The 54,854-nt window shown below is 68.5% G+C and carries 59 protein-coding genes and 3 pseudogenes (1 of these 62 running past the window's edge); 35 read left to right on the top strand and 27 right to left on the bottom strand.

Going from position 1 to position 54,854, the window contains the following annotated elements; translation table 11 throughout:
- Positions 1–919: the 5' portion of a glycoside hydrolase family 6 protein gene (locus tag AB0D34_RS31370; RefSeq protein ID WP_362667531.1), read on the bottom strand. 122 nt of this gene lie to the left of the window's left edge; the window shows 919 of its 1,041 coding nt (coding positions 1–919); it begins with the start codon at positions 917–919; its stop codon lies off the left edge, out of view.
- Between the two features lie 165 nt (positions 920–1,084).
- Here AB0D34_RS31370 and AB0D34_RS31365 point away from each other — a divergent pair, with 165 nt between their 5' ends.
- On the top strand, positions 1,085–1,870 hold the full coding sequence (locus AB0D34_RS31365; protein WP_362667529.1) for a GAF and ANTAR domain-containing protein: 786 nt from the start codon (positions 1,085–1,087) through the stop codon (positions 1,868–1,870).
- A gap of 266 nt (positions 1,871–2,136) precedes the next feature.
- On the opposite strand, the gene AB0D34_RS31360 is transcribed toward AB0D34_RS31365, so the two are convergent.
- The 6 genes from AB0D34_RS31360 to AB0D34_RS31335 all read right to left on the bottom strand — a co-directional run bounded on the left by AB0D34_RS31360 (position 2,137) and on the right by AB0D34_RS31335 (position 8,106).
- The gene (locus AB0D34_RS31360; RefSeq protein WP_362667526.1) at positions 2,137–3,705 is read right to left on the bottom strand and encodes an LPXTG cell wall anchor domain-containing protein; all 1,569 of its coding nucleotides are present in this window, start codon (positions 3,703–3,705) and stop codon (positions 2,137–2,139) included.
- Positions 3,706–3,785: 80 nt separating this feature from the next.
- Complete coding sequence (locus AB0D34_RS31355) at positions 3,786–4,478, bottom strand: class F sortase (RefSeq protein ID WP_362667524.1); 693 nt, start codon at positions 4,476–4,478, stop codon at positions 3,786–3,788.
- Between the two features lie 6 nt (positions 4,479–4,484).
- A complete protein-coding gene (locus tag AB0D34_RS31350) occupies positions 4,485–5,021 on the bottom strand; it encodes a hypothetical protein (protein ID WP_362667522.1) in 537 nt (178 codons plus the stop codon).
- Between the two features lie 88 nt (positions 5,022–5,109).
- Complete coding sequence (locus AB0D34_RS31345) at positions 5,110–5,889, bottom strand: HAD-IIA family hydrolase (protein WP_362667519.1); 780 nt, start codon at positions 5,887–5,889, stop codon at positions 5,110–5,112.
- A gap of 123 nt (positions 5,890–6,012) precedes the next feature.
- Entirely contained in the window at positions 6,013–6,765 is a 753-nt protein-coding gene (locus AB0D34_RS31340) for a hypothetical protein (protein ID WP_362667516.1), read from the bottom strand.
- Between the two features lie 138 nt (positions 6,766–6,903).
- Positions 6,904–8,106, bottom strand: coding sequence for an ROK family transcriptional regulator (locus AB0D34_RS31335; RefSeq protein ID WP_362667513.1), 1,203 nt, complete (start codon positions 8,104–8,106; stop codon positions 6,904–6,906).
- Positions 8,107–8,154: 48 nt separating this feature from the next.
- Between AB0D34_RS31335 and AB0D34_RS31330 the strand changes: the two genes are divergently transcribed.
- The 3 genes from AB0D34_RS31330 (at position 8,155) to AB0D34_RS31320 (ending at position 10,656) form a co-directional block, all read left to right on the top strand.
- Positions 8,155–9,228 carry a Gfo/Idh/MocA family oxidoreductase gene (locus AB0D34_RS31330; RefSeq protein WP_362667511.1) on the top strand — a complete coding sequence of 358 codons (1,074 nt, stop codon included), beginning with the start codon at positions 8,155–8,157 and terminating at the stop codon, positions 9,226–9,228.
- Complete coding sequence (locus tag AB0D34_RS31325) at positions 9,225–9,734, top strand: heme-degrading domain-containing protein (RefSeq protein ID WP_362667509.1); 510 nt, start codon at positions 9,225–9,227, stop codon at positions 9,732–9,734. The genes AB0D34_RS31330 and AB0D34_RS31325 overlap by 4 nt, the downstream gene beginning before the upstream one ends.
- A 64-nt stretch (positions 9,735–9,798) precedes the next feature.
- The gene (locus AB0D34_RS31320; RefSeq protein ID WP_362667506.1) at positions 9,799–10,656 is read left to right on the top strand and encodes an LLM class F420-dependent oxidoreductase; all 858 of its coding nucleotides are present in this window, start codon (positions 9,799–9,801) and stop codon (positions 10,654–10,656) included.
- Positions 10,657–10,739: 83 nt separating this feature from the next.
- On the opposite strand, the gene AB0D34_RS31315 is transcribed toward AB0D34_RS31320, so the two are convergent.
- From AB0D34_RS31315 to AB0D34_RS31300, 4 genes are all read right to left on the bottom strand, one after another.
- On the bottom strand, positions 10,740–11,597 hold the full coding sequence (locus AB0D34_RS31315; RefSeq protein ID WP_362667504.1) for a fumarylacetoacetate hydrolase family protein: 858 nt from the start codon (positions 11,595–11,597) through the stop codon (positions 10,740–10,742).
- A gap of 128 nt (positions 11,598–11,725) precedes the next feature.
- On the bottom strand, positions 11,726–12,439 hold the full coding sequence (locus tag AB0D34_RS31310) for a YidC/Oxa1 family membrane protein insertase (RefSeq protein ID WP_362667501.1): 714 nt from the start codon (positions 12,437–12,439) through the stop codon (positions 11,726–11,728).
- 90 nt (positions 12,440–12,529) lie between these two features.
- Positions 12,530–12,841 carry a DUF6412 domain-containing protein gene (locus AB0D34_RS31305; protein WP_362667865.1) on the bottom strand — a complete coding sequence of 104 codons (312 nt, stop codon included), beginning with the start codon at positions 12,839–12,841 and terminating at the stop codon, positions 12,530–12,532.
- A gap of 46 nt (positions 12,842–12,887) precedes the next feature.
- Entirely contained in the window at positions 12,888–13,670 is a 783-nt protein-coding gene (locus AB0D34_RS31300) for a class E sortase (RefSeq protein WP_362667499.1), read from the bottom strand.
- Positions 13,671–13,964: 294 nt separating this feature from the next.
- On the opposite strand from AB0D34_RS31300, the gene AB0D34_RS31295 reads away from it, so the two are divergent.
- Both AB0D34_RS31295 and AB0D34_RS31290 read left to right on the top strand, forming a co-directional pair.
- Entirely contained in the window at positions 13,965–15,437 is a 1,473-nt protein-coding gene (locus AB0D34_RS31295; RefSeq protein WP_362667497.1) for a beta-1,6-galactanase, read from the top strand.
- 103 nt (positions 15,438–15,540) lie between these two features.
- Entirely contained in the window at positions 15,541–16,551 is a 1,011-nt protein-coding gene (locus AB0D34_RS31290; RefSeq protein WP_362667494.1) for an SEC-C domain-containing protein, read from the top strand.
- A gap of 66 nt (positions 16,552–16,617) precedes the next feature.
- Here the strand turns inward: AB0D34_RS31290 and AB0D34_RS31285 are convergent.
- Positions 16,618–17,526, bottom strand: a pseudogene (locus AB0D34_RS31285) (hydrolase); the annotation flags it as partial.
- 360 nt (positions 17,527–17,886) lie between these two features.
- On the opposite strand from AB0D34_RS31285, the gene AB0D34_RS31280 reads away from it, so the two are divergent.
- The 10 genes from AB0D34_RS31280 (at position 17,887) to AB0D34_RS31235 (ending at position 25,798) form a co-directional block, all read left to right on the top strand.
- Positions 17,887–18,216: a type VII secretion target gene (locus AB0D34_RS31280; RefSeq protein ID WP_362667492.1), complete on the top strand. Its 330-nt coding sequence runs from the start codon at positions 17,887–17,889 to the stop codon at positions 18,214–18,216.
- The gene (locus AB0D34_RS31275) at positions 18,213–19,337 is read left to right on the top strand and encodes a WXG100 family type VII secretion target (RefSeq protein ID WP_362667489.1); all 1,125 of its coding nucleotides are present in this window, start codon (positions 18,213–18,215) and stop codon (positions 19,335–19,337) included. The genes AB0D34_RS31280 and AB0D34_RS31275 overlap by 4 nt, the downstream gene beginning before the upstream one ends.
- A complete protein-coding gene (locus AB0D34_RS31270) occupies positions 19,334–19,582 on the top strand; it encodes a hypothetical protein (RefSeq protein WP_362667487.1) in 249 nt (82 codons plus the stop codon). Before AB0D34_RS31275 ends, AB0D34_RS31270 begins: the two co-directional genes overlap by 4 nt.
- A gap of 19 nt (positions 19,583–19,601) precedes the next feature.
- A complete protein-coding gene (locus AB0D34_RS31265) occupies positions 19,602–19,850 on the top strand; it encodes a hypothetical protein (protein WP_362667484.1) in 249 nt (82 codons plus the stop codon).
- Positions 19,843–20,094 (top strand): hypothetical protein, encoded by a 252-nt coding sequence (locus AB0D34_RS31260; RefSeq protein ID WP_362667481.1) that lies wholly within the window; start codon positions 19,843–19,845, stop codon positions 20,092–20,094. The genes AB0D34_RS31265 and AB0D34_RS31260 overlap by 8 nt, the downstream gene beginning before the upstream one ends.
- Positions 20,095–20,742: 648 nt before the next feature.
- Positions 20,743–21,123: a VOC family protein gene (locus AB0D34_RS31255; protein WP_362667478.1), complete on the top strand. Its 381-nt coding sequence runs from the start codon at positions 20,743–20,745 to the stop codon at positions 21,121–21,123.
- 752 nt (positions 21,124–21,875) lie between these two features.
- A complete protein-coding gene (locus tag AB0D34_RS31250; RefSeq protein ID WP_362667475.1) occupies positions 21,876–24,383 on the top strand; it encodes a nitrate- and nitrite sensing domain-containing protein in 2,508 nt (835 codons plus the stop codon).
- Positions 24,380–24,820, top strand: coding sequence for a roadblock/LC7 domain-containing protein (locus tag AB0D34_RS31245; protein WP_362667473.1), 441 nt, complete (start codon positions 24,380–24,382; stop codon positions 24,818–24,820). Before AB0D34_RS31250 ends, AB0D34_RS31245 begins: the two co-directional genes overlap by 4 nt.
- Positions 24,820–25,215, top strand: coding sequence for a DUF742 domain-containing protein (locus AB0D34_RS31240; RefSeq protein ID WP_362667471.1), 396 nt, complete (start codon positions 24,820–24,822; stop codon positions 25,213–25,215). The genes AB0D34_RS31245 and AB0D34_RS31240 overlap by 1 nt, the downstream gene beginning before the upstream one ends.
- Positions 25,196–25,798 carry an ATP/GTP-binding protein gene (locus tag AB0D34_RS31235; protein WP_362667468.1) on the top strand — a complete coding sequence of 201 codons (603 nt, stop codon included), beginning with the start codon at positions 25,196–25,198 and terminating at the stop codon, positions 25,796–25,798. Before AB0D34_RS31240 ends, AB0D34_RS31235 begins: the two co-directional genes overlap by 20 nt.
- A gap of 600 nt (positions 25,799–26,398) precedes the next feature.
- Here the strand turns inward: AB0D34_RS31235 and AB0D34_RS31230 are convergent.
- Complete coding sequence (locus tag AB0D34_RS31230) at positions 26,399–27,037, bottom strand: hypothetical protein (protein WP_362667466.1); 639 nt, start codon at positions 27,035–27,037, stop codon at positions 26,399–26,401.
- Between the two features lie 35 nt (positions 27,038–27,072).
- Entirely contained in the window at positions 27,073–27,690 is a 618-nt protein-coding gene (locus AB0D34_RS31225; protein ID WP_362667463.1) for a hypothetical protein, read from the bottom strand.
- A 269-nt stretch (positions 27,691–27,959) separates the two neighbouring features.
- Between AB0D34_RS31225 and AB0D34_RS31220 the strand changes: the two genes are divergently transcribed.
- Positions 27,960–31,040 (top strand): DUF3427 domain-containing protein, encoded by a 3,081-nt coding sequence (locus tag AB0D34_RS31220; protein ID WP_362667863.1) that lies wholly within the window; start codon positions 27,960–27,962, stop codon positions 31,038–31,040.
- 104 nt (positions 31,041–31,144) lie between these two features.
- Here AB0D34_RS31220 and AB0D34_RS31215 read toward each other — a convergent pair whose 3' ends face one another.
- Positions 31,145–31,807 (bottom strand): ATP-binding protein, encoded by a 663-nt coding sequence (locus AB0D34_RS31215; protein ID WP_362667860.1) that lies wholly within the window; start codon positions 31,805–31,807, stop codon positions 31,145–31,147.
- A 202-nt stretch (positions 31,808–32,009) separates the two neighbouring features.
- Between AB0D34_RS31215 and AB0D34_RS31210 the strand changes: the two genes are divergently transcribed.
- Positions 32,010–32,855, top strand: a complete 846-nt coding sequence (locus tag AB0D34_RS31210; protein WP_362667461.1) for a helix-turn-helix transcriptional regulator — start codon at positions 32,010–32,012, stop codon at positions 32,853–32,855.
- Complete coding sequence (locus AB0D34_RS31205) at positions 32,855–33,058, top strand: DUF397 domain-containing protein (RefSeq protein WP_362667458.1); 204 nt, start codon at positions 32,855–32,857, stop codon at positions 33,056–33,058. The genes AB0D34_RS31210 and AB0D34_RS31205 overlap by 1 nt, the downstream gene beginning before the upstream one ends.
- Before the next feature lie 101 nt (positions 33,059–33,159).
- On the opposite strand, the gene AB0D34_RS31200 is transcribed toward AB0D34_RS31205, so the two are convergent.
- Positions 33,160–33,768 carry a HEPN domain-containing protein gene (locus tag AB0D34_RS31200; protein WP_362667456.1) on the bottom strand — a complete coding sequence of 203 codons (609 nt, stop codon included), beginning with the start codon at positions 33,766–33,768 and terminating at the stop codon, positions 33,160–33,162.
- Positions 33,769–33,785: 17 nt separating this feature from the next.
- The gene (locus AB0D34_RS31195) at positions 33,786–34,997 is read right to left on the bottom strand and encodes a DUF262 domain-containing protein (protein ID WP_362667453.1); all 1,212 of its coding nucleotides are present in this window, start codon (positions 34,995–34,997) and stop codon (positions 33,786–33,788) included.
- Positions 34,998–35,401: 404 nt separating this feature from the next.
- Between AB0D34_RS31195 and AB0D34_RS31190 the strand changes: the two genes are divergently transcribed.
- The 7 genes and pseudogenes from AB0D34_RS31190 to AB0D34_RS31160 all read left to right on the top strand — a co-directional run.
- Entirely contained in the window at positions 35,402–36,142 is a 741-nt protein-coding gene (locus AB0D34_RS31190) for a DUF6879 family protein (protein ID WP_362667451.1), read from the top strand.
- Positions 36,139–36,987, top strand: coding sequence for a helix-turn-helix transcriptional regulator (locus tag AB0D34_RS31185; protein ID WP_362667449.1), 849 nt, complete (start codon positions 36,139–36,141; stop codon positions 36,985–36,987). Before AB0D34_RS31190 ends, AB0D34_RS31185 begins: the two co-directional genes overlap by 4 nt.
- A gap of 87 nt (positions 36,988–37,074) precedes the next feature.
- Complete coding sequence (locus tag AB0D34_RS31180) at positions 37,075–37,542, top strand: hypothetical protein (protein WP_362667447.1); 468 nt, start codon at positions 37,075–37,077, stop codon at positions 37,540–37,542.
- A gap of 124 nt (positions 37,543–37,666) precedes the next feature.
- Positions 37,667–37,882, top strand: coding sequence for a putative ATP-grasp-modified RiPP (gene tgmA / locus AB0D34_RS31175; RefSeq protein ID WP_362667444.1), 216 nt, complete (start codon positions 37,667–37,669; stop codon positions 37,880–37,882).
- Positions 37,879–38,829, top strand: a complete 951-nt coding sequence (tgmB, locus tag AB0D34_RS31170) for an ATP-grasp ribosomal peptide maturase (RefSeq protein WP_362667442.1) — start codon at positions 37,879–37,881, stop codon at positions 38,827–38,829. The genes tgmA and tgmB overlap by 4 nt, the downstream gene beginning before the upstream one ends.
- Before the next feature lie 112 nt (positions 38,830–38,941).
- On the top strand, positions 38,942–40,024 hold the full coding sequence (locus AB0D34_RS31165; protein ID WP_362667439.1) for a methyltransferase: 1,083 nt from the start codon (positions 38,942–38,944) through the stop codon (positions 40,022–40,024).
- Between the two features lie 13 nt (positions 40,025–40,037).
- Positions 40,038–40,244: pseudogene (locus AB0D34_RS31160) on the top strand (aldo/keto reductase); the annotation flags it as partial.
- On the opposite strand, the gene AB0D34_RS31155 reads toward AB0D34_RS31160, so the two are convergent.
- Positions 40,232–41,089, bottom strand: coding sequence for a hypothetical protein (locus AB0D34_RS31155; protein ID WP_362667436.1), 858 nt, complete (start codon positions 41,087–41,089; stop codon positions 40,232–40,234). The pseudogene AB0D34_RS31160 and the gene AB0D34_RS31155 overlap by 13 nt on opposite strands.
- Positions 41,090–41,128: 39 nt before the next feature.
- On the opposite strand from AB0D34_RS31155, the gene AB0D34_RS31150 reads away from it, so the two are divergent.
- Positions 41,129–41,398 (top strand): hypothetical protein, encoded by a 270-nt coding sequence (locus tag AB0D34_RS31150; RefSeq protein WP_362667433.1) that lies wholly within the window; start codon positions 41,129–41,131, stop codon positions 41,396–41,398.
- On the top strand, positions 41,388–42,371 hold the full coding sequence (locus tag AB0D34_RS31145; protein ID WP_362667432.1) for a GNAT family N-acetyltransferase: 984 nt from the start codon (positions 41,388–41,390) through the stop codon (positions 42,369–42,371). Before AB0D34_RS31150 ends, AB0D34_RS31145 begins: the two co-directional genes overlap by 11 nt.
- A gap of 18 nt (positions 42,372–42,389) precedes the next feature.
- Here AB0D34_RS31145 and AB0D34_RS31140 read toward each other — a convergent pair whose 3' ends face one another.
- Complete coding sequence (locus AB0D34_RS31140) at positions 42,390–42,536, bottom strand: hypothetical protein (RefSeq protein ID WP_362667430.1); 147 nt, start codon at positions 42,534–42,536, stop codon at positions 42,390–42,392.
- Positions 42,537–42,599: 63 nt separating this feature from the next.
- Positions 42,600–42,875 carry a hypothetical protein gene (locus tag AB0D34_RS31135; protein ID WP_362667428.1) on the bottom strand — a complete coding sequence of 92 codons (276 nt, stop codon included), beginning with the start codon at positions 42,873–42,875 and terminating at the stop codon, positions 42,600–42,602.
- A gap of 132 nt (positions 42,876–43,007) precedes the next feature.
- On the opposite strand from AB0D34_RS31135, the gene AB0D34_RS31130 reads away from it, so the two are divergent.
- The 3 genes from AB0D34_RS31130 to AB0D34_RS31120 all read left to right on the top strand — a co-directional run bounded on the left by AB0D34_RS31130 (position 43,008) and on the right by AB0D34_RS31120 (position 45,092).
- Positions 43,008–44,018 (top strand): BtrH N-terminal domain-containing protein, encoded by a 1,011-nt coding sequence (locus AB0D34_RS31130; protein ID WP_362667425.1) that lies wholly within the window; start codon positions 43,008–43,010, stop codon positions 44,016–44,018.
- A 62-nt stretch (positions 44,019–44,080) separates the two neighbouring features.
- Positions 44,081–44,719 carry a hypothetical protein gene (locus tag AB0D34_RS31125; RefSeq protein WP_362667423.1) on the top strand — a complete coding sequence of 213 codons (639 nt, stop codon included), beginning with the start codon at positions 44,081–44,083 and terminating at the stop codon, positions 44,717–44,719.
- Positions 44,720–44,789: 70 nt separating this feature from the next.
- A complete protein-coding gene (locus AB0D34_RS31120) occupies positions 44,790–45,092 on the top strand; it encodes a zinc-ribbon domain-containing protein (protein WP_362667420.1) in 303 nt (100 codons plus the stop codon).
- Between the two features lie 58 nt (positions 45,093–45,150).
- On the opposite strand, the gene AB0D34_RS31115 is transcribed toward AB0D34_RS31120, so the two are convergent.
- Both AB0D34_RS31115 and AB0D34_RS31110 read right to left on the bottom strand, forming a co-directional pair.
- Positions 45,151–45,948, bottom strand: a complete 798-nt coding sequence (locus AB0D34_RS31115; RefSeq protein ID WP_362667417.1) for an SAM-dependent methyltransferase — start codon at positions 45,946–45,948, stop codon at positions 45,151–45,153.
- 124 nt (positions 45,949–46,072) lie between these two features.
- Positions 46,073–48,067 carry a sigma-70 family RNA polymerase sigma factor gene (locus tag AB0D34_RS31110; protein WP_362667414.1) on the bottom strand — a complete coding sequence of 665 codons (1,995 nt, stop codon included), beginning with the start codon at positions 48,065–48,067 and terminating at the stop codon, positions 46,073–46,075.
- A gap of 197 nt (positions 48,068–48,264) precedes the next feature.
- Here AB0D34_RS31110 and AB0D34_RS31105 point away from each other — a divergent pair, with 197 nt between their 5' ends.
- A complete protein-coding gene (locus tag AB0D34_RS31105) occupies positions 48,265–48,687 on the top strand; it encodes an SsgA family sporulation/cell division regulator (protein ID WP_362667411.1) in 423 nt (140 codons plus the stop codon).
- 6 nt (positions 48,688–48,693) lie between these two features.
- Here AB0D34_RS31105 and AB0D34_RS31100 read toward each other — a convergent pair whose 3' ends face one another.
- The 3 genes and pseudogenes from AB0D34_RS31100 to AB0D34_RS31090 all read right to left on the bottom strand — a co-directional run.
- Positions 48,694–49,236, bottom strand: coding sequence for a hypothetical protein (locus tag AB0D34_RS31100; RefSeq protein WP_362667409.1), 543 nt, complete (start codon positions 49,234–49,236; stop codon positions 48,694–48,696).
- Complete coding sequence (locus AB0D34_RS31095) at positions 49,233–49,808, bottom strand: GNAT family N-acetyltransferase (RefSeq protein ID WP_362667857.1); 576 nt, start codon at positions 49,806–49,808, stop codon at positions 49,233–49,235. Before AB0D34_RS31095 ends, AB0D34_RS31100 begins: the two co-directional genes overlap by 4 nt.
- A 48-nt stretch (positions 49,809–49,856) precedes the next feature.
- Positions 49,857–50,762, bottom strand: a pseudogene (locus AB0D34_RS31090) (alpha/beta hydrolase); the annotation flags it as partial.
- A gap of 51 nt (positions 50,763–50,813) precedes the next feature.
- On the opposite strand from AB0D34_RS31090, the gene AB0D34_RS31085 reads away from it, so the two are divergent.
- Entirely contained in the window at positions 50,814–51,194 is a 381-nt protein-coding gene (locus tag AB0D34_RS31085) for a hypothetical protein (RefSeq protein ID WP_362667407.1), read from the top strand.
- 13 nt (positions 51,195–51,207) lie between these two features.
- Here the strand turns inward: AB0D34_RS31085 and AB0D34_RS31080 are convergent, their stop codons facing one another.
- Together AB0D34_RS31080 and AB0D34_RS31075 are read right to left on the bottom strand one after the other, a co-directional pair.
- Entirely contained in the window at positions 51,208–51,621 is a 414-nt protein-coding gene (locus AB0D34_RS31080; protein WP_362667405.1) for a DUF2267 domain-containing protein, read from the bottom strand.
- Between the two features lie 84 nt (positions 51,622–51,705).
- Positions 51,706–52,131 carry an Hsp20/alpha crystallin family protein gene (locus tag AB0D34_RS31075; protein ID WP_362667403.1) on the bottom strand — a complete coding sequence of 142 codons (426 nt, stop codon included), beginning with the start codon at positions 52,129–52,131 and terminating at the stop codon, positions 51,706–51,708.
- A gap of 192 nt (positions 52,132–52,323) precedes the next feature.
- Here AB0D34_RS31075 and AB0D34_RS31070 point away from each other — a divergent pair, with 192 nt between their 5' ends.
- Together AB0D34_RS31070 and AB0D34_RS31065 are read left to right on the top strand one after the other, a co-directional pair.
- The gene (locus AB0D34_RS31070; protein ID WP_362667400.1) at positions 52,324–52,626 is read left to right on the top strand and encodes a hypothetical protein; all 303 of its coding nucleotides are present in this window, start codon (positions 52,324–52,326) and stop codon (positions 52,624–52,626) included.
- A gap of 230 nt (positions 52,627–52,856) precedes the next feature.
- Positions 52,857–54,275, top strand: coding sequence for an alginate lyase family protein (locus AB0D34_RS31065; protein WP_362667855.1), 1,419 nt, complete (start codon positions 52,857–52,859; stop codon positions 54,273–54,275).
- Positions 54,276–54,854: the final 579 nt, after the last annotated feature.

Raw genomic sequence — 54,854 nt, 5'->3', positions numbered from 1 at the left:
CCAAGGGGTCCGCCGTCTTTATCGTCGGCGTCTCTCCCAGGGCCCTGCCCGGTGGGTTGCACCAACGCTCGTTCTCGTCGCCGCCCTTGTACGGGCCGTTGCCGTTGCGGCTGGTGTCGATGACGAAGTGTTTGTTGCCGACCTTCGCGGAGAGTTCCTTGCCGTAGGCGATGGAGTCCTCGGTGGAGTAGAAGTTGGAGACGTTCACCGAGAAGCCGTCGGCCTTGGCGATGCCGGCCCACTTGAGGGGCTCGAAGATCTGGTCGGGGTGGCCCCAGCCGGCGTTGCCCGCGTCGAGGTAGACCTTGGTGTTCTTCAGGGACTTGAGCTTCTCGACTGCGCCGGTGAGGAGGTCGTAGCGCTCCTCGTGGAACTCCTCCTCGGTGCAGCCGTCGACGAGGTGCAGTACGGCGTCCGGTTCGAGGATCACCGTCGCCGCACGGTCGCCGATGCCGGCGGCCACACCCTCGATCCAGGCCCGGTAGGCGTTGCCGTCGGCGGCGCCGCCCTGGGAGTACTGGCCGCAGTCGCGGTGCGGGATGTTGTAGAGGACCAGGAGGGCCGTACGGCCGGCCTTGTCGGCGGCCTCGGTGAAGCCGCGCGCCTCCTGCTCCGGGTTCTCGGGGCCGATCCACTCCCCCACCGGCTGCTGGGCGATCTTGCGGATCTGCTCGGCGTCCTCGTCCTTGCCGCTCTTCACGTACGCCGCGACCTGCTTGGCCGCGTTGCCGTCCGGGTTGACCCAGAACGGGTCGGCCTCCTTGGGCTGCTGGGTGATCGCGGCACCGGCCTTGTCGCCGTCGCCCTCCTTTTCTCCGTCCCCCGACGACGAACACGCGGCGAGCAGCAGTGCCGCCCCCAGCACCGCCGCGGAAGCCCGTGCACGGGTCGCCCTCCTGGCCCCCCTGCTGACGTACATCCAATTCCCCCCTGGGTGCACCATGCCAAGTCTCAATCGTGACACACCACTCGCGCCGCCCACGAGATCGCCCGAGCCTTGTCCAAGAGCTGTTACAGCCCCGACGGTCGGGGTAGGTGCGCGTCTGTACGGGGGCGCTCGTCGAAGAAGGGGAGTGCTTCTGGGATGCGGTACGCCACCAGGGAGATCCGGCTGGCCTCAGCACTGGTGGAGGCGGCGGACACCCTCGTCGAGGGGTTCGAGGCCACCCGGTACTTACAACGGATGTCCGATCACTGCGTGGAGCTGTTGAACGCCTCGGCGGCCGGGGTGATGCTGATCGACGGGGGCCGGGCGGTGTCGCTGGCGGCCAGCAGCCGGCACGAGGACGTGGCGCTGGAACTCCTCGAGGTGCAGCACGACGGCGGGCCCTGTATGGACAGTTACGGCTCGGGGCGGCCGGTGCCGCCGGTGTCGATCCAGGTGGCCCACGCGGACGCCCGCTGGCCCGAGTTCACCGAACGGGCCCTGCGGCACGACATCACGGCGACCTACGCGGTCCCGCTGCGCCGCAACGAGGACATGCTGGGCGCCCTCAACGTGTTCGTGCCGACGCTGCCCGACACCACCCCGGCCGAGGTCACGAGCGTCGCACCGGAACTCGAGGTCGCCCAGGCCCTCGCCGACGCCGCCGCCCTCGGCCTGCAGAACCGCCACACGTACTCCCAGTACCGCACGCTGTCCGGGCAGTTGCAGGAGGCCCTGTCCAGCAGGGTCCGTATCGAGCAGGCCAAGGGCATGCTCGCCGAGCGCTGGAGCGTCCGCGCCGACCAGGCGTTCATGGCCCTCAGGCAGTACGCGCGGCGGCGTCGGCTGCCGCTGGACCGGGTGGCGAGCGCGGTCATCGAGGGCGTCGAGGACGGCGCCGAGCTGCGCCGGGAGCTCGACGGAAGCGCCGACGGACCCGCGTAGCACCCCGGGCCACCAGCTCATATGACGGAGAGCCACGAGCTTGGGACTTGGCGTCAATCAGACTCTAGGCCCGGGCGCTCATTCGTTCTAAAGTCTCCTCATACGGCCCCAGCCCCTGGCCGCAGCCACGACCCACCGTGCCCCCAGGCCTCCCGCGCCGTCGCCGGGTTACTCCCGCAGCCCGAGCGCGCGCGGTCGAGGACCAGCCCGGTCGGCGACTTCGGGGGGAGCGGGTCGCCGACCGGGCCAGGTGAGTCCTTCTCGCGTCAGGCCTTCCTGCGCCGTACGAAGAACACCAGCGCGCCACCGATCAGCAGCGCGCCCGCGCCCACCGCGCCGGCGACGGGCAGCGCACTGCTGCTGCCCGTGCTGGCGAGCGAGCCGGTCACGGCCGCGTCGGCGACCGTCTGGGTCTTGACGTCATTGCCGTCGTTGCCGTCGTCGCCCGTGACGGCGGGGGACGCGGAGGCCGAGGCGGTGGCGCTGTCGGCGTCCTCGACCTCGACCGTGACGTCCGCGGTGTCGTTGGCGTGGTTGTCGTCGAACTTCATGGTGTTGCCGTACCCCGTGGTGGCCAGGGCCTCGCCCGTGGTGGTCGCGGCGCCCTCGCGGATCTCCAGGCCGAACCGGAAGGTGCGGGCGTCCCCGACCTCGAACTCGTTCGGATCGGAGTGGCAGATGTACTGCGGCGCACCCGGCGTCTGCTCGCCGCTGCCGGCCTCCGCCTCGGGGATCCACACGCTGCAACGCTTGGGGATCTCCACGGCCTTGGTGCCGGTGGGGACGGTGAACAGCAGCGCCGGCTGGTCGTCGTCGACGTTGTTGGCGACCCGGGCCGGGCCCTTGTTGGTCAAGGAGATGTCCACGTGCACCAGGTCGCCCGGGGCGCCCTCGGCGGTGTCGCCGTCCGCGACCATGTCGGCGGTGTTGTCGATGCCGATGTGCTGCCGGGCGAGATAGATGCCGTCGGTGGCCGCGGCTCCGGCGGCGACGAGGGAGAGCTTCGGGCCGCTGCCCGACGCCGTCGGGGTGCCGGGGAGAGTCAGGGCCTCACGGCTGACGAACTCGTACAGGGCCTGCTTCGTCACGTCCAGATTCAGCGGCTGGTCCAGCGTGTAGCGCTTGCCCGGCTCGACGACCGTGTCGAAGGTGCACAGCGCCTGCTGGGTGGCGTTGTAGGAGCCGTCGTCGGGGACCGTGGAGTAGACGCAGTTGGAGAAGCGGTCCGCGTACGACAGTCCGACGGTGGTGATCACCCGCAGCTGGACCCCGTCGGCGGGCACGGAGCCGGTGTTGCTGATCGTGACCGGGGTCTCGATCGTGGATCCCGGCTTGTCGCCCTTCCGGTCGGCCAGCTGGTTCACCGTCAACTCGGCGGAGCCCACGGTCAGTTTGACCGTGGTGGAGACCACGGTGCCGTTGGACGACGTGCCGTTGAGCGTCACCGTGCCGGTGGTGCCGAGCGGGGTGTCGGGCTTGGGGTTGATGTCCGCGATGTAGCCGGACTCACTGCCCTCGTCCACCTCCTCCATGGCCGGCCAGGTGTAGACGTCGTCGGCCGCCTTGCCGTCGACCGTGAGCCAGCTCTTGACGTCGCTCAGGTCCATGCTGATGTTGACGTCCTTCGCGACGCCGGGCCCGTCGTTGTACAGCAGCCAGCTCACCTGCGGCGGGTCCAGGCTCGGCGGCATGGGCAGCGCCATGTCGTTCTTCTGCATCTTGATGTGCACCACCGGACCGTCCGCGGCCTGCGCGGAGGTGGCGGGCAGCCATGCGGCGACGACGGCCGCGACGGCGGTCAGCACGGCCCCCACCCTGCGTCGGCGGTTGATCATCCTGGTCCCTCCCCGCGGAGCGCATCTCACCCCGCCAGCCACTCAGACACCTCACAGACACTGAGGGTTGTGCTGGCGTTCTAGAGACCGCTTCCCGTCAGATACGCCGACACGACCACGTTCGCCGTGTAGCTGCGGGTCGTCCGGTCGAAGGTGCCCCCGCAGGTGATCAGCCGCAGTTCCGCCCGCCCCGACTCGTGCTGACCGTAGGCCTGTTGGGCGTCGAACCGGTCCCGGGTGAGAACCCGCACGTCGTCGACGGTGAACTCGGCGACCTTGCCGTCGTCACGCATCACCCGGACCGTCCCGCCCGGCTTGAGCGCGCTGATCTTGTAGAAGACGGCGGGCCGGGTCTCGGTGTCGACGTGCCCCACCATCAGCGCGGTCCCGGCCGCCCCGGGCCGAGCGCCGGCCGCGTACCAGCCGACGACCCCGGGCTGGTCGAAGGGCGGCGGATCGAGGGCACCCCGGGCGTTCAGACCGCGGGCCACCACCGGCGCCTGCACCCCGAGGTCCGGGATGTCCAGACGCTGCGGCCTCGCCCCCTTCAACGGCCGTGCGGCGGGCGGGAGTTCGACATCCGGCGGGCGCCCCACCGCGGCCACGTCACCCGTGGCCGGGTCGGAAACGCCATGCCGTACGTCGGTCACCTCGCGCCCCCACAACCACAGCCCGAGCAGCAGCAGCGCCCAGGCCACTGCGGTCAGCAGCCGTCCACTCCCGGAGACGCGGTCGCTGCCGACGGGGCCGTCGTCGGAGAAACGGTCGGACATCGCCGCTCAGTCCGTCCCCCGCTTCCGGCGGCCGCGGCGGTGGCCGCGCAGTACGACGGCGACCGCCGCGACTCCGGCGAGCACCAGGCCGGTCACCGCCTGCCCGGTGCCGGGCCCGGTGGCCCGGGGCTCCATGGCGGAGAGGTGGGTGGCGGCCCAGCCGCCGCCCGCGTCGACGGGGGCGACCGGCGAGGGCGGAGCGGAACCGCCGTTCGCCGCTACGACCGTGATCCGGCCCTTCACCTCGAAGTCGGCGCAGACGATCTTCACGTCGTAGGAGCCGGGCTCGATCGAGGAGCGGACCCGGGTCTCGCCGGCGAGGCTGCCGTCGGCGACCGTCAGCCGGGCGTCCGCGACGAACGCGGCCGAGGCGGCGGTGGCCGTCCTCCCGGCACAGCCGGTCACCCGCAGGGTGAGGTCGGCGCCGGGGGCGGGGGTCGAGGGGGTCACCGAGACGGTGCCGCCGTCCGCCGCCTGCGCGACCGGGGTGAGGGCGGCGACGGCCAGGGCCGCGGTACAGAGAGTGAGACGTAGGGAACCCATCGTGAACCTCCAGATATCTGGAGAGTCCCCCGGGGCACCCGGCCGCGCATGCCGGGAGGGTGGCCCACTGCTCCGTACGGGTGTCTTTTCAGATGCGGTCGACGAGGTCCGCGATGGAGTCCACGACCTTCGACGGCCGGTACGGGAAGTCCTCGACCTGCTCGGGGCGGGTCAGGCCGGTGAGCACCAGGAAGGTCTGCATCCCGGCCTCCATGCCGGCCAGGACGTCGGTGTCCATCCGGTCGCCGATCATCGCGCTGGTCTCGGAGTGCGCGCCGATCGTGTTGAGCCCGGTCCGCATCATCAGCGGGTTGGGCTTGCCCGCGAAGTACGGCTTCTTGCCGGTCGCCTTGGTGATCAGCGCGGCGACGGCACCGGTGGCCGGGAGGGCGCCCTCGGCGGAGGGGCCGGTCTCGTCCGGGTTGGTGCAGATGAACCGGGCGCCGTCGTTGATGAGCCGGACGGCCTTGGTCATGGCCTCGAAGGAGTACGTGCGGGTCTCACCCAGCACCACGTAGTCGGGCTCGTGGTCGGTGAGGATGTAGCCGATGTCGTGCAGCGCGGTGGTCAGACCGGCCTCGCCGATGACGTACGCCGTGCCCTCGGGCCGCTGGTCGTCCAGGAACTGGGCGGTGGCCAGGGCGGAGGTCCAGATGTTCTCGATCGGCACCTCCAGGCCCATGCGGCGCAGCCGGGCGTGCAGGTCGCGCGGGGTGTAGATCGAGTTGTTGGTCAGCACCAGGAAGGGCTTGCCGGACTCGCGGAGCTTCTTGAGGAAGGCGTCGGCGCCGGGGATCGGTACGCCCTCGTGGATGAGCACACCGTCCATGTCGGTGAGCCACGAATCGATGGGCTTGCGGTCTGCCATGTGCGGATCTCCTGCCGTACGCGTGTACGCCGTGCTGCGTCGGCCCCAGCCTAGAAGGTGGCCGGATCTTGAGGGAATGGCCAGTTCGGGACGGGTTTTGGAAGCTTTGGGGCCGGGCCGGGGTCAGCGGCGGCCACGGGCGCGGACGAGCGCGCCCCCGACGGCGAGGAGGAGGGCGGTGGCCGCGAGGGCGGCGACTGTGGCGCCGGTGCCGGCGAGTTGCCCGGTCTTCTCCCCGAACGGGACGCCCTCCGGGGTGGCCGGGCCGGAGGGGGTGGCCGGGCCTGAGGGGGCGGCCGGGTCGGAGGGGGCGGCCGGGTCGGTGCCGATGCCGAAGCGGTAGTCGGCGGACTGGCCCACCCAGTCGCCGTCGTCGCCGTGGCGCTGGACGACGGCCGCGTTGGCGGTGACCTGGTTCGGTGCGGTGTCCGAGGTGAAGGTGAGCCGGACCTTCACGGTGACGGTACGGCCCGGGGGGACGGTGAAGCCCTTGCCGTCGAGGGTGCCGACGAGTTCGTCCTCGTCGGTGGTCTCGAAGCGGACGGCGTGGGTGCGGGGGCCGTCGTAGAACTCCAGGCGGGGCTGGGTCGGACGCAGGGTGTGCTGTTCGTCGACGAGGACGACGACCGGGTGGATGCCGGCGCAGGTGTGGCGGGTGGTGTTGGTGAGGTCCAGGTACCAGGTGCCGTGGCTGCCGCCGGCCTCGTAGGCGGTGGGGCCGCCGTGGATGCGGGTGGTGAGCGGGAAGTCGCGGCCGTCGGGGGCACAGGGTGCGCCCCGGTCGTCGGCGTGGGCCACCGGGGCGGCGGGGATCAGGGCGGCTGCCGCCGCGAGGGCGAGAAGGGCGGGTGTAGGGCCGTGTGCATACCGTCGCATGAACACATGACCGTGCCGGGCGGGGGCGGCCGACCGGCGGTGCCGCTCCGTACGGCCCCGCAAGTCCCCTCGATCAGCGCACGAGGGAGGAGAAAGATCGAGGGCCGGGCCGCCCGGCGCGGGTGGCGCCCCGGGCCGTCAGGCGTCCGCCCGGCCGAAGAGGGGTGCGAGGACGAGTTGCGCCGCGCCTTCGGTGAGCTCGTCGGTGGCCGGCCGGACCGGGACCGGGGGTTCTCCGGTGCGCCGGGCGCGTTCGTCGAGGACGGCCTCGACGCCTCGCAGGAAGGGCTCCGGGGCGGCGGCGACGGTACGGCCGCCCAGCAGCACCAGGTCGATGTCGAGGAGGGCGACCAGGTTGCCGGCCGCGATCCCGAGGACCCGTGCCGCCTCGCCGAGGTCACCGCGGGCCACCGCCGCCAGACACAGCGCCTCGACGCAGCCCCGGTCACCGCAGCCGCAGGGCGGGCCGTCGACCTGGACGACCTGGTGCCCGAACTCGCCGGCACCGGTCCGCGCGCCCCGGTGCACAGCGCCGTCGAGGACCAGCCCGGCGCCGAGCCCCGTCCCGAGATGCAGATAGGCGAACGAACCCCGCTCTCCCGCGACCGCGAGTCCCAGCGCGGCGGCGTTGGTGTCCTTGTCGACCACGACGGGCACCCCGAGCCGCCGGGCGAGCGCGTCCCGCAACGGAAAGCCGTCCCATTCGGGGAACCCGGTGACGCGATGCAGCACACCCCGGGTGTGATCGAGGGGGCCGGGCAGGGCGACACCGGCGCCGAGCACTTCGGGGAGGGGCTTGGCGGAGGGAGGTTCAGGGGCGGGCAGCGAGCCGTCGTCCGCCCCGCGGGCGGCACCAGTCCCCGCATCCCCCGCTTCAGCGTTCACCGGCGCTTCGGATCCCTCCTCGCCCTGACCCGCAACCAGCGCCTCCACCTCCCCCGCCACCACCGCCACCACCGACTCCGCCCCCATGCCCAGGTCCAGCGCGGCGCCCCGCTCACCCACCACACGCCCCGCCAGGTCCACCAGCACCACCCGCAGCGCGTCCCGGTCCAGGTGGACGCCCACCGCGTGGCCGGCCTCCGGCACCAGCCGAAGCACCGTCCGCCGCTTGCCGCCCGTCGAGGCGCGGTGGCCCGCCTCCCTCGCGAGGCCCTCCTCCCGCAGCCGGGCGGTGATCTTGCTGACGGCCTGGGGGGTCAGCCCGGTCCGTTCGGCGAGTTCCAGCCGGCTGATGCCCTCGGCGCCCGCCCGTCGCAGCAGGTCGAGCACGAGCGCGGTGTTGTGGCTGCGCGGGGCCAGGAGGTCGACGCCACCGTTCGTCCTGTTCACGCCTGCCATTGTCCGCCACGCTTGCACTTTGGCAACACCGTTGCGAAAGTGGGGTGCATGACTGCTGCTGACCTCCGCGTGGGCCTCGTCGGCTACGGCCTCGCGGGCTCCGTCTTCCACGCCCCGCTGATCGCCGCCACCGAGGGCCTCACCCTCGACACGGTGGTCACCTCGAACCCCGAGCGGCAGGAACAGGCCCGCGCCGAGTTCCCCGACGTACGTACCGTCGAAGGCGCCGACGAACTGTTCGCGCGCGCCGGCGAACTCGACCTGGTCGTCATCGCCTCCCCCAACAGGACGCACGTACCCCTCACCAGCACCGCCCTGAAGGCCGGCCTCCCCGTCGTCGTCGACAAGCCGATCGCCGGTACGGCGGCCGAGGCGCGCGAACTCGCCGCCCTCGCCGAGGAGCGCGGTCTGCTGCTCTCCGTCTTCCAGAACCGGCGCTGGGACAGCGACTTCCTGACGCTGCGCAAGCTCCTCGACGAGGGCGAACTGGGCGACGTATGGCGGTTCGAGTCCCGTTTCGAGCGGTGGCGGCCACAGCCCAAGGGCGGCTGGCGGGAGTCCGGCGACCCGGCAGAGATCGGAGGTCTGCTCTACGACCTCGGCAGCCATGTCGTCGACCAGGCACTCACCCTCTTCGGCCCCGCCGCCTCCGTGTACGCCGAGGCGGACCTCCGCCGCCCGGGCGCCTCGATCGACGACGACACGTTCATCGCGATCACCCACGCGAGCGGAGTCCGCTCCCACCTCTACGTCTCCGCCACCACAGCCCAACTCGGCCCCCGTTTCCGGGTGCTGGGCTCCAAGGCGGGCTATGTGAAGTACGGCCTGGACCCGCAGGAGGCGGCACTCAGGGAGGGCGAGCGGCCCGGCACGGCCGCCGAGTGGGGCCGGGAGCCCGAGTCGCTGTGGGGCCGGCTCGGCGCCGGCGAGTCACCCGTGACGGGCGGCGGCAGCGCCGTACCGACCCTCTCCGGCGACTACCCCGCTTACTATGCGGCCGTGGCCAGGGCTCTCTCCGACGGCGGCACCAACCCGGTGACCGCGCTGGAGGCGGCCGCCGCCCTCGACGTACTGGAGGCGGCGCGCCGTTCGGCCCATGACGGAGTGGCGGTGAAGCTGTGACGCACAACACCGAGCTGACCCCGAAGTTCCATCCGGAGCTCACCCCGCCGCTGGAGGAACTGGAGGCGCAGGAACGCCGACTGGTCTTCCGGCAGTTCACCCACGAGGACGCGTGGGCGCTGGGCTGCCTGCTGGTGGAGATGGCCCGGGAGCGGCAGGCGCCGGTGGCCGTCGACATCCGCCGTGGCGGCCAGCAGCTCTTCCACGCGGCCCTGCCGGGCTCCACCCCGGACAACGACGCCTGGATCAACCGCAAGCGCCGGGTCGTGGAGCGCTACGGCTCCGCGTCCTACCTGGTCGGCGCCCGTTTCCGCGCCAAGGGCAGCACCTTCGAGGAGTCCTCGCGCCTTGACCCCGACGAGTACGCGGCCCACGGCGGCTCCTTCCCGGTCACGGTGGAGGGCGTGGGCGTCGTCGGCACGGTGACCGTGTCGGGGCTGCCCCAGCTCCAGGACCACCGTTTCGTCGTGGAGGCACTGGAGGAGTTCCTGAGCAAGGAGCGCTAGCCGAAGCAAGGAGCGCCAGCCGGGGCAGGAATGAACACCGGGCTCCTGATCGTTGGCACCTGCCATGAAGCAGAGCATCGGAAAGTACGGCATCTGGAACGGCGGCGGTCTGCGCGGCGAGGACCCGTCCCTTGCGGGCGAACGCGCCGAGGCCGCCGCCGAGTTGGAGGAACTCGGGTTCGGCGCGATCTGGCTGGGCGGCAACAGCTCCGCCGCCAACGCCGGCCCGCTCCTCGATGCCACCTCCCGGATTGTCGTCGGCACCAGCATCCAGAGCATCTGGGAACACGAGGCCAAGGCCGCCGCCGCGAGCTTCACCGACCTGAACGCCGCCCACACCGGCCGATTCGTCCTGGGCCTCGGCGTCAGCCACGCCCAGCTCGCGGAGCAGTACCGGCGCCCGTACTCGGCCCTGGTGGCCTACCTGGACGCCCTGGACGAGGCGGGAGCCCCGGCCGAGGGCCGTGTCCTGGCCGCGCTCGGCCCCAAGACCATCGAACTGGCCAAGAACCGCGCGGCCGGCTCGATCCCGTACCTGATCACCGCGGAGCAGACGGCAGCGTCCCGCGAACTCCTGGGCGAGGCGCCCCTGTTGGCCCCCGAGCTGAAGGTCGTCCTCGAATCCGACCCCACGCGTGCCCGCGCCGTGGCCCGCGACTCCCTGGCCTTGTACCTCGCCCTGCCCAACTACACCAACAACTTCCTCCGCAACGGCTTCACGGAGGACGACCTCACGGACGGCGGCAGCGACCGCCTGGTCGACGCGGTCTACGCCTGGGGCACGGAGGAGAGGATCCGCGCCCGCATCGACGAGTTCATAGAGGCGGGCGCGGACCATGTGGCCCTGCAGGTGGTGGATGGAGGCCCGCGCTACAGCCTCCCGAGGGAGGCCTACCGCAAGCTCGCATCGCTACTGGCGTGACGTATGGCTTCCAGGGGCGCGGGGAACTGCGCGACAAGCCACAATGGCGCCGCACCCGCCAAACAGCCGCAATCCCCCGCCCCTCAGGCGTCTTTGAACTCCTGCCGCTGACGCCCAAGCCCCGAAATCTCCAGTTCCACAACATCCCCCGCCCGCAGATACGGCTTCGGCTCAGGCTCCCCCAGCGCAACCCCCGCCGGCGTACCCGTGTTGATCACATCCCCGGGGTACAGAGTCATGAACTGGCTGACATACCGAACCACTTCACCCACGGCGAAGATCTGCTCGGCGGTCGTCCCGTTCTGCTTCAACTCCCCGTTGACCCACAGCTTCAGTGACAGATCCTGCGGATCGCCGACCTCGTCCGCCGTCACCAGCCACGGCCCCAGCGGGTTGAACGTCTCGCAGTTCTTCCCCTTGTCCCACGTCCCGCCGCGCTCGATCTGGAACTCCCGCTCGGACACGTCGTGCGCCACCGCGTACCCGGCGACATGGGCGAGCCCCTCCTCGGCGGACTCCAGATACCGGGCCGTACGCCCGATCACGACCGCCAGCTCGACCTCCCAGTCGGTCTTCACCGACCCCCGGGGCACCAGAACCGTGTCGTAGGGACCGACCACCGTGTCCGCCGCCTTGAAGAAGATCACCGGCTCGGCGGGCGGCTCGGCCCCCGTCTCGCGGGCGTGGTCGTGGTAGTTCAGCCCGATGCAGACGATCTTCCCGATCCGTGCGAGCGGCGGCCCGACCCGCAGCCCGGTGGCGTCCAGCGCGGGCAGTTCCCCGGACTCCGCGGCCGCGCGGACCCGGCCGAGTGCCGCGTCGTCGGCGAGCAGCGTCCCGTCGATGTCGTCCACGACACCGGACAGGTCCCGCAGGACCCCGTCGGCGTCGAGCAGCGCGGGCGTCTCCGTTCCCGCCGTACCGACTCGCAGCAGCTTCATGATCACTATCTCCCTAGCTCGCGGGGCGCCCGCCGACGGGTGCAGCCATCGGATGACTGGTCGATCCTCCAAGCTGAGTGTCCAGTCCGCAATACCCGGTTCACGGACTGGACCGTGGCCACGGAGGCTCAGCGGTAGAGGGCGGCCCTCTCGACCGCGGCCCACGTCGAGCTGGTCACGACGTACAGCGCGGCCGCCAGGGGCACCACCGCCACGGTGAAGAGCGTGAAGAAGGACATGAAGGGCATGGCCCTGCTCATCACGCCCGCCCCGGGCACCGGCTGCCCGTCCGTCACCGGCATCACCGGGTTCGCGGCCATCATCCGCTTCGTGCGGCGGTAGTTGAAGGTCGCCACCACGACCACGAACGCGAAGAGGCAGACGTACACGAGCCCCGCTCCCCCGAACACCCCGCCGCTGCCGAGCGCGTCCGCCCAGCGCCCGCCGAGCGGCGCGGCGAACAGCTCGTGGCTGAGCAGTTCGTTCGCCTTTCCGCCGATCGTCGTGTTGGAGAAGAGGTGGTACAGCAGGAAGAACGCGGGCAGCTGGAACAGGCCGGGCAGGCAGCCGGACAGCGGGGAGACCTTCTCCTCGGCGTGCAGGGCCATCACCGCCTTCTGGAGCTTCTCGGGATCGCCCTTGTGCTTCCTGCGCAGCTCGGCGATCTTCGGCTGGAGCCGGGTGCGGGCCTTCTGGCCGCGGGCGGCGGCGCGGGACAGGGGGTGCACGAGCAGTCGTACGAAAGCGGTGAACAGGATGATCGCGGCGGCGGCCGCGGTGGCGCCGAAGAGGGGATGGAGCAGATCGGCGAGGTGCTGAACCAGATCAGCGAAGACGGACATAGGTGAGCCCTCCGGGGGTCTCGTCGTGCCGGAAGTGATGAGAGGCGGCATGACGACCCGCGCGGGACACCCCGATGAACCGAGGGGCTCCTACGCGGTGATCGTCCGGAGGGTGTGACCGGGCGCTCGGGGACGTGAGCGCCCCCTGGCGTCGGGGTCCCGCTGCGGCAGGAAGGCCGTACGGCGGGCGCGGTCGCGGATGGCCGTACGGACCCGGGTGGGCGGTACGGCGGGCGCGCAGCGCGAGACGATCAGCGAGCAGGCGGCGAACGCGGAGCCGGCCGCGGCGGTCGCGGCGAGCGCGACGGCGGCGGAGAGGCTGCCGGTGTCGAGCAGGACGACATCGAGAACGAGGAGAAGGAAGACGGCGGCGGGGCGCATGGACGTCCAACTGCGGATCACGGCCACGCCCCCTCTCTCCTCACGGTCCTTGTTCGGTTATACCTTCTCAACGCGGCCGCATCGACACCAGCCTGCCCCACACCACCAGCCGGTAGCGGGAGGTGTACTCCGGGGTGCAGGTGGTGAGGGTGATGTAGTAGCCGGGGCTCGTGTAGCCGTAGTCGGGATGGAGCGTCGAGCGCGGTACGGCGCGGATCACTCCCGTGTCACGGGCCGAGGTCTGGCGCAGGGTCTTGTCCACGGCGTACGTGTAGACCGCGTTCCGCGTCTCCACCTGGACGGTGTCCTCGGGCGCGAGCCGGTTGATGTACCGGAAGGGCTCGCCGTGGGTGTTGCGGTGCCCGGCGAGCGCGAAGTTCCCTGCCCGGCCCGGCTGCCCGGTCCCGGGGTAGTGGCCGACGTACCCCTTGTTGAGCACGCTCTGCTTGCCGACGCCCTCGGCGACGGGGACGCGGAGGTGGAGGCGAGGGATGCTGAGGATGGCGTACGACCGGGACGGGTCGGGGGTCGGGACGGTGAGGTCCTGGGCGGCGGTACGAGCGCCACGCTCGCCTGAGCCCTGTACCGAGGAAGGGGGCGTGGACGGGGACATGGAGGGGACGGCCGTATCGGAGTCGGCGCCGCCGCCCTCCGCCCACTCCCGCTCCAGCGCCTCGACCTTCCGCTGAGCGCCCTCCCTCGCCTCCCGGTTGGTCCACCACAGCTGGTGCACGACGAGCAGCAGCAGGACGAGGCCCACGGTGACCAGGAGTTCGCCGCCGCTCCACAGCGCGCGTCGGCGACGCTCGCGCCGTCGCCGGGTGCCGTGCTCCAGGACGGGGACCCGCATGACGTACGCCTCCCTCCGAACAGGGGTCCGCACGATAGGCGTTCTCCCCTCAAGTGGCCATACATGCGGCCGTCCCGAGCCGCGCCAGAATGACACCCCTTGTCATAACCCTTGGAGAAATAGAAAGCCGGATAGAAAGAAAGCGCTGTCGCACCTCTCGACAACCCCTCCTGTCACACCCGATGCTTCGTGTTGGCACGCGGGGGGCCGCTATGGGCGAGCCATTGGTTCCACGAGTCAGCTCCTGTTCAGGGACAGGTAGTTGAGCCCCACGGAGAGGCGGAGAAGACAGCCATGATCCGACGCAGAACGCTGCTGACAGCCGCAGGAGGCACCCTCCTCGGCAGCGCCCTGGCCACCGGCACCGCACACGCGGACGCCACGGTCGCCATCAGTCCGGGAACCTCGTACGGCACCTGGGAGGGCTGGGGCACCTCCCTGGCCTGGTGGGCCAACGTGTTCGGCGCCCGGGACGACTTCGCCGACATCTTCTTCACCAGCAAGTCGACGTCCTACAACGGCACTTCGCTCCCCGGTCTCGGTCTGAACATCGCCCGCTACAACCTGGGTGCGTGCAGCTGGAACACGGTGAGCGGCTCGTCGATGGTCGCGTCGCCCAACATCCCCGCCTTCAAGCAGATCGAGGGCTACTGGCAGGACTGGAACAACGAGGACCCGACGTCCTCCGCGTGGGACTGGACGGCGGACGCGAACCAGCGCGCGATGCTGGTGAAGGCGACGTCACGCGGGGCGACCTCGGAGCTGTTCGCCAACTCCCCGATGTGGTGGATGTGCAGCAACCACAACCCCTCGGGCGCCTCGGGCGGCGGCAACAACCTCCAGACCTGGAACTACCGCCAGCACGCCTCGCACCTGGCCGCGACCGCCCTGTACGCCAAGAACAACTGGGGCGTGAACTTCGCGACGGTGGACCCCTTCAACGAGCCCTCGTCGTCCTGGTGGACGGCGACCGGCACGCAGGAGGGCTGCCACATGGACTCGACGGTCCAGGCGGCCGTACTGCCGTACATGCGCAGCGAGTTGAACAACCGCGGTCTGACCGGCGTGAAGATCTCGGCCTCGGACGAGACGAGTTACGACCTCGCCCGCACCACCTGGAACTCCTTCAGCTCGACCACGAAGGGGTACGTCAACCAGGTCAACGTGCACGGTTACCAGGGCTCGGACGGCCGACGGGACCTCCTCTACACGGACGTCGTGACCACGGCCGGCAAGAAGCTGTGGAACTCCGAGACCGGCGACGGCGACGGCACCGGCTACACCATGGCCTTCAACCTCCTCTACGACTTCCGCTGGCTGCACCCCACGGCCTGGGTCTACTGGCAGGTCATGGACCCGACGGCGGGATGGGGCGTCATCAAGTACGACGGCAGCACCCTGCAGGCCGGGGCGGTCGAGACGAAGTACTACGTGCTGGCCCAGTTCAGCCGGCACATCCGCCCCGGGATGAAGATCCTCGACACGGGCGTGAGCTACGCCACGGCGGCCTACGACGCCAACGCCAAGCGTCTGATCATCGTGGCCCTGAACACCTCGACGTCGGCCCAGACGCTGACCTTCGACCTGTCCCGCTTCACGACGGTGACGGGCGGCTCCGGCGGCCTGGTCCCGCGCTGGAACACGGTGACGACGGGCGGCGACAAGTACGCGTCGTACTCGAACACCTACCTGAGCGGGAAGACGGTGGCGGTGCCGTTCGCGGCGAAGGCGGTGCAGACGCTGCAGATCGACGGCGTGACGATCTGAGGACGCGGACGCGGATGCGGGCCGGGGGCCGGGCTTTCGTTGCCCGGCGCCTGGCCTGCACCTCTCTCTCCCTTTGTCACTGATCGGCAGTACGGTGTCCACCATGCGCCCCGACACGCCTGCCGAGAACGTCGACCACAACGCCGAAGCGGCGCGCCTGGAGCGGACCGCCGACCGGTACCCCGAGGACTCCGAGGCCCTGCTCCTGCAGGCCGCGGCCCATCTGGAACTGGCCGGCGACCGCCCCGCCGCGACCACCCTCTACGACCGCCTGCTGGCCGCGCAGGACGGCCTGGAGAACCCGTTCCTCGTCCGCGCCCTGAAGGCCTCGAACCTCTGGGAGTACGGCCACGAGGCCGAGGCCCGCGCGATCATCGAGGGTGTTCGCGTGGCGGCCCCGCGGGACCCGGCTCCCTGGGTGATCGTGGCGGAGTCCCTGGAGTCCCACGACGAGCTGGAGCAGGCGCAGGAGACGTTCACGGAGGGCGCCCGGACGCTCCTGACGGACGTGGCGGAACCGCCGTACTCCACGCATCCCCTCCTGTTCGGCCGCCACCGCGTCCGCCGGATGCTGGGCGTGGCCCACGACGACTGGGACGTCCTGGCCGACACCCTGCACACCTCCCCGGTCTCCCTGGACGAGCTGCACGACCCGAAGCGCGTGTGGTCCCTCGGCTCGGAGAACCCGGCGGAGCTGGAGGCGGAGATCTCCCGCCTGCGAGCGGAACTCGGCACGTTCCGGGAGGCCCTGTCCCGCCCGTTCCCGGTGGCGGTCCTGCACTGGCCTGCTTCCGAACTGACGGAGCTGGTGGACGCGTACCCCTCGCTGTCCTCGGAGTACCCCTCCCACGAGGAGCACCTGGAGACGATAGAGGCGTCGCTGCGCGAACTGGCCTCTTCAGGCACCCCCAACCTGGGGATCGTCACCGGCACGGTCCCCTCGTACGAGGCGTTCGCGGCCTCGGAGGGCATGTCTCCGGCGGAGGTCTCCCTGCTCCCGCAGTACGCCACGACGCTGGCGGCGCGGGGACGCGCGGTGGAGTGGCCGCCGCAGCGGGGGACGGTGTGCTGGTGCGGGTCGGGCCGGGTGTACGGGGAGTGCCACGGGGAGTGACGTGGTGAGGGGGCGAGGGTGTGCTGCTCGCCCCCTCTTGTTCTGGCTTTGCTCCTGCTGTTACTCGGAGAGCCAGTCGGTGGCGTTGAGGGCGAGGGCGGCGTTGGTGGCGCCGGTGTCGTTCCAGCCGTCGTAGAGGGTGTTGCCGGACTGGCCGGTGCCGTCGTCGATCGGCGAGCTGTCGCCCCAGAAGGCGACGCGGCCGCTGCCGAAGGTGCTCGTGGCGAAGAAGGCACCGGTGTTGCCGGAGTAACCGGAGCGGTACACCAGGCCCTTGACGGCGGAGTTGTCGGCGGGCTTCAGAGTGGCCGTGGTGCCGTCGGCGATGAGGCTCTTGGTGACGGTGCCGAAAGAGCCGTGCAGGACGGGGTCGCTGCTGTCGCTGATGGCGGCCGGGTAGCCGGAGCTGATGTCGAGCGAGTCGATGGAGAAGCCGAACGGGTCGGTGGAGTCGACGCTGTTGTTGGTCATCAGGTCGTTGAAAATCTCGACCGCGTCCTCGCCGTCGTTGTTGCGGTCGGCGCCGGTGTGGTCGGAGATCATGAAGAGGCCGCCGCCGTTCTTCACGAAGTTCATGATCGCGGTCTTCTCGGCGGTCGTGAAGAGGGTGTTGGGCTCGGGCAGCACCAGGGTGTCGAAGTTCGACAGGTCGGTGGCCGAGGAGCCGCCGTACGTCAGCGCGCTCGTCGCGGTCTTGAGGCTGTAGTTCCCGGTCTTCTGGAGGGCGACGCCCCAGGAGGAGAGGGCGCCGGTCCAGTCCTTCTCGGCGGACGGCGAGGAGTTCTGACCGAGCGGATCCGGCTGGCTGGTGGAGATGATCCAGTCGGCGTTCCCCGCGGTCTCGGCGTGGCCGTTGTCGAACAGCACGCGGTGCGGGGTGGCCGCGGCGGCGGGGGTGGCCGCCTGCAGGGTGGCACCGGCGGCGACCAGGCCGAGGACGGTGAGGGCGGTGGTGAGCCTACGGGGACCGGGCATCGCATGAACCTCCATGAGTGGGGGGAGAGGGGCGGTGCGGGTGACAAGGGACGAGTCTTCGCGCGTAGAACGGGGGCTTGGGGAGCCCTGCGCTCGACACAGGGCAGGACGCTACAGCGAAGATCACGGCGGTCGGCAGAGCCCTCGACCACTTCACGGCGATCTCTTACCGGAGGACATAGCCGTACGACCGCACCGGCACGGTCGACCTCCGAGCCCGTAGGCATTGCCCAGGCCTGAGCGGCGCAAAGTGTGCGTCACCCCTTGCTTCGCAAACGTAAAAGTTCCTTCTCCGGAAGGGTCCCGCCCAGGGATGCTGGCCGCTGCGACAGCTTTCGAACAGTTCGAACGGGGAGTCGGATGGGCGGGCAGTTCGGGGTGGACCCCGAGACGCTGACGGAGTTGGCGGGCAGATTCGACCGGGAGGCGTCGGGGCTCGCCGGGCCGATCGGGGCGTTCTCGGGGAGCGCGGCCGAGATCGGTGCGGCGTTCGGGCTGCTGGGCATCTGCGACGGCGCGGCAGACAAGTACCGCCAGTTGCTGGACAACACGGCGAAGGCGCTCGGCCACCTCCCGGACGTACTGAGGAGCGACGCCGACCGACTACGGCTGAACGCCACCCACTACGCGAACTCGGACCAGACCGCCCTCGGTTATCTGCACACCGCGGCCTCGGGTGACCGTTCGTGAGCGTCAACAGCTGGATCGACGGCAAGGTCCTGGAGATCCTCCAGGCGGCCGGCGTGGAACTCCCGGGCGGCGACGGCGACACGCTCCGCTCCATTGCCCGTTCCTGGGACACCATGGGCACCGAACTGACGGACGTCGTACGGGCCGTGGACTCCGCGATCGCCGGAGTCGACCGGCAAGGCTGGCACGGGGACGCACGGGACGCCTTCGAGAAGCGCTGGGGCGAACAGAAGCAGGTCACCCAGGACATCGCGGACAACTTCCACCACGTCGCCGACGGCCTGCGGTCCTACGCCGACGAGATCGACGGGATCAACAAGGAGATCATCGACATCTGCGTCGAGATCGCGGAGATGGAGATCGCCGGGGTCGCGTTGTCGTTCTTCACCGGGTTCATCTCGGATCTGGTGGCGAATACGGCGGTGGCGGAGCGGGTGGCCAAGATCGTGGATCTGGTCGGCTTGTTCACGTCGGCGGCTGAGCGGGTCGCCGGGCTGTTGGAGCGCTTCGGTGTGATGAGCGCCGAGACGACGGGGACGCTGGTGAAACTGGCGTCTTGGCTCGGGCGGTTCAGCGTGAATGCCACGGAGAGCCTGGCCACCAACTTCGTTGCCGACTCCGGAAGCCTGATGCTGAACCAGGCCGCCCACGGACAGCCGGTAACTGTGGGGGACGACCTGGAGAACGGCGGCTGGGCCGCGTTCGGTACGGCGGCTTTCACCGCGGGAGCCGGAACGGTGGGAGAACGCCTGACCGGAGTGGCGGGCGATCTCCTGCGAGGGGATGGTCTTCTCGGTACCAGCCTCAACGGCGCGGCCGGGAATATCGCGGGCGGGATCACGCTCGACGTCGCCAACGGTTCGGACGCTTCGACGATAGGCCAGGACGCGCTCACCAACGCTGCCACGGGTGCTCTCGGCAATGCCCAGAACCACGGCGTCAATCACGCCCTGGAAGAACACGGCAGCCTCGGCGGAGACCACCTCAGCGACCGGGGGAAACTCGCGGACGGTGCCTTCAGGAACACTGTGGGTACTGCCCTCAACACCGGCGTCTACGCCGCTGGATCCGGCATCGAGTCCGACATCCAGGACCTGATGAAGGACGAGCAGGACGAGTGAGCACTCTCAGCGGCATTGCCCTCGCGGCCGTATGGACGCCGAATCCGAACCACCCTCTGACCCTGATCAACTTCTTCGGATACCTGATGCTGATCGTCGGGTGCGTGATCACGGTCACCGGTGTTGTCGCGACCGTTTTGATTTCGCGCGGCAAGAGCCAGAAGAAGTGGGGTGACCACCTGGTCGGACCCTTCATCCTTGCCATCGGTCTCGTGCTGGCGTACTTCGGTGTACGACTCTTCTAGCACCTGGGCAATGGAGCGCATGAGGCCTGTCAGCGAGGTGATCCTTGCAGCGGTGTGGACTCCGAACCCGGAGCATCCCTACACATGGACCAAGTTCCTCGGCTTCCTGTGCCTGGTGGCCGGGTTGGGGATCGCGGTTCTCGGGCTCACCCTGAGCGTGGTGCTCGTACATGGCATCCAAGACAGGAAGTGGGGCGGGTACGTGATCGGCCCGGTGATCCTCGCCGTCGGTCTGGCGATCGGGTACGTCGGGATCCGCCTTGTTTAAGAACCTCGCGGCGGTCGCGCACAACAACCCGGACCATCCCACCACCTGGACCGCCTTCATCGGGTTCCTCGCGGTGGTCATCGGCTGTGCCATCGCCCTCATCGGGGCATACGCGGCGTTCAGCACCTGGCGCGAACTGGCCCCACCGCACCGCCGCGCGCAACTGCTCCCGCTCGCACTCCTGGCCGCCGTCTTCCTGGCCGTGGGCCTGGCGGTGGCAGCGTTCGGCGTCTGGCTGTTCTAGTGCGGCCGCTGAATGGCCTGCAACAGGGACGCGCCCCGGCCCGAGCCCGCAGAACTCCCTTCCCCACACTGTTGAGACCCCTTGGTCAACTCGGCACCTTCAGCCCCGCCACACCCACGGGCAGGCCCATGCGCACACCCCACTCACGGACCGCCGAACCGACCCGGCGTGCAGGCGAGACGCGCCCGCGCCCCACAAACCCCGGCCCCCACCCCCGAACCCGCCCGGGCCCCCGCTCTCCCAGGCCGCCCGCTCGCTACTCCCCCGCGCTGGAGCGGACTGGGTCAAGGGTCGGCCGCAGGCCGATCGCCGAAGGCGACGCGACCGAAGGGAGCGCCCTTGAGGCAGTCCGCGGAAGCACGACACTGCAAAGAAGCGGGCGGCCCAACGGCGACCATGAAGTGAGCGGCACCGCCGGACAGTTCAGCGCCGCAGGATCGGCCGCACCGGATGTCCGGCGTGCTGAGGGTGCATTTCACTCCGCCCCGGACCAGCGACCCGCTCAGGTGGATGCACTCGTTGGTCGCATCGAACCAGATATAGAGCGGCCCGGCGTAGTAGTGGTAGTTCTGCGGTCGCCCCTGGTGTCGTCAACTCCTCGCGCGTCTATACGATGATTCCGCAACGTCTGATGGAAGGTCCCCGTACGTGCACAGAAGTCGCGTATATGCGGTCATTATCGACACACCCGAAGCTGAGGCTGCCCAGGCAGCAAAGTTCTGGTCGGCGGCTCTCGGCGTCGACGCCCAACCGTTTCCACCGGCCCCACAGTTCACCACCCTCCATGAGGCTCTGCCGGGACTCATCACTGCCGTTCAAGCCGTCGACGACGCACCTCGTATGCACCTGGACATTGAGACTGACGACGTCGAGGCGGAAACCACGCGCTTGATCGCCCTGGGTGCGGAGCAGATTTCACAGTGGCAGGAGTGCCACGTGCTACGCGTGCCTGGTGGCCAGCTGATCTGCGTGCTCCCCGTGGAGAGCGATCCCGAAGTCTTCCAAGCACGGGCCACAGTCTGGCCGTAACGACGCAGCGATAGCCATGCAGTTCTTGCGACGCGAACCTGCGCCGCAGCCGCACCCGGCTGCACGGCACACGTGGGCGCGGCGCTTTGAGCGAGGCCATAGGCGCTGCCGTCGAGCAAGCGATGGAGGGTCTGGAGCAAGCCCAGCGTCAACTGCGCCGCCACATGGACGACATGGCCGGCGGCCTTGACCAGACCAGCCGCAACCACCGCGCCAACGACGAACGTATCGCCAAGCAGTTGCGGGGCATCGGTGAGCGCTCGGCCGGACAAACGCCCACCCGTCCCCTCGCCCTGTCGGCGGGCCCACCCGGGGGATTGAGGTGCCGAGCACGCGGGAAGCCGGTGTGGTCGCCGCCCACTGAGCCCCCTCGGTGGGCCAGGACGGCGTACCCGCCGCCGGCAGCCGGGCGACGTCACCCGGCTCCGGACTCCGAACAGCGGCCCACGGCACCGAGGACCTGGTGCTCGGCGGGCAGGTGCGGGGGCGAAGAAACCAGACCCCGGCTGTCGGGCTGGACCGGTGACGCGTCGCGGAACCGAGTCATGCGGCCGTCTTTCCCGTCACGAGCGCCGCCGAGGCACGGACCGGGGAAGACCGTGGGTGAAGGGAAGGTAAGGGGATGCCTTCCAGTTCGCAGGAATCGTCTGATCGGGCTCTGCCCACGGCAAGTCCGTGGCAAGATCAGCCGTCCCCCACGCACCCGGCTCATTCGCGCATCGACGCGGCTTATCGCGAGGAGGGCACTGCCCGTGACGGCGTTCGAAGACAACCCCCGGCCCTCGGGATCCGGACGCCTGCGACGTCGGTCGTCCTTGGGGCGCAACCGCGCGCACGGGCTGTCGCTGCGGGCCACCCTGATCGTCCTCGTCCTGGTTCCCAGCGTGGCCCTCGCGACGCTGTGGGTCCTCAGCGTCCTCCACCTCGCCGACGACTGGCGCGTCGAGTCGTCGCAGTCGTCGCTCGCAGACCGGGTGGGCCCTCCGGTACAGATGATGACCTCCGCCCTGCAACGGGAACGGACCCTGACCGCCCAAGCCCTGGCCGACCCCTCGGCGTCGAGGGCGGCGCTCACGGCCCAGCGCCGGCTGACCGACAAGGCGGTGCCGGCCGTCACCGCTCTCACCGCGCTGGACACCACACACGGCCAGGACGGTCTCGCGCAGGCGATCGAGGGAGCCGTGCGGCCGCTGTCCCGGCTCGCGGACGAGCGGCACGCGGTGGACAGCGGGACGGCCGGCCAGCAGAGCGCGTACGACTACTACACCGGTGCCGTCACTGCGCAGTTGAACCTCGTTGACGCTCTCGACCGCGGGGCCGACGGCGAGGCCCTCACCGAGGCGCGACCGCTGATCGACCTGGTCTCCGCCATGGAGATGACGGACCGCGTCGACGCACTGCTCGCACCCTGCGGACACTCCTGCCATCTGCCGTACCCCGCATACGGACGTGCCGTCGACGCCATCGCCACGCAGAAGTACCTGCTGGGCGAACGGGCGGCGCCGGCTCTCCACGGCGACGAGGTCACGCAGTACCGGGAACTCACCTCCAGCAAGGAGTGGGTGGACCTGACCTCCCAGGAGGACAGGCTCCTCAAGGCGACTACCGCGGAGCACCGCGGGGACGAGATCGCAGTCGCCTGGGATGAGGCGCGGTGGCGTTCCGACCTGCCGGCGGTCCAGACCCGGCTGCAGGCGCTGCTCGACACGCGCCTGGCCTCGGTCTCCGCCATCGTCGCGCGGACCATCGCTCAGCCGTGGAGGCTGCTGGTCACCGCGACCGCGATCATCCTGGTGGCTGTCGTCCTGGTGGTGGCGCTCACCTGGCGTATGAGCCACGCGTTGCGCGGACGCGTCCTGGCGCTGCGTCAGGAAGCGCAGGAGCTGCGGATCCGGCTTCCGGAGGTGATCGAACGACTGGCCAACGGCGAGGAGATCGACGTGGACGCCGAGGCGCCCACCGTCGAGTACGCCGGTGACGAGCTCGCCGAACTGGGCACGGCGCTGAACCTGGCCCGGCGCAGCGCCGTGACGGCCGCCGTCGACCAGGCTCGGCAGCACCGCGGCTTCGAGTTGCTGCTGCAGCGGCTGGCGCGGCGCACACAGCTGCTCATCGGCATGCAGCTGAAGAAGATCGACGAGATGGAGCGACGGCACGAGGACGCCGAAGTGCTGGAGGGCCTGTTCGACCTGGACCACCTCACCGCCCGGCTGCGCCGCTACGAGGAGAACCTGGTCATCCTGGGGGGCGGCCAGCCCCAGCGCCGCTGGCGCAGGCCGGTAGCCCTGCTGGACCTGCTGCGCGCCGCCCAGGGCGAAGTCCAGGACTACCGCCGGATCTCCATCGACGTCGCGGGCAGCCCCGCGTTGTCCCAGCGGGCGGTCGGGCCGCTGATCCACATACTCGCCGAGCTGATGGAGAACGCCGCCTCCTTCTCCAAGCCGCCCATGCCCGTGGAGGTCAGGGCGGGGCTGGTCGGCCATGGCATCGTCGTGGAGATCGAGGACCGGGGCCTCGGCATGGAAGGCGACCAGTACGCCGCGGCCAACGCACTGATGCGCAATCCGCCGCAGCTGGACGTGATGACCCGGGCCGACGACGTCCGGCTGGGTCTGTACGTGGTGGCACGGCTCGCCGGCGACCTCGGTGTCCGGGTGGAGCTGGGCCCCTCGGCGTTCGGCGGCACGCGGGTCGTCGTACTGGTGCCCGGCGAACTCGTCACCGCGAGCCCGGCGCCCGTCGGCCCGGCGGAGGCCGGGGCACCGGCCGAAGGCGCGCCTGAGGAGACGGCCGCGGGGCCGGCTCCCCAACCGGCCTGGCGGCTTCGGCCCTCGGAGACCAGCGCCGGCGCTCGGCCGGAGGCGACACGTGAGGACGCCACCTTCGCGACGCCGGTCCGCGGCCCATGGCAGTACGGCCGGCTCCCCGCCAGGACACGCGGGCGCGCCATGGCGGCCGTCACCTCCGCGACGGACACCGAACCCGGCACCGACCAGGCCGCGCTGCCCGCACCGGAAGAGGGAGGACCGTCACGGCCGCTGCCGCAGCGGGTGCGCCAGTCCAGCCTCGTCGCGGAGCTCAGGGAACCGGACGGTCACCAGCCCGAGCGACCCGAGTCGGCACCTCCCACCCGACCGAGACGCTCCGGGGCCGCGGTCGCGGCCTTCCAGCGGCAGTCCCGGCTGGCCAGGAACCGCCCTGAAACCGGCGCCGTCCAGGCCCCGCCCACCTCGTCCACGACGGAAGACGATCGCTCATGACGCACCACACCACCGCCGGCCACTCGGACCTTGACTGGCTCCTCGACGGCCTCGTCGACCAGGTCGCCGGAACCCGGAACGCCGTCCTGCTGTCGGACGACGGCCTGGTCATGGCCAAGTCCGGCATGATCGAGCGGTCCGACGCCGAACGGCTCGCGGCCGTCGCCACCAGCCAACAGAGTCTGGCCCGCGGCATCGGCCGGCTCTTCGACGGAGGCCCGGTCCAGCAGGTGATCGTGGAACTGGCGGAGTTGTGGCTGTTCGTCACCTCCGCCGGCAGCGGTACGCACCTGGCCGTGGTGGCCTCCCAGGAGGTCGACGCTGAACTCATGGCCGTGGCCATGCACACGCTCGTGCAGCAGGTGGGCCAGCGGATGGGGACCTCGCCCCGCTATCCCGGGGCCCTGGACACGGATGCGGACGCCGAGGAACGGTAGTGGCTCACTGGACGGAGAACGCCGAGCTCCACGAGGACGGGTCGATGGTCCGCCCCTACACGATCACGCGGGGACGGACGGCCTCGGAGAGCGACGACCTGACCCTGATCACCGTGGTGGCCACGGTGACCTCCGGCCAGGCGGACGGTGGGCAGCCACGGCCCGGGCTCCAGCCGGAGCACCGGGCGATCCTCGAACTGTGCCGGCAGCCGAAGGCTGTGGCCGAGATCGCCGGCTCCGTCAATCTCCCTGTCTCCGTGACGAAGATCCTGATCGGCGACCTGATCACGACCGGGTGCCTGCGTGCCCGGCCGCCCCTCGCCTTCGCGTACGCGAGCGGCTTCCCTGACATGACGATCCTCGAGGCGGTGCGCGATGGGCTACGCGGGCTCTGATCACTCGGCGGGCTTCGCCCCCCTGGCGATGAAGATCCTCATCGCCGGTGGTTTCGGCGTCGGCAAGACCACCATGGTCGGGGCGGTGAGCGAGATCACCCCGCTGTCCACTGAGGAGTACCTGACGCGGGCCGGCGTCGGCGTGGACGACCTGGCGGGCGTCCAGGACAAGTCCACCACCACGGTGGCCCTGGACTTCGGCCGGATCACCATCAGCCGTGAGCTGGTCCTGTACCTGTTCGGAACCCCCGGCCAGGAGCGCTTCTGGTTCATGTGGAACGACTTGGTCCACGGTGCGCTGGGCGCCGTCGTGCTGGTCGACACCCGTCGGCTGGACACCAGCTTCGCGGCAGTCGACTTCTTCGAAAGCCGATCCATTCCCTTCGTCATCGGCGTGAACTGCTTCAACGGCGTCCGGGACCGCACACAGGAGGAGATCCGGGCCGCGCTCGACCTGGATCCCCTGGTGCCCGTGGTGTTGTCCGACGTGCGTGACTGTGCGGTCAGCCGTGGGCTGCTGACGACCCTCGTCGAGCACGTCATGGCGGGACATCCCGGGACGCCGGCGCAGCCCGTCGGCTGACGCTCGGGACGGTCGCGTCGCGGCCGGGGGTGATCGCATGCTCTGGTTGGCTTGCTTGGCCTTTCCCAGGCTCGCGAACGACAATCCCAGCCCGACGATGCCTGTAACGGCGCCGGTCAGCCCGGCCGCGTCACCCCATTCCACTGAAGTTCCCCAAGGCCGGGTAGTTAGCGCGTTTCCGCTGGTGGCAAGGTAGTTGAGGGGGCTTTCGGGCTGCTGTAGGTCGCTGGTCCGGTCTTGGTGATGAGTCCGTTCGCGGCCCATCTGTCGAGCCGGCGGTACATCGTGCTGAGGGTGATTGCGATCGAGCGATGGCCCATTCCTTCCAGTCCCGCTCAGCCACGGCCAGCTCAGCCTGGATGCGGTCAGCCCCCTCCCGCAACTCGTCCACGCGACGGCGAGCCACGAGCTCACGCTGTTCCAGCAGCCCCACGACCGACGGCATCCATGACCTCCAGAACAGAGGCGAGATGTCACTAATCCGGTACATGACAGATGGCATTCGGAATGCTCTGCCTGTCGCAGAGTCAACACCCGGCTTTTCACGAAATCTCCGCCGGATTACACCGACGAACCGGCTTCTCCCGCAGCTGGCCCCTGTCAGCCGCCCGAAGGTCTGACAGCGCCCCTTGCGCGACCCGCAAGCCATACGGCGATCCGCTCCTTGAACTCACGGTTGACGTAGGGACTGTCGTGAACCGCTATCCGCTCCAGGTGCCGCAGGACGTTCTCCGAGCGATCCGGGTGGCGCACCACGAGCACGTCGACGCCGATCTCACCCGTCGAGGCATGGACGTACACACTGCTGTCGAGAGCCATCATCGCGAAGCCCGGATGGCCCGCATGAACACCGAGGAACGCCGACCCCGCGGCCCGGCCCATGATGTCCCAGCGCTCCAGGAGCCGGACCCGGCTCCAGACCGCCGGCGCGGTGTAACTGTCACTGTGCAGGTGCCGCAGGGCGGCCTGGTGCGACCGCGTGCCCTGCGGAAGCTGCACGAGAAACTCGCGCCGGTGGTCGAAAAGACCCGAGGAAACAGCGAGGTCGTACCAGTCCGAATTGAGTCGCTCGACAAGCCGCGGGGTGTCGTACCGATGGGAGAAACCGCCCACCACGTCCTCGGCCCCGTATCCCACGACGAACGGCATCACACCGTCCGGCACGGCGTCCGGAATCACCTCGATCCCGGCCCGCCACAGCGGCCGGTACACCTTACGGTTGCGCTCCTGGACACCCATCAAGCCCCTCTCGGCCCTACTCGGCGATCTATCTCTCAGCCACCCACCTGTGCCGCAAACGGCTCTGCATGCGTCGGCACCGAGGCCACCAACGCGATCCACGACCCGTCCGCGAACCCCAACTCGAAACGGCCACGCTGGAGCACGCCCTTGGGATTCGCGCGGACGCCGACAACGGCAGCTCGTGATGCCTCCCACTGCAGTTCGTACGCCGTTGTGGTCTGCCAGAGTTTCGCGCGGTCCGCGAGCACGAGCACTCGGCGGTCAGTGAACGCAACCGCCAACCTGGCAGCGGGCAAACGCGCGGCACTGTAGTGCGCCACCAGGAACTGCCCGGCCTGGCTCTCCCAACCGCCGTACATGCCCTTGCCGTGGGCCGCCTGAGCGAGCGTGTTGTCGACCGCCAGCTCGGCGCCCTCCATCGTCCGCTCCACACCACCGGCGGCCTTCGATTCGCTCGGCCGCAGGAACCTCTGTACCGCGCCCGGGAGACGGGACTTGATCCGGCGTTCCAGCTCCGATTCCTGGGGCGCCTGCCGCAACCAGACCGGCCGCTCCGGCACCCCGGGGGCCATCTCACCCTCGCACACCGCGATCAGCTGTTCTCCCGGCTGAAGGTGGGGCTGGACCTGGTCGCGGCAGTCGTTGTTCATTCCCGTGTCTCTCTGGTTGGACGAGTGGTCAGCCGAACGGATCGTCCCGGAACCGGGGTTCCACCGTCTGGTGATCGCGATCTGACGGGTTGGCGATGCCCAGGCGGCGAGCGAGGGCTGGGTGACCTCATCCCGCACAAGAGATGTCAGTGTCACCTGCTACAACAGAGCAGTTGCCGTATATCGAGCGATTGGGGAAGAGCGTGGCTCAGCCGGGGGATCTGTCACAGCCAGTCGCGGGTGTGTACGAGGAGCTCATCACCCAGCGCATGCAGGCGCAGATGGAGCAGCTCAACGCCGCCGGTTGGAAAGCCATCGACGATGACGTCAGTGAAGAATCGTCTCCCCATGTGCTCGCCCGACACATCAGCCGGGCCATCGGGCGACGACTGAGTCAGCTACCACCCGAGAAGCGCGTCGCCGTAGCCAACCAGGTCATGGAGTCACTCGCAGCCGACCCCTTGGAACACGGCCGCGGTGACGTTGGCGAGCTCATCGCTGACGGGCCTCGTCAGCTCCTGGCACTGGCCGAGAAGGAAGCCCCCGGTGTCTACGCGATGCGCCCGCTTACCCCGCTTTCCGAGACCGCGCTTATCACCAACTCCCCCGAGGATCCGAGTCTCGGTAGCGAACTACGAGCCGAGCTGGCCACGGCGGACCGCATTGATCTGCTGTGCGCCTTCGTGAAGTGGTATGGCCTGCGCGTACTCGAGGATTCGCTCCGCGCCGCCAAGGAACGCGGAGTCCCAATCCGCGTCATCACGACTACCTATATCGGCGCCACCGACCGCCAGGCACTCGACCGTCTCGTCCGCGACTTCGATGCCGAGGTGAAGGTCAACTACGAGATCCGTTCGACACGGCTCCACGCGAAGGCTTGGTTGTTCCGGCGGAAGAGCGGCTTCGACACGGCGTACGTCGGAAGCTCCAACCTGTCGAAGGCCGCGCTCCTGGACGGTCTGGAGTGGAACGTCCGTCTGTCGTCCGTGGCGACTCCGGCGGTGCTCAACAAGTTCGAGGCCACCTTCGACGCGTACTGGAACGACAGCGCCTTCGAACGGTACGACCCGGACAACGACGGCGAGCGTCTGGACCGAGCTCTGGCCCAGGCCGGTGGAACCGGCCCCACCACCGACCTCAAGATCAGTCTTTCCGGCCTTGAGGTCCGCCCGTTCCCGCATCAGCAGGACATGCTTGAGCGCCTCCACGTCGAGCGCGAGATCCGCGGCCGGAACCGCAATCTCCTGGTTGCGGCGACCGGGACCGGCAAGACGGTCATGGCCGCTCTGGACTATCGAAACCTGCGTCGGACGCTGGGCGACGGGAATCCGCGATTGCTGTTCGTGGCCCACCGCAAGGAGATCCTCAAGCAGTCCTTGCGCACGTACCGCGAGGTGCTCGACGATGCCTCGTTCGGAGAGCTCCTGTACGGCGGTGAAGACCCGCGCGAGTGGAACCACGTGTTCGCCAGCGTCCAGTCACTGAACGTCCAGCGGTTGGAGCAACTCACCCCTGAGCACTTCGACGTCATCGTCATCGACGAGTTCCATCACGCGACGGCGACCACCTACCGCCGGGTCATCGACCACTTCCAACCGAAACAGCTCCTGGGGCTCACCGCCACACCTGAGCGCATGGACGGGCTGAACGTCCAAGACGAGTTCTTCGACGGCCGTATCGCAGCCGAGATGAGACTGTGGGAAGCGCTGGAGAACGATCTCCTGTGTCCTTTCCACTACTTCGGCCTTCCTGACGGCACCGATCTGACCAACATCGGCTGGCAGAAAGGGGCGTACGCCGATCGAGACCTAGGAAACCTGTTCACCGGCAATGACGCCCGGGCTCGCATCGTGGTCAAGCAGATCCGCGACAAGGTCTCCAACCCGGGAGCCATGCGTGCTCTCGGTTTCTGTGTGACCAAGGCCCATGCGCACTTCATGGCGGACTTCTTCCGCAAGGCTGGATTCCAGGCTGTGGCGCTGGACAGCGACTCGCCGGCCGGGGTGCGAGCGCAAGCACTCTCCGAGCTCCAAGACGGCAAGCTTCAAGTGATCTTCTCTGTCGACCTGTTCAACGAGGGCCTCGACATCCCCGACGTCGACACACTGCTACTCCTGCGTCCTACGAACAGCGCCACGGTCTTCCTTCAGCAGCTCGGACGAGGCCTGCGCCGCACGGAGACGAAGCCTGTCCTCACTGTCCTCGACTTCATTGGTCAGCATCGAGCGGAGTTCCGTTTCGAGGAGCAGTTCCGGGCCCTGACGAATCTCTCCCGCAACCGACTCGTCGACCACATCGAGCACGACTTCCCCCAGCTTCCCTCCGGCTGCCAGATCATCCTCGAAGGCAAGTCGAAACAGCTCGTCTTGGACAACATCCGCGCTCAACTAGGCGCCACGGTCAAGGTGTTGGTGAAGGAGGTCAAGGACTACCGCACTCCCCGCCTCGCGGACTACCTACGGGAGAGCCGTCGGGAGATCAAAGAGCTCTACAAGAGCGACAACTCCTGGACGTCTGTCCTCCGCAGGGCGGACCTCGTAGGAGACTCCGCCCCAGCAGGAGAGACGGCCCTCCTCAAACGAGTCCACGCGTTTCTACACGTCGACGACCCTGAGCGCGCACAGGCCTATCTCCGTCTCCTTGCCGACGCTCCTCCCGCGTACGAGTCCCTGAATTCGACCGACCAGGCGTACGCCCGCATGCTCTTCTTCAACCTGTGGGACAACGCGGGTGGCTTCACCAGCTTCCAGGAGGGACTTGCCTCCCTACGCGCCCACCAGGTGTTCCGCGACGAGTTGCGACAGGTGTTGTCGTACGTCATCGAACAGGCCGACCACTTCCCCATCGACCTCTCAGGACCGCACAGCCACATCCCCCTGAAGGTCCACAGCGCGTACAACCGATCCGAGATCCTGACCGCGCTGGGAGTGGCCCGCTTCGGTGGCCAGATGCCCCGGTCCTTCGCGCAGGGAGTGCAGTGGGTTGAGGACATCCAGACCGACGCGCTGCTCGTCACCCTGGAGAAGAACGAGAAGGACTTCTCCCCCACAATCCGCTACAAGGACTTCGCGCTGAGCCCCACGCTCTTCCACTGGGAGTCCCAGAACGCGACTGCCGAGAACTCCCCCACGGGCCTGCGCTACCAGCGCCATGCACAACAGGACAGCCACGTACTGCTGTTCATGCGCCGCTACAAGAACACGGACATCGGCAAATCCCAACCCTGGATGCTCCTCGGTCCGGCGACATACGAGGAGCACACCGGCAGCAAGCCGATGGCGATCACATGGCGGCTGAAGCACGAGCTTCCGGCCGACGTGTGGACGTACTCCGCCATCGCCGCCGGGTAACCCCTTTCCCGAACGCGGGTAAGCGGCGGACTTGAGCTAGCGCAGCGGCCTTTGGACAGGCTTCTCACCGCGTCCAGCAGCTCAAGGCCGCCACTTCAGACTGTTCAAGAAGACAGACCTTCCGCCTCTGCGATGTCCGCCTCGAAGTGGGTTTGGGCGCGATCGAGGGCCTCGTCGGCGTCCCGTCCGTGAGCCCTCAACCAGTGAAGGACATCAGCGATGACGTCGATCGCCGCTTCCTCGACCACAGCCACCGCGCCGGCGCCCGCCAGTCGCAGCCATGCCGACTCGCAGCAGTACGCGCTGAGCAACGTCTCCACACGGTTCACACGAGCACCCCCGAAGTGCCCCTCTGCTGAAGACAACCCTGTCGGCAACTCACACCATGTCACCTTCTGATCGGCCTGGAGCTGAACGCCCCAACGGTCGGTAACAGCACTGACCAGCGCCATCCCTCTGCCGGACTCAGCATCCGGTGCCGCGTCGAGGAGGGTCGGCAAGGCCCGGGTGTCAGGGTCGCGAACCTCGATCCGTACACGGGTTCCGCTCATAGAGACGACGAGCGTGACGGGCGTGCCAGAGCCCACGTGCTTGATCACGTTCGACACGAGTTCGCTGACACAGAGCTGAGCGGCATCGATGACGCCGTGGAGACCCCACAACCCCAGGTGAAGTCGCATGATTCGCCGTAGAGCCGCCACCTCCTCCGGTTCCGCGGTGAAGGGAAGACTCCAAGGCTTCCTTGGTACGCCAGCGATGCAGTCCATCATCAACTCCTCTATCTTCGAACCCAGTTGCCGGGTGTTCCCGACCACACACAGAGAGTTGCATTGGAACTCTCAAAATGGAACTCTCATCCTGCGCGTCTAGTAGCGCGGCTGCGTCACGAGCGCCCCCGGCGTGCGCCACCTTGCCGTCCCCTGGGGACAACCAGGACGATCTGCTAGATCGACATGAAGGGCCGTTTCAATGGCAGTTGGACCCACGACCCGAAGGCGCCAACTCGGTGCTGACCTTCGCCGCCTCCGCGAACGCAAGGGTTTGACCCTTGAAGAGGCAGGTGCACGCGTTGGCATCTCGAAGGCGACTCTCAGCCGGTACGAGACCAAGGAGGGCACGGTCAAGTGGCCGGCCGTCGACGCCCTTTGTCGCGAGTACGACGCTTCCGACGAGGAACGCCTCGCTCTGGTGGAGCTCGCGAAGGGCGCCAAGATCCAAGGGTGGTGGCGATCTCTCGCCGACCCCATCCCTGAGTCGATGAACCTGATGCTCACACTCGAGGACGAAGTCGTACGCGAGGATCACTACGCGTGCATGTACATCCCCGGCCTACTCCAGACCCGGGCCTACGCCGAGGCGGTTCATCGAGCATCTGAAGTGCAGTGCCCAGAGCGCGAAGTGCAACACATGGTCGACATCCGCATGAAGCGCCAGGAGCTCCTCGACCGCGAAGAACCACCGCATATCTGGTGCGTGATCGATGAGGCGGCACTGCGTCGCCAAGTGGGGGGGCGCAAGGTCATGCAAGAGCAACTCCGCCACCTGCTTGCCCTAACTCAGCGGCCCCACATCACCGTACAAGTACTCCCCTTCTCAAAAGGAGCGCACGCAGCGGCAGTTGGCAGTTTCGCCATCCTCCGGGGACCCGCTCCCAACCTGGATGTGGTGTATGTGGATCTACTCAGCGGCGGCCTCTTCATGGAAAATCGGCAAGAGCTTGCACGCTATCGATCAGCATTCGAATACCTTAGCGCCCAGGCACTCGATCTAGAAGCCTCAACGGAAATCATCAACGACATAAACCAGGAGTTCTAATGTCGATCGCGTCGAAACCTCAGTGGTTCAAGTCCTCCCACAGTGGAGGCAGCGGTACGGAGTGCGTCGAATGTGCACGCACGAGCAGCGGGGCCCTCGTACGCGACTCGAAGAATGTCAGCGGACCCGTGGTCATCGTTCGGGAGCAGGCATGGCACGCTTTCACACGGTCCCTGCGGCAGGCTCATATATTGAAACACTGAGCGAGCCCTCATTATCAGTAAGCCAAACCGGCTAGAGGATAGAAACGACCTCCGACGCATCAAACACCAGAGGTCGTACATCTACCAACCTAAACCTCACCCTACTTACTCTCCATGTGGATATCGATATCACGGAAACCATCGAGCACCACGTTTACTATCTTTAGCTCATTTTGCGGATCGGGCTTGACTTGCATCTTTGCCCCCTGATGGGCAGCATCACCGCGAGCCCTAGCCCAGGTCTCGGTCGCACTGAGCCATCCAGAGTCAATATCCGCCTCCTGTAGACCGATTGGCAAGAGCAATCGAAGGAGATTTTTTTCTTTTATTCCATGGTTCTGTTTTCGCGCGTAACGGTGCATATCAGCCCGCGCAGCCTCTATTCGCGCCTCCAGGGCAGGAAATTTTTCCGGCCTGGCAGCTGCTTCGCTTAGAGACCCAGGGATGGGCGGCGCAGATTCCCTATAGGCCACGACCGCCAAGAGGCTAACGGCTATTGAGCCACTAACCTTCCAACCAGAAACGGCCTCATCTATAACCTCGATGACGCGATCCTCTATAAATGACTCGAACTCAGCATGCGCTAGAACCCTGAAGGCGCGCGTCTGTTCGTAGACGAGGTCTTCGTAGTCACCCGTAGGATCAAACGCCTGCGGCAAGAAACTCCGCCGCAGCTCCCCGATCCGCCTCTCTAGCTCCTCGAATCGCACAGAAACCATCCGAACCCCTACGGAACGAGTCGATTGTCGCGCAATTCAGGAACGCGTAGCTGCATATCAATCGCTCCACCGAGCGCCTCACCCCAGAGCGATAGCCTGCGATGAGTAGCGAGCGGAGTCTTTGTGGTTGTCTGAATCGACTCAACGAAACGCTGATTAGTGTCACACAGCTCACGGAAGGCCGATTCGACGGCCGAGGCTCGCGAGAATGCCCTAGCCCTTACGGTCTCCTCCGAAAGGTAGTAGGTCATTACATCGAAAACAGCTCGATTGAACCGCCCTTCATACTTACCACTCGCCCAGCGATAGAACGCGTTATCTCCAAAAATCTTGAACGTCGCCTCGATGGCTTTGTTGCAGTTGTCCCCGACTTGCTTGATACGAACATCTTCCTTCACCCACTGGGCGTTGAGGAGATTTACGGTATCATCAAGAAACTTTTTGAGGTTACCCGTGTAGTCATCCAGAGTGAACTGGAAACCGAAATACCGAAGCAGAACCTCTACATCCCGCATTCGAAAGTCCGGCTTGTCAATTCGCAGAGCCGCTCGCAGCCAATCGCTTTCAGACGCACAGTCGTCCAAAAAGTCAGTGAACGGGCCAGGATGAAGGGCCTGTCGAAGCTCCTGCGGAGACAATTTCACACTGCCTGTATTCAGCCGGAGAAAGACGAGATTGAGGAAATCCTCATTAGGCCAACGTCGCACGACAACGGTTCGAATCGTCTCGTTTAGGAGCGAGTTCAGATCATCCACATAACTGTCGTCATCCTCCATCTTTCGAAGCGTAGCAAGCCGCAAGTCTTGACGGACTTCTAGCCCCGTGAGCGAGAATCCTTTGAAATCCTCTTCCTCCGCCGATGCCGCGAATGATGACCCAGCTGCGAACTGCCGAAGAGCCAGCAGCCGCTGCTTACCATCCAGCACAATAAATTTTCCGCGGCGATTCTTGTCTTCGGCTAGAACGATCTGCGGGATGGGCAGGCCCAGGATCAGAGATTCAATGAAACGACTTTTCCTGGGCTTGTTCCATGCGTCTCGACGCTGAAATCGCGGATTCAGTTGAATATTTCCGCGCCGTAGTTGGCTAAGGATAGTTTCGGCCGTCCAGTCGGTGTCGGTGACGACAGCCCGTGTAACTTCCTCAGAGGTCACCGCTGCGGCCGTGTCCTCTTCTTCGCCATCTACGTCGTCCCAGTCGGCCAGGTCGTCGTTCGCCACGCTAGTCCGCACCTCTCACCCGGTGGTCCCAAGACCTCTTACTCCTCAGCCGCCCCAGTTTCGCAGAGTAGTTCGCCCATGGGTATGGCCATCAGGATCTTTGCTCGTAAGCGTGAGCGCAGAGCTTGGGTCCCATGGCTAACAAGCTCGTGCGTGGTTGGCGCTGGCACGTCGCGAGGTGCGAGCTGGTCCGGTGTTCACCCTTGTTCATCGCCCCGTTCACGAGGAGCTGACGCAGTCCGCAGAGGTCGGCCGTGGAGCCTGCCGCTGGAGGACCGGGTGTCGTGTTGGCTTGCTTGCAATCTCTGCTGTCTCCACAAGATGCGCAATCTGCAGCAATCCTGTTATGCGAGCGGGACTCCGCGCGCATCCTGGATCTCCAACGAGCCAGACGGAGGATGTAGATGGTGCTCAGGTTCATCGGCACGACCAGCGACGACGGTGACTGCCCCACCTTGTATGACATCGAGGAAACCGGCGAGATCCTCGTCCAGGGAGAGCGCGAGACCGACCCGGAACACCTGGCCCAGCTCCGGGATGTCAAGGAGTCCGAGACCTTCGTACGTGTCCCGCGCAGTCTCCTGACCCGCTACGCGCCTACGAGCGACACCCCCGAGCTCCAGCCGTTCGCCTCCATCTCCCACCTCTTCCAGGACTTCAAGCACACCGCCTGGCGCCTCGAAACCCGTCGCGGCTACGCCTCTGATCGCAAGAATCCCAAGTGGCCACTGTTCCTCGCGGGCGAGGACATCGGCAGTGCTCCGGACAACTCCTGGCGCGAGAACGTCCGCGCACAGACGGCCCAGGGGAAGAGGTTTGAGCGCGTACGTGTGGTCGACGAACCACTCACCCAGGGACAGGAGTTCCTCCTCGCGAGCGCGCCCAGCAACATCACAGCTGGCGAGGACATCCGTAACCTCACCCGCGCCCAGGCAAGGGAACTGCGGCTGCCAGACCATGACTTCTGGCTCTTCGACTCCAAAATCGTCGCCCGCTTCGCCTTCGACGACGATGACACCACCCTCGGCGTATACGTCACCGAAGATCCGGCCGAAGTTCTCGCGGCGTGCCAAGCTCGGGACGCCGCCTGGCACTTTGCCGTGCGCACGGAGGAGTTCGCCAGACGGGTACGTTCCACAGTGTGAGCACGGACTACCAGACTGCTAGGGAAGCCCTCGGTGCGCGGCTTCGCGAGCTGCGCACCGAGGCCGGTCTGGATGGAAAGGACCTTGCTGCCAAGCTCGGTTGCCAGCCCTCCAAGGTCTCCCGACTCCAGAACGGCAAGCAGACCCCAACCACAGCCGACCTGACGGCATGGGCGCAAGCTTGCGGTCGGCCTGAGGCCGAGGCGGAACTCCAAGGGTTGCGAGCCGGGCTGGAGATGAAACAGCGACACCGCTCCTGGCGACGCCAGCTGGCCGGCGGTCACCGCGGCCGTCAGGAGATCGCCGTACGCCAGAGCGAGGTCACGAAATCGATCCGCGGGCTTGAGGTGTCGCGCGTCCCGGGGCTCTTCCAGACACCCGAGTACGCCCGCGCCATCTTCGACGCGAACGCTGAGTTCCGAGGCATTCCGCCGACCACTGAGGCCGCCGTCGAAGCCCGGATGCGCCGCCAGGAGGCGTTGTACGACCCGGAGAAGACGTTTCAGTTCCTCATCTGCGAAGCAGCCCTGTACCACCGATCATGCCTCGCGGAAGTGATGGCCGAACAACTGGACCGGCTGTACAACCTGGTGGGCCAGCGCCGTATCGAGCTCGGGATCATTCCCTTCGGCACGCAGCTGCGTCGTACGGCGCCACACGCCTTCTGGATCTACGACCGACGGTTGGTCATCGTCGAGACGATCAGCGAGGAACTCTGGCTTACCGGTGACGAAGACATCCAGTTGTACGAACGAGCATGGGACTGGCTCTCTGAATCGGCTGAGTACGGAGCTCCCGCGCGGCGCCTGATCGGCCGAGCAAGGGCCTGCTTGGACCTTCCGTAGGCAATCGATCGCAAGCATCACAGCCGTGAGCGCAATCACTCGCAATCCCTTCATGGCCACGCAATTGCCCTGCCTAACGTGCTGGTCATGGCCACGAAACCCACCTGGCAGGCAGTAAGAAGCGAGCCACCAGGGCCTCACGCTCTCGTCACGAGGACCCCAACTCCCGCGGACGCAACGGCCGAGGAGACGTTGACTCCCTCGCTCAGCGAGTTGCTTATCCGGTCAGCGGTCGGCCTACGCGACCGCACCGCGGTGCAAGCCCTCGTAGAGGAGGACAAGCTCCTCTCCCGGGACAACGTCCGTACAGCGCTCGTGAGCAAACAAAATGGGGTCATGACGTGCCGGTGGGAGAGCGTAGCCAAGCGCACGCACACGCTTGGGCTCGACGACGGCGAGCAGGCGTTTCTTGAACTGGTGCTGTCGATCGCGGGCATCCGCCAGAGTTATCTAACCGCCGTGGCGCTACTGGACGAGCGCCGCTTGAAGATCCTGCTCCAGGCGTTGACACGGCTGGCCTGCAACGACCGGATCGCGATCGGCACGCGCGTGTGAGCCTTTCAGCGTGCTTGTCGCAACCGGCGAATTCTGAACTCCCGCCCCGTGCCAAGTACCGATGGACTTTGCTCCCGAAGCTCGGCGAGCGCCCCGCAGACCCCTACAAAGAGAGGCAGTCCACATGACGGTCGTACTCCCCGAAACGACACCGTTCGCCATGCGGTTCGCCGCGCGCCAGACCAGCCGAGCGGCGGACACCAACGGCGTGACCTACGACCCGACGTTGCAGATCGCCTTGACGGCTGCCGGCAATCCCTGGGCCGACCTCATGGCCGGAGACACGAGTAGCAACACCAACAGCGACAGCCAGAACGACGAGGGAACGGATCTCTGGTGACGGCTGTCGCCGAGGAGTCGGTGCTGGTGCTCACGAACCAGTTCGACGCGACCGCGGATTCGGTGGTGGCGCGGTTGTACGACCGTGGGGTGCCGGTCTTCCGCTGTGACACCGCGGAATTCCCTCAGGAGCTCACGATGTCCGCCACGCTAGAGGGTGGTTGGGGTGGCAACCTCGACAACGGGGTTCGACAGCTCGACCTGTCCTCTGTGAGAGCGGTCTACTACCGCAGGCCCGAGGAGTTCCGACTACCCGACGGTATGTCCGAGGCTGAGCGGCAGTTCGCGGCGGCTCAGTCCCGGGCGGGTTTCCTCGGTGTGGTCGCTTCCCTCCCCTGCTTGTGGATCAACCATCCAGCTCGTGAGCAGCAGGCCAATTACAAGCCGTGGCAGCTCAGGGTCGCTCAGGACCTCGGGCTCAATCCTCCCCGGTCGATCATCACCAACGACCCTGCGGACGGCCGTAAGTTCGCAGCCGACATCGGGGCTCCGATTATCACGAAGTCTCTGGGGTCCCCTGTCGACACGGTGATCGTCGACCCGGCTGACTTCGATGATTCGGTTCGTCTCTGCGCTCACCTCTTTCAGGAGTGGATGGACAAGGCACACGAGGTCCGGCTGACGGTGGTCGGCTCGCGTTTCTTCGCCGTGGAGATCCACGCGGGGTCGGACGCGGCGCTGGTCGACTGGAGGACCGACTACGCAAGCCTCACCTACCGTCCGACCGTCGTTCCCGAGTCGGTGCGCTTGCGGGTGAGGGCCTTTATGCGCCACTTCCAGCTCGTCTTCGGCGCGTTCGACTTCGTCGTGACGCCCGAAGGGGCATGGCGGTTCCTAGAGGTGAACGCCAACGGTCAGTGGCACTGGATCGAACAGGAGACGGGCATGCCGATCGCCCGCAGCATCGCCGAACTACTGGAGAAGGGCGCAGGAAATGAAGGCCGATGAGTCACCCGAACCAGTCAGGTCGCTTCTGCGGCAGCTGGTTGGCGAGTTGGAGGCTGACATGTCGCTCCGCTCCCCAGAGTGGCGCAGGGCCGTAGAGACGGTTCCCCGTCATGTGTTCCTGCCCGAGTTCTTCCGGGACGGCTCAGGGGCCGACGGGGTGACCGAGTACACGCCGGTGCTTCGAGATCGCGACCCCACCGAGTGGCTGCGCCTCTGCTACGAGAACAAGACGTGGGTGACTCAGCTCGACAACGGGGCCACGACCTCGACCGATGCCCCGGTGAGGGGCGTTCCTACGAGTTCGTCGACTCTCCCCGGATCCGTCGTGCGCATGCTCGAAGACCTGGATGTGACCGACGGGATGTCCGTCTTTCAGGCGGGAGGCGGCTCGGACTACTCGACCGCTCTGCTCTGCGAGCGTCTGGGAGACAGGTTTGTTGCGCGCGCCGAGTACGACCCCGGGCTGTCGGACCTTGGACGCGAGCGGCTGGCCTCCCTCGGTCACCATCCCCGGGTAGTGACCGGTGATGCTGACGCGGGGTGCCCTGAACGGGCGCCGTACGACCGGATCATGGCCACGTACTCTCCCACGCACATTCCGGCGGCTTGGCTGGAACAGTCAGCTCCCGGCGGAGTCATCCTGGCATCGCTGGTCGGCAGTCTCGGTGCCTACGGCTATGTGCGGGTGCGCGTGGAGTCGCCGGAGTTGGCGCGTGGGCGGTTCATCGACAGCACCGTTTCCTTCATGCCGGACCGGGACGCGCCGACGTCCGAGGTGGGGCCCTTGCTTCGGCCCGCGGTTGACGAGCGTCAGAGGGCGGAGGGGATGCTGTCGAACATCGCCCCCGCCATGCTGTCGGTGCCCTCCCTGATGTGGGCGGTGCAGCTCAGGCTGCCGGGGACGCTGACCGTCGGGCTCAAGCTGAACGGCGTAGCGAGCCGCTGGTTCCTGCATCCCGACGGCTCCTGGGCAGCGCTGGAACCCAGCCTCGGGGGCACCGCGCACGTCTTCCAAGGCGGTCCGCGAAATCTCTGGTTCGCCATCGAAGCGGCCGTCTCCGAGTGGTTCTGTGCCGGGTGCCCGGAGCTGGGGCGGTACGGGCTCACGGTGACGCCCGAAGAGAATGTGGTGTGGCTCGACAATCCGTCCCACAGAATCGGCACGCTGGAGCGGGGTCGCGCTCGGGCCACCTGACGGCCGCCCCAACGTAAGAGACGGGATCCAACTGTCCCTGGTCCAGGCGGCGTTCCGGGCTGCCTACCGCCTGCCGCGAGTTGACGCCGTCGCCGTGGGCACCGACAAGCCGGTTCACTTGGGTGAGCTCGTCGGCGCCCTGGCGGGCGAGGCCGAGGAACGAGCGATTGAGGAGTACCGGAATCTTCTCCGGGACCACGCCTTCGGTCAGCGGTCCTGAAGGTCTCCCATGATCTGCTCGGCCATCCGCCGGGCCGGCTCCAAGCGCGGATCCTCTGGGTGCGCGTACGGCCCGAGGATTTTCGAGCAGGCGAACAAGGTCATCACCTTGCCGTCCCGGCTTTCGAAGTCGGCCCGTCGCTCGTACCGAACGCGGTCGGCCAGAGCCGGGACAGCCAGGGAGCTCGCCCACAGGGAGGCCGAGTCCAGGCCCAGCGGTGCGCTGCCCCAGTCCTCCCAGTCGAAGATGCTGAAGGCGGGCGCGGTCAGGTTGGCCCAGTTCAAATCAGCATGAGCCGGCACCCACCGCTCGATGGCCGTGTCGAAGTCACCCGCGAAAACGCTGCGGACGGACTCGGTCACGAACTCCTGGGTGATGGTCTCCGTGTCCGGAGTAGCGATCCGCTTTGTGTTCTGAGCGGCCAGGGCGTCCAGCGAGGCGTTCAACATCAGCCACCAGTCATCCGAGAGTTTCGGGGCTTCGCTCAAGATGGCGTCGCCGACGGGCTCCCCCGGCAGGAGGTCGGTTTCGTCGGCTCGCCACATCACCGGCTCATCGTGATCCCGCCAGACCACACAGCCGTGCCACTCCGGCTGTGCGATGCCCTCCAGACGCGCGGCAGTCTCCGTGCCGTTCCACCCCTGGTCGGAGATCTTGTCGAACAAGCGCCGCTCGATCCGCACCCAGGAGTCACGGTCCGTCCGGGCCCCGACTGACCGGCGCTTGCGCACCAATGAACCTGGGACCAAGTGCGCTTGCAGGGACCACTCGATGCGATCCAGAACCTCGTCAATCGGCTGCACTCGTAGATCGACAGCCTGACTTTTGGAGACCGAGAGCGTCATGGACGCGACCGTAGCAGCGGGCACATGATGCGCCGGCTGGTGAGCAACGCCAACGGCAACTGCATCACCACGGACAACGGGTCGGAGACGAACGTCGGCTACGCGGCTCCCAGTGGTGGCGGCCGTTCCGGTCAGTTCTGGACCGCCGACGACGACCAGATCCAGAACCAGAACCAGAACGGGGATTACCTCCGCAACTCCGACAGCGGTGACGGTGTCTACACCAGCGGAACGACCACCGACGACTGTGGCATGAACAGGGTGGCGGACCCGCCTCGAAGTTCGAGACCATCCGGTCATGTCGGATGACGTGCCAGGACAGGACCTTCCGGTCGGCTTCGAGTTTCGGCCGTATCGCGGCGACGAAGACCATGGCCCCATGGCCGCGGTACGGATGGGGTGTGCTGAACGGGACGGGGTCGACGCCCATTCGGTTGTGGAAGGGCTTCCGACAGCGGCGGAGATCGCTGAAACCTCTGCCAGGCTGGAGGAGCCGGCCAGGAACCAGATCCTGGTGGTGCGGGACGGGAGCGTCGTCGGATATTCGACGATCCGGTGGTGGCAGGAACGGGACGATACGTGGCTGTACCTGCACCGCGGCTACCTCTTGCCCGGACATCGCCGTCAGGGCATCGGCTCAGCCATGCTCAGCTGGGCCGAAGAGCGGATCCGCCGGCTCGCCGTACAGCATGGAACGGTCCGGACGGCAGTGATCGGCGCGAACGCCATGGCCTCCGAACAGGACGCCACGGCGCTGCTCCTCGCAGCCGACTACCAGCGTGTCTTCAGCCTGGTCGAGTTGAAGCTGGGCGATCTGGGGCAACTGCCCGGGCTGAGCCGCGAACTGCCGGCCGGGATACGGACGGGGTCTGTCGGGGCAAGCGACTACCGTGCGGCCTGGAGGACGGTCGTCGATTCGTATGCGGATACCGGTTTCACTCAGAAATGGACCTTCCAGGACTTCGTCGACAGCGCTGACCCGACATGCTGGAGAGCCGCGTGGAACCGGCAGGACATGGTCGGCGTCGCCCTCTGCTCCATCCGCCGTCACCATCCCACGGTGGGCGAGGTCGAAGAGCTGAGTGTGCGAGCCGACCACCGTCGCCTGGGAATCGGCCGGATCCTGCTGCTGGATGGGCTGCGAAGTCTTCGCGAGCAGGGTGCCACGACCGCGCGGCTGTATACGGGCACGGCAAATCCGCACCGGTCCTACGACCTGTACGAGAGCGTGGGGTTCCGGCGGCGGAACGAGTACGTCCGTTACCGCAAGCCACTTGCTTGATCAACCGGTCACCCTCGATCAGTGACGGCCCCTGAACTTGCCCAGCAAGCGCTTCGCCTGGGCCCGGCGGCGCGGGTCGGCTGCGGCTCGTCGGGCCTGTTCGGCCGTGCGGCGCCCTTGAGGACTCCTGGCGAACTCCTTGATCCGTTCCATCATGCGCGGCATGCGGATCCCTCCCTCGGTACCGTGGCTTCCCTTGCTCCGCTCGACTACCCCTTGCGGGACGAGTCAGCCCTGTGAGGGCCGCCTATCGAGGCTTGAGCGCGATGCCGATCGCGGGAGTGGTGGCGGCAGATCGCCCCGTCGCTCGTCCTGAACCCGCCGTAGGTGTAGGTGCCGTACGGCGAAGAGCAGGGCCGCATCGAAGGACGCCGGTGACGGGGAGAACTCGGCGGGGGTCGTGAAGCGCAGAGTGGGGTGCAGGGAGAGGGCCCGCCTGATCATTTCCGGTGACGTGTCCACGCCCGTGAGGTTGTCGAAGCCGAGCTGCTCGAGTTCGGCCATGACACGGCCGTATCCGCATCCGTAGTCGAGGATCGCCGCGTCTCTGTCGCGGCCCGTTCAACCAGGGCAGGTGGAACGGCATGATGGGTGCCTCCCGGGGCGTAACGGCCCACTCCTCCACGGAGACCAACCATGCCCACACTGACCGGCATCGATACCCGGCCCATGCAGCACTGCGAGACGACGACCCTCGGCGTGCTGCTCCGCCACCAGGGAATCGACCTCTCCGAGCCCATGCTGTTCGGGCTCGGGGCCGGGCTGTCGTTCATCTACTGGGACAGCAAGAACATGGGGTTCCCGTTTCTCGGGGGGCGGGTCAAGCCGTTCGAGCTCACACGGAATCTGGCCGGGACGCTCGGGCTGGAGCTTGATGTGCGGGAGACCGGTTCCGCTCGGAAGGGGTGGGCGGACGTCGTAGCCGGTGTCGAGAGCGGGCGGCCCGTGGGGCTGCAGCTCGACAGTTGTCACCTGGACTACTTCGGCGCGAAGGTGCACTTCGGAGGGCATGTCGTCGCCTTGTACGGATACGACAGCCACAGCGCCTACCTCGTGGACACCGACCAGCAAGGTGGAGCCGTATCCACCGGTCTCGACAGCCTCGCCCGGGCCAGAGCCGCGCGGGGGCCGATGACCGCTCGGCACCGGTCCTTCACCCTCACCGTTCCCGAGGGCCTGCCTTCTCCGCAGAGCCGGATCGTGCCCGCCATCACCGCCTGCGCCGACGCCTTTCTCCATCCGCCCATCGCCAATCTGGGACACCGTGGCATCGAGAAGGCCGGCACGTCGGTACGGACATGGCTTCGGCGGACCGACGATCCGCGGCGGGATCTGCCGCAGGCCGCGCTCCTGATGGAGCGGGCCGGTACCGGGGGCGCCCTGTTCCGCAACCTCTACCGCGACTTCCTCGCCGAGTGCGAGCGCGAGTGCGCCCAGCTCAGCGACGACAGTCACCTCCGCACCGGGCTCCGGCTCTACACCGAGGCCGCCGAGCGGTGGACGGAGGTCGCGGCGCTGATCACCAGGGCCGGGGAGACGTGCGAGGAGGAGTACCTCGTACGGGCCGGGAGCACGCTCTCCGAGCTGTCGCGTATCGAGCGGGAGGCCATGCGGGCGCTGAGCCTGCTGGGGAGCGAGCGGTCTTGAAGTGGGTTCTGGCCGGGCCGGGGCACTTCACGAAGCGGTGCTTCGGGTGCGTCGTGAGAGGTGTGTCGACCATCCTCAACCGGCCGTTCCCCTACGCGGCCGTCGGCACCGGGGTTCTGCTGCTCGCCGCCGCGGCGAGCTGGAGCAGCGTGCTGCTGGTGGTCGGGGGGCGGGTGGTTCCCGGTTGGATGCTGGGCGCCGGGCTGATGGTGGGGGCGCTGGTTCTCATGGGTGTGCGCGGTGTGCGGGGGCGGCGGCGTTCGGTGGTGGGCGATCGGGTGGTGGGTGACCGGGTGGTGGGTGACCGGGTGGGGCCTGGGTACCCGTTCCGGCCGTCGACGTTACGGCGGCTCGGATACGGTCTGTCGAGCGTCCTGGCCGTCTTGGGTGTCGGGTTCGGGGCCCTCGGTGATCTCGGGGCGGAGTACCTCTTCCTGCGGCCCGGCGGTCCCGAGGGGTGCCGGGCCGTCGTACGGGAGACCGCCTTCCTGATGGCGGGCAGCGGTGAGGTGTACGCCGTGGGCGGCTCGACCGGGGTGGCCTGGGGTCCGTCGGGTTCCTGGTTCGCCGACGACGGTTACCGGCCCGTCGCCGAGGGGTCGTACGAGCTGCGATGGGGGCGGTCCGACGGCAGTCTGCTGGTGGGCGGAACCAGTGGGAATCCGGTCTATCCGTCCCTGCATACGGTCGACTGCGGATGACACCACAGCGAGGACACCTGATCTGCGGGGATACTGCCCCTCAAGCACTGATCCTGGAGGCGACGACACCATGCTCATCCTCTTCGGTACCAAGGGGTACCTGTACCAGCTGGCGATACTCACGCTGGTGTGCGGGCGCTGCGGGAATCCGGCCGCGCACACCCTGCGCAAGCGGGTCACGAAGTTCACGCTGTTCTTCGTGCCGCTGTTCCCCATCTCCACCAAGTACGCCTCGCAGTGCACCTTCTGCGGGGCGGAGAGCAAGCTGAGCGCGCAGGAGGCGGAGCAGCTGCAGGCGCAGGCCGCCGCCGGGGGTGGGCAGGGGGGTCAGGTGTACGGCGGTCAGGCCCCGCAGCAGCCGTATCAGCACTGACCTGTCGGCGCTGAGGTGCTGAGGCGCTGAGGCGCTGAGGCGCTGAGGCGCTGAGGGTTCAGGTGAGTTTGCGGGCCACCCCGCCGTAGAAGCCGATCTCCTCGGAGCGGGGCGGCGGGGGCGTGTCCGGGCGCCAGAACGGGACCTGGGTGACGCCCGGTTCGAGCAGCTCGAAGCCGTCGAAGAAGCGCTCGATCTCGGTACAGGTGCGGAGGTTCATGGACGCGCTCGCCCTGGTGTAGACCGCCGCGGCATCGCTGCGGTCCGCGAAGTCGCCCGTGGCGTGGGAGAGGATCAGGTGGCTGCCGGGGGCGAGGGCGTCGCGCAGGGTGGCGATGATCTCCTGCGGCCGGTCCTCCTCGGTGAGGAAGTGGACCACCGCGACCAGGAGCAGGGCCACCGGCTCGTCGAAGTCGATGACGGAACGTACGTCGGGGTCGTCCAGGATCGCCCGCGGGTCGCGCAGGTCGGCCAGGACGATGCTGGTGGTGCCGGTCGCGCTGAGCAGGGCGCCGGCGTGGGTGTTCACGATCGGGTCGTTGTCGACGTAGGCCACGCGGACGTCCGGGGCCACCTCGAGTGCGGTCTCGTGGACGTTCGGTGAGGTGGGCAGGCCGGTGCCGATGTCCAGGATCTGGCGGACGCCGGTGCCGATGACGTGGCGGACGGCGCGGTTGAGGAAGGCGCGGTTGGCCCGTACGCCGATCCGCGCCTCCGGGGCGGCCGCGACGAGCCGTTCGCCGGCCTCTCGGTCGACCTCGTAGTTGTCCTTGCCGCCCAGTAGGTAGTCGTAGATCCGTGCGGGGTGCGGCTTGCTGGTGTCGATCTCGTCGGCACGGAAGCCGTTGTCTCTCACGGGGGGGGGGCTCCTCTTGGGGGTGTGTGGGGGGTGGGTTGGCGGGTGGCGTCAGCGTTCCATATGCCGGTTCAACTCTCCTGGGGGTGGGGGGAGTTCCGGAGGGCGGTGGGGGCGGATCTGGTCAGCAGTTGTCGCCGGGGGCGGGGGCGGGAGACGGCTCCGGCTCCGGGGTCGTCGGGGTCTGCGGCGGCTCTGAGGGTTGCGGCGGCTCCGGTGCGGGCGAGGGTTCCGTGTATGTCGGGGGTTCCGGTGTGTCCTCAACGGGCGCGGGATCCACGGGAGTCGGGGTGTCCGGTGTCGGCTGCGGTACGGGGGGCTGCTCGCCCGGGGTGGTGGGGGTCGGCTGCTCGGGAGCGGGCTCGGGCTCCGGAGCAGGGTCGGCGGGCTTCGGCTGCTCGGGCTCGGGTTCGGGAGTGGGGTCGGCCGGCTTCGGCTGCTCGGGAGCGGGCTCGGGCTCCGGAGCAGGGTCGGCGGGCTTCGGCTGCTCGGGTTCGGGAGTGGGGTCGGCGGGCTTCGGCTGCTCGGGAGCGGGCTCGGGCTCCGGAGCAGGGTCGGCGGGCTTCGGCTGCTCGGGCTCGGGTTCGGGAGCGGGGTCGGCCGGCTTCGGCTGCCCGGGAGCAGGCCCGGGCTCCGGAGCAGGGTCGGCCGGCTTCGGGGACTTCGGGGGCTTGGGGGACTCCGGCTCGGGCTCCGGTGTCCGCTCCGTCGGTGGCGCCGGGTCCTCTCCCCCGGGCTTGGGCACCACTGGGCTCGGGTCCGCCCCTCCCGGTGCGGGCTCCTCCGGCGGAGCCGGGGTGTCCACAACACCCCCGCCACCCGAACCGCCACCGGAGCCACCGGACCCACCGGTCCCGCCGGTCCCGCCGGTCCCGCCGGTCCCGCCGGAGCCCCCAGATCCACTGGAGTCCCCGGAAACCCCCGAATCCCCCGAACCCCCGCCCCCCTGAACGTCCGCGACCAACTGCGCGCCGCTCACACCCGCCCCGCCGTCCTGGGCCTCGGCCCCAGCCGGCTCACCGCTCACCGGCTTCCCGGTCGCCTCCCCCACCGCCCCCGTCGACGGCCCCGCCACCGGCGTCTGCACGACCGGTGCCTGCACGACCGGCACCTTCTCCGGTCCCGTCGCCGTCGTCGTCGCGGGCGAGTCGTTCACCCCGAGGGCGATGACGATCGCGACGGCCGCCGCGGCCGCCGTGCCCGAGGCGAGCGCGGCCTTGGTCTTCGGGCCCGCCGCACGGGCCGTATCGCGGGCCGTATCGCGGGCCGTACGGAGAAGCCCGTGTCCGCCGCCAGAGCCGAACGCCCCAGCGGACCCCGCCCCCGCCGCTCCCGTGAGCGAGGCCAGGAACTTCCCCGCACCACCGCCCGCCACCACGAAGACCAGCAGCGCCGGACCCACGAGCGCGGGCAGCCGGTTGTTGGCGCGGATCAGGACGGCGAGCCGACCACGGCACCCGTCGCAGGTGTCGACGTGGGCGAGCAGGCGCTCGGACTGGCGCGGGGTCGCGTTGCCGCGGACGTAGGCCGGCATACGGACCCAGTGGACCTCGCACGCGGGATCGTCGGGCGCCTCGGTCTGCTCGCGCAGGAACGCCTGGCGCATGCCCTCACGGGCGCGGTGCAGCAGTACGGCGGTCGCGCCCTGCTTGGCGCCGATCTGCCGGCCGACCGTCTCCAGGGGCTGGCCCTCGGCGTCGGCGAGCCAGAGGGCCCGCACCCAGCGTTCGGGGAGTTCGCCGAGGACGCGTACCAACAGGTCGGTGGAGGAGACCTGTTCGGCCGGGTCCTCCACATGACCGGCGGAGGCCTGCGCGGGGATCTGCGGGTCGCGCGGGGTCTCGTGCGTGGCGCTCGCGACGGAGGAGGCGAGATGGCGCACGGTCGTCATGAGGTACGCCGGGACGTTGTCGATCTCGTGCCCGGCGGACAGCCGCCGCCACACGCGGAAGTGCGCCTCGGCGACGAGGTCTTCGGCCGCCCAGGTGTTGCGGGTGAGCGAGCGGGCGTACGCGACGAGGCGCGGCTGTTCCTCCTCGTAGATCCGCACGTACTCGGCGGTGGCGGAGGAGGACGCGGGTGACGTCTGGGCGGGCACTCTGGCCGGCTGATCGGTCATGCAGGAACGCTCCAGTTCCCGGCGGTCGGGGAGGGCGGAAGGGTTTGTCAGCGTAGATGACAAAACTTTCAAGCATTCAGTTCCTGGCGTGATTCAGATCACATAAACCGATTCCGGTCACGGCGTAATCAACCGCCCCTCACTTCGCTCGACACAGCAATCGACCGCAGCCCGCCTCGCATCGGAGACCACCGCTCATGCACCTCACCACCGTGGAACAGACCGTCCGCGCCCGCCTGATCACCTCCGACCACCCGGACCTCCCGATCCGCCCCACCCTGCGCTACACCTCCGCCGAACCCTTCGCCGTGCACATCGACTTCCCCGCACATGTCTCGGCCGACGCCGAGGGCGTGACCTGGATGTTCGCGCGGGCTCTGCTGGAGGAAGGGCTCGGAACACCGGCCGGCGGCGGGGACGGGGACGTACGGATACGGCCGCACGGCTGGGCCCGGACCGTCATCGAGTTCCGCTCCCCCCTGGGCCTCGCCATGATCCGCTTCAGCACGGCCGCCGTGCGCCGCTTCCTGCTGCGGTCCTACGACGTCGTGGAGCCGGGTACGGAGGACCTGGGCCCGGAGTTGGACCACGGGCTTGCGGCGCTGCTCGATGAGGTCTGAGCCGCGTCACAGATCCCGTGCGAAGGCGGCGAGTGCCTCGAAGTCCCCTTCCCGCAGCCCCACTCGGGGATCGACCCACCGCAGCAGGGCCGGGCCGTCATGATGGGCCTTCACGAACTCGCGGTCCCTCTCATCGAGTTCGTCGTCGAGCCACGCGAAGGGGCGGTCGCAGGCGTGGGCGACGAGGTGGCGGGTCTTCCAGAAGGTGCCGTCGGGGAGGGGGGCGGGCTTCGTGGGCCAGGGGACGACGGGGAGGGGTGGGAGGCCGAGGACGGGGGCGATGAAGGTGTTCGCCTCCTCGGCCCAGGTGGTGGCCCAGACCAGGTCGTAGTGGCCGGCCAGGTTCAACAGGGCCCGCCCGTGGGAGGGGTTGAGCCAGACGCGCAGGGGCTTGACGGAGGACGGAGGTCGCTCCGGGTGCTGGGCCAGCCAGCCCTTGGGCTTCATGCGGTGGGTGGTGTAGCCCTCGGGACGGCGTTCGGGCTGGGCGGCGTATGGGTTCAGGGGGCCGTCGACGTCCAGGTAGAGAAGCGGCCTGCCGGTGTTCATGACGGCTCGCGTCGGTGCCGTTCCCAGTCCGCGCGCAGGAGTTCGTACTCCACCTCGCCCTCCTCCGAGCCCTCGATCGGGTGCGGCCAGTCGCTGTGGAAGGTGCGCAGGTAGGTCAGGCCGGACTTCTCCATCACACGGCGGGAACCGCGGTTGACGGTCATGGTGTTGGCGGTGACGCGTTCGACGCCGAGGTCGGTGAAGCCCTTGTCGATGAGGGCGCGGGAGCCCTCCGTGGCGTAACCCCGGCCCCAGGCGGCCCTGTTCAGGCGGTAGCCGAGTTCGACGACGGCCGGGCTGTCGTCGTCGAGGGGGCGGAACTCGAACCAGCCGAGGAAGGTGCCCGTCGGCTTCTCCTCGGCCGCCCAGTAGCCGCGGGTGCCGAGGCCGGGGTGGTCGTGGAGGAGGCGGGGCAGGGTGCGGGCGCGGACGCTCTCGGGCGGTGTCGGTGTGCCGCCGGTGAGGAAACGCATCACCTCCGGGTCGCCGTCCAGCGCGACGAGGTGCTCTACGTCGGCCTCGGTGAACGCCCGCAGCCGCAGCCGTTCGGTCTCCAGGAAGACGTACGTCACCGGCTCCTCCTCCAGGAACTTCTCGATCTCCGCGTGGAGCAGCCCCGGCTGGTCCAGGTGTACGTCGTGGGCGGCGCCCGGGACGACGGCCACCCGGGTGTCCGGGCGCACGGCCAGCATCTCGGCCGCCTCGCTGGAAGCCATGGTGCCGGACGCGCCGCGCACGAGGAGCGTGGGGCAGCGCACCCGCGACCACTGCGGCCAGTGGGCGTCCGCGGACAGTTCCGTCGCCGTGGCGACCAGCGTGTCGCGGTCGAAGCGCGGATAAAGGCCGAGCGCCCGCCCTCTCTCCTCCAGCCCCCGCGCCCACGCCTCATGCCCGAGGAAAGCCGCCGCCTCCGCCCGCGACGCGAACGGCACCGGCCAGCCGTCCAGCCAGCCCGCGATCACACCGGGCAACTCCGGGTTCGGGCCCGCCGGACCGGCCTCGACGAGGACCAGGGAGGACACCAGTGCCGGGTGGTCCGCCGCGAGCAGCATCGCCGTATGGCCGCCCATGGACTGGCCGACGACGATCGCGGGGGCGAGGTGCAGTTCCCGCAGCAGGAGTACGGCGTCGTCCACGTGGGCGGCGCGGCTCACCGAGGCCGGGCGGCGGGTGCTCTCGCCGTGGCCGCGGGCGTCGTACGACACCACGCGGTGCCCGGCCGAGAGCAGCCTCTCCGCCAGGTCGTCCCATTCGCCCTGGTGACCTGCGAGGCCGTGCAGGAGGAGTACGGGTGCGCCGGGGCCGGGACGGTCGCGGTAGGCGATGTGGCCGCCGTCGGCGGTCGTGAGGCGCGTCAACTGCTCTCCTCCCGTGGGCGTGGGCGTGTGCGTGGGCGTGGGCGTGGGCGTGGGCGTGTGCGTGAGGGAAGGCTCGCCCGCCCCGCGCCCACCGCGCCAGTCGTTTCCCCGCCGCGTCCGTGACAGTCCTGTTGCCGGAACTGTGGGCTCCACCACAGCCGTACGCATCCCGGGCTGCTGAACTCGGCGGACCAGGATACGAGCGGTCAGGGGGCCGGGATGTCCTTGCCGACTCGGCGACTGCGCGAGTTCGCCATACTCACGGGGTGCGCCGCGCTCGCCGTGTACACGTGGGGGCTGCTCCATCTCGCCGGCGCGATCCTGGAGGCGGAGGACGGCGGAACGGGTTCGGCGCCGCTCCCGCCGTGCCGTGGGAACGAGCAGGTCGTCCATGTCATCGACTACTCGGTGAGCTATCTCCCCCTCTCCTTCGACTGCGAGATGAAGGACGGCGGCAGCTACACCGCCGAGGTGATCCCCGCGTACGTCAATCCCGTCGCCGTGGGCCTCGCCCTCACCGCGGCCGGCTGTGCCATCTCGTCCGCCTACGTGACGGAGCTGCGGCTGCGGGCCGAGGCGCGGAAGGGCGAGGGCCGGTGAGCGGGCGGGGGCGTCAGGCCGTGAGGACGAGTTCCGCCCTGCCGAACAACAGGGCGTAACCGGAGGGGAGTTGGGCCAGTACGCGGTCCACGAGCTGGTCGCCGACCAGCTCCGGCAGCACGCTCAGTACCGAGCTGACGTGCCAGCGGGCCGTGGCCGGGGTCGCGCCCGCGATACGGTCGGCCACCGCGTCCACGAACTCCGCTGCCGCCAAAGGCCTGTTGAGCGGGATACGGGAGGCGACGACCCGGGCCGCCTCCTCGGGCAGGGCGCGGGCGAGGTCGACGCGTTCCTCGCCGGTGACATGGCCGCCGAGGGCGGACAGGACGACGCGGGTGACGTGTTCCGCCTCCGTCCTCGACGCGTACTGTCCGCAGTCCCGCACCGCCTCGACGAGGTCGCTCCAGCTGGGTCGGTTCGCGCTCATGTACAGCTCTCCTGGGGGTCGTTGCGCCGGGCGCCCCGCGGCCGCACATGCGGTCCGCGGGACGCCGCTTCCGATGCGTGAGGTTCAGCCGCTGATCTGCCGACGGCCGCTGCCGCCGCCGGTGATCTGGATACGGCGGGGCTTGGCCTGCTCGGCCACCGGGATCCGCAGGGTCAGGACACCGGCGTCGTACGAGGCGTCGATGCGTTCCGTGTCGAGGGTGTCGCCGAGGAAGAGCTGGCGGGTGAAGGAGCCCGTGGGCCGTTCGGCGACGATCATCTCCGCGCCCTCGGGGGCGGGGCTGCGGCGCTCGGCGCGGACGTTCAGGACGTTGCGTTCGACGTCCAGCTCGATCGTCTCGGGGTCGATGCCGGGGAGGTCGAAGTGGACGACGAAGTCGTCCCCCGACCGGTAGGCGTCCATCGCCATCGCGGTGGGGCGGGCGGTGGGGCCGAAAACCTGCTGCGCGAGCCGGTCGAACTCGCGGAAGGGGTCGGTACGCATGAGCATCACAGTCCATCTCCTTTCCACAGACTCTGTCCGTGCGATGCCCTACGCCTTCTTATATAGCTCGAAGCGAGGAAACTTGACAACCCTCGACTCAGGTTCGAGGGCCACTTCGAGCCCGGGGCTAGCCTCGGACATATCGATCGTGATCGTCAGTGATGGTCAGTGATCGCCAGTGATCATCTGGAGGCAGACATGGCGAAGGTTCCCAGCGCGGTGGTCGCGGCGGGCGGGCTCGTCGGCGGATACGGCGTGGCCCGGTGGACTAGGAAGCGGCAGCTGGGCGGGGCCGTGCTGGCCGTCGCCGGGGCCGCGGCCGCGCAGCAGTGGCGGGAGCGGGCCGGCGGGAAGGCGGCCGGGGCGCTGACGGCCGCGTATGTCGCCGCCTTCGCCGGATCCCATCCGCTGGCCAAGAAGGTGGGCGCCTGGCCCGCGGTGTTCGGGGTCGCCGGGGCGGTGGCGCTGGCGTCCTGGGCGGTGGCGGACCGTAACGCCTAGGATCCCTGGGCTGCTGCCCCCGGTGGGCTTGCCCGGGGAGACCAGGTCACCACCCACCTCATGTCCATGACCTCCTCGAAGCCGAGCAAACCGTAGAAGTCCCGGTTGGCCGTATGGACTTCGGCGCCTTTTCTGTTATCGACCGTCCCACCCTCGCGTCTCCTCACCGTCCCCCAGCCACCGGCACGCGAGGAATGACGTACGTGACTTCACAGATCAGCCGCCGCAGCATGCTCAAGGCGGCGGGAGCCGCGGGTGTCGCGGTGACCGCCGCGACCGCCCCGCCCGCTGCCGCAGCCGGCTCGGCTTTCGCGCACCCGGGTCTGCTGCACACACGGGCCGACCTCGACCGTATGGCCGCGAAGGTGAAGGCGGGCGCCGCGCCCTACACGGCCGGGTTCGCGAAGCTGACCGCCAACCGCCATGCGCAGAGCGGCTGGACGCCGAGACCGCAGGCGACGGTGTACCGGGGCTCCGGCTCGCCGCAGAACTACACGATCCTCTACAACGACATCCACGCCGCCTACCAGAACGGCCTGCGCCACCACGTCAGCGGTGAGGACGCGTACGCCGACACGGCCGTGGCGATCCTCAACGCCTGGTCGGCGAAGCTGACTTCGCTGGCCGGCAGTGCGGACCGCTTCCTCGCCGCGGGGCTCTACGGCTACCAGTTCGCCAACGCGGCCGAACTCGTCCGCGACCACCCGGACTTCGACCTCGCCCGTTTCCAGGAGATGCTCACCAAGGTCTTCGCGCCGCTCAGCGACGACTTCCTGGTCCGGCACAACGGGGCGGTCATCACCAACTACTGGACCAACTGGGACCTGTGCGCGATGGCGTGTGTCCTCGCGACGGGCGTCTTCTGCGACGACTCCTCCCAAGTCGCCCGCGCCGTCGACTACTTCAAGAACGGCGAGGGCCTCGGGTCGGTCAAGAAGGCGATCCCTGTCGTGTACGACGACGGTCTCGCCGAGTGGCTGGAGGCGGGCCGGGACCAGGGGCACGCGCTGCTCGGGGTCGGGCTGATGGGCACGTTCTGCGAGATGGCGTGGAACCAGGGGTACGACCTGTACGGCTACGACGACAGCCGCTTCCTCAAGGGGGCCCAGTACGTGGCGAAGTGGAGCATGGGTGGGGAGGTGTCCTACACCGCGAACACCCGCGCGAAGGGGGCGATCGGGGGGTGGTCGGGGCGGGAGACGGCGTCCGCGGCGGCCGGGGTCGACCCCGCGATGACCCGGCCCATCTGGGCGATGATCGCCAACCACTACACGAAGCGGCGGGGTCTTTCGGCGTCGTACGTCACGCGGATCGCGGCGAAGTCCTCGCCGGAGGGGGGCGGTGGGGACTACGGCCCCAACAGCGGCGGCTACGACCAACTCGGCTTCGGCACGCTGGCGTTCACGCGGGATCGGGTGGCGGACACGGGGGCCTCTCCTCGACCGGCGGTCGGTTCGAGTGCTTCTCCGAACTCCGGCGCACGGCCCCAGACGGGGGGCAGCGCGTCCCCCGCCGCCGGCCAGGATCTTGCGGCCACCGGTTCCAATGACATCGTCGGGTGGTCGGCTGCTGCGGGGGTCACTGCGGTGGCGGGGGGACTGCTTTTGCTGCGGCGGCGGGATCGGGGGCGGCGTGGGGGTGTGGAGTAGAGGGTGCCGGGTGGGGTTGTCGGGCAGGTGCGGGTCGGTGGGGGCTGATCGCGCAGTTCCCCGCGGGCAGCTGCGCTGGGCTTGGGCCGGGCGCCCAGGGAAGTGCCTCGCGAGGTCGTGTGGCGAGTGCGGGTCCGATGTGGCTGGTCGCGCAGTTCCCCGCGGGCAGCTGCGCTGAGCTTGGGCCGGGCGCCCAGGGAAGTGCCTCGCGAAGTCGTGTGGCGGCCGCGGGCCGGTGGGGGCTGGTCGCGCAGTTCCCCGCGCCCCTGAGGAGTTGCAGGCGGCCTGCGCCACGACGGACCGCCGACCGCCTCCCGCTCCACGACGGACCGTTCGCCGCGCCGTGCGCCACGGTGGGCCGTTGGCCGCGTACGGCGGCAAGGGGACGGGGTGGGGGGTGTCCGCCCGCAGCGGCCGGCGTCCATCACCGAGCCCTGCTCAAGCAGCCGAGCCGCCGGACCGAGGACGGATACCCCCCACCCCGGCCCCGACCCACCCACCGAACCCAACGCGCTACACACGCCCCCACCGGACCCGCACAGGCCGCCGCAGGCATCCAGGGGCACGGGGAACTGCGCA

Origin of the sequence: Streptomyces sp. NPDC048420 (genome assembly GCF_040651535.1) — a bacterium.
GTDB lineage: Bacteria > Actinomycetota > Actinomycetes > Streptomycetales > Streptomycetaceae > Streptomyces.
This window is presented reverse-complemented; position numbering and strand designations above follow the sequence as displayed.

Bases quoted from the DNA above. Each gene is read 5' to 3' on its own strand.
- AB0D34_RS31290 (WP_362667494.1), top strand. From the start codon at position 15,541: ATGCGCCCCGACACGCCTGCCGAGAACGTCGACCACAACGCCGAAGCG.
- AB0D34_RS31070 (WP_362667400.1), top strand. From the start codon at position 52,324: ATGGCGAAGGTTCCCAGCGCGGTGGTCGCGGCGGGCGGGCTCGTCGGC.
- AB0D34_RS31330 (WP_362667511.1), top strand. From the start codon at position 8,155: ATGACTGCTGCTGACCTCCGCGTGGGCCTCGTCGGCTACGGCCTCGCG.
- AB0D34_RS31140 (WP_362667430.1), bottom strand. From the start codon at position 42,536: ATGCCGCGCATGATGGAACGGATCAAGGAGTTCGCCAGGAGTCCTCAA.
- AB0D34_RS31355 (WP_362667524.1), bottom strand. From the start codon at position 4,478: ATGTCCGACCGTTTCTCCGACGACGGCCCCGTCGGCAGCGACCGCGTC.
- AB0D34_RS31120 (WP_362667420.1), top strand. From the start codon at position 44,790: ATGCTCATCCTCTTCGGTACCAAGGGGTACCTGTACCAGCTGGCGATA.
- AB0D34_RS31310 (WP_362667501.1), bottom strand. From the start codon at position 12,439: ATGTCCGTCTTCGCTGATCTGGTTCAGCACCTCGCCGATCTGCTCCAT.
- AB0D34_RS31235 (WP_362667468.1), top strand. From the start codon at position 25,196: ATGGGCTACGCGGGCTCTGATCACTCGGCGGGCTTCGCCCCCCTGGCG.
- AB0D34_RS31110 (WP_362667414.1), bottom strand. From the start codon at position 48,067: ATGACCGATCAGCCGGCCAGAGTGCCCGCCCAGACGTCACCCGCGTCC.
- AB0D34_RS31365 (WP_362667529.1), top strand. From the start codon at position 1,085: ATGCGGTACGCCACCAGGGAGATCCGGCTGGCCTCAGCACTGGTGGAG.
- AB0D34_RS31225 (WP_362667463.1), bottom strand. From the start codon at position 27,690: ATGAACAACGACTGCCGCGACCAGGTCCAGCCCCACCTTCAGCCGGGA.
- AB0D34_RS31320 (WP_362667506.1), top strand. From the start codon at position 9,799: ATGAAGCAGAGCATCGGAAAGTACGGCATCTGGAACGGCGGCGGTCTG.
- AB0D34_RS31340 (WP_362667516.1), bottom strand. From the start codon at position 6,765: ATGCGACGGTATGCACACGGCCCTACACCCGCCCTTCTCGCCCTCGCG.
- AB0D34_RS31130 (WP_362667425.1), top strand. From the start codon at position 43,008: ATGCCCACACTGACCGGCATCGATACCCGGCCCATGCAGCACTGCGAG.
- AB0D34_RS31180 (WP_362667447.1), top strand. From the start codon at position 37,075: ATGGCCACGAAACCCACCTGGCAGGCAGTAAGAAGCGAGCCACCAGGG.
- AB0D34_RS31350 (WP_362667522.1), bottom strand. From the start codon at position 5,021: ATGGGTTCCCTACGTCTCACTCTCTGTACCGCGGCCCTGGCCGTCGCC.
- AB0D34_RS31345 (WP_362667519.1), bottom strand. From the start codon at position 5,889: ATGGCAGACCGCAAGCCCATCGATTCGTGGCTCACCGACATGGACGGT.
- AB0D34_RS31220 (WP_362667863.1), top strand. From the start codon at position 27,960: ATGCAGGCGCAGATGGAGCAGCTCAACGCCGCCGGTTGGAAAGCCATC.
- AB0D34_RS31075 (WP_362667403.1), bottom strand. From the start codon at position 52,131: ATGCTCATGCGTACCGACCCCTTCCGCGAGTTCGACCGGCTCGCGCAG.
- AB0D34_RS31315 (WP_362667504.1), bottom strand. From the start codon at position 11,597: ATGAAGCTGCTGCGAGTCGGTACGGCGGGAACGGAGACGCCCGCGCTG.
- AB0D34_RS31335 (WP_362667513.1), bottom strand. From the start codon at position 8,106: ATGGCAGGCGTGAACAGGACGAACGGTGGCGTCGACCTCCTGGCCCCG.
- AB0D34_RS31145 (WP_362667432.1), top strand. From the start codon at position 41,388: ATGTCGGATGACGTGCCAGGACAGGACCTTCCGGTCGGCTTCGAGTTT.
- AB0D34_RS31230 (WP_362667466.1), bottom strand. From the start codon at position 27,037: ATGGGTGTCCAGGAGCGCAACCGTAAGGTGTACCGGCCGCTGTGGCGG.
- AB0D34_RS31215 (WP_362667860.1), bottom strand. From the start codon at position 31,807: ATGGACTGCATCGCTGGCGTACCAAGGAAGCCTTGGAGTCTTCCCTTC.
- AB0D34_RS31295 (WP_362667497.1), top strand. From the start codon at position 13,965: ATGATCCGACGCAGAACGCTGCTGACAGCCGCAGGAGGCACCCTCCTC.
- tgmA (WP_362667444.1), top strand. From the start codon at position 37,667: ATGACGGTCGTACTCCCCGAAACGACACCGTTCGCCATGCGGTTCGCC.
- AB0D34_RS31080 (WP_362667405.1), bottom strand. From the start codon at position 51,621: ATGAGCGCGAACCGACCCAGCTGGAGCGACCTCGTCGAGGCGGTGCGG.
- AB0D34_RS31155 (WP_362667436.1), bottom strand. From the start codon at position 41,089: ATGACGCTCTCGGTCTCCAAAAGTCAGGCTGTCGATCTACGAGTGCAG.
- AB0D34_RS31190 (WP_362667451.1), top strand. From the start codon at position 35,402: ATGGTGCTCAGGTTCATCGGCACGACCAGCGACGACGGTGACTGCCCC.
- AB0D34_RS31105 (WP_362667411.1), top strand. From the start codon at position 48,265: ATGCACCTCACCACCGTGGAACAGACCGTCCGCGCCCGCCTGATCACC.
- AB0D34_RS31135 (WP_362667428.1), bottom strand. From the start codon at position 42,875: ATGGCCGAACTCGAGCAGCTCGGCTTCGACAACCTCACGGGCGTGGAC.
- AB0D34_RS31300 (WP_362667499.1), bottom strand. From the start codon at position 13,670: ATGCGGGTCCCCGTCCTGGAGCACGGCACCCGGCGACGGCGCGAGCGT.
- AB0D34_RS31100 (WP_362667409.1), bottom strand. From the start codon at position 49,236: ATGAACACCGGCAGGCCGCTTCTCTACCTGGACGTCGACGGCCCCCTG.
- AB0D34_RS31205 (WP_362667458.1), top strand. From the start codon at position 32,855: ATGTCGATCGCGTCGAAACCTCAGTGGTTCAAGTCCTCCCACAGTGGA.
- AB0D34_RS31245 (WP_362667473.1), top strand. From the start codon at position 24,380: ATGACGCACCACACCACCGCCGGCCACTCGGACCTTGACTGGCTCCTC.
- AB0D34_RS31360 (WP_362667526.1), bottom strand. From the start codon at position 3,705: ATGATCAACCGCCGACGCAGGGTGGGGGCCGTGCTGACCGCCGTCGCG.
- AB0D34_RS31065 (WP_362667855.1), top strand. From the start codon at position 52,857: ATGCTCAAGGCGGCGGGAGCCGCGGGTGTCGCGGTGACCGCCGCGACC.
- AB0D34_RS31085 (WP_362667407.1), top strand. From the start codon at position 50,814: ATGTCCTTGCCGACTCGGCGACTGCGCGAGTTCGCCATACTCACGGGG.
- AB0D34_RS31280 (WP_362667492.1), top strand. From the start codon at position 17,887: ATGGGCGGGCAGTTCGGGGTGGACCCCGAGACGCTGACGGAGTTGGCG.
- AB0D34_RS31265 (WP_362667484.1), top strand. From the start codon at position 19,602: ATGAGGCCTGTCAGCGAGGTGATCCTTGCAGCGGTGTGGACTCCGAAC.
- AB0D34_RS31210 (WP_362667461.1), top strand. From the start codon at position 32,010: ATGGCAGTTGGACCCACGACCCGAAGGCGCCAACTCGGTGCTGACCTT.